The following is a 57,671-nucleotide window of genomic DNA, read 5'->3' as shown; positions in this document are numbered from 1 at the left end:
ACCTAATTAAAAGGAGGCGTCATTATGGGAATTCATCGTTTTTTTACATCATTGAATGATTTAGAGCGGATTATCCGTGCACCTGGCAGATTTAAATTTGAAGAACATAATGTTGCAGCCCATTCGTGGAAAGTGAGCCAATACGCCATGTTTTTTGCCACGATCGAAGAACGCGCCGGACGTGAAGTTGATTGGAAGGCATTATATGAAAAGACCATCAACCATGATTTTGCTGAAGTGTTTATCGGCGACATTAAAACACCGGTCAAATATGCTTCACCTGAGCTGAAAGAAATGATTGCAAAAGTGGAGGAAGGCATGATGGAAAAGTTCATCCTGCGTGAGATTCCGGAAGAATTTCAAGATGTCTTTTTCGAACGCATGAAAGAAGGGAAAGACGCGACTGTAGAAGGGCGGCTGCTGGAACTGGCGGATAAACTGGACCAATTCTATGAAGCATTCGCGGAGTTGAAACGCGGCAATACCGACAAAGAATTTGTGGTGATGTACCGGATTGCTTTGACTAAAATACTGGATCTGCCTTTGCCGGCAAGCATTGCTTATTTCAGAGATGTCATGCTTGGCGATGTGATCAACGAAGACACAGCTATCGATGTAAAAGAGATTACGCGCCAGATCATTGCTGAACATTAAAGCTTCAGTATATATTTCAAGCTCAAAATATGGTAAATTTAACTTCAACAAATACTTTCGGAGGTGAATCCCTTATTTAAGGGAATTTATTGGACCCCATACTTTTATTGAATTTAGTTTTGCTCGTCTTATTAATCGCGTTAACGGCTGTTTTCGTCGGATCAGAGTTTGCCGTCGTTAAAGTCCGGATGTCGCGCATCGACCAATTGATTGATGAAGGAAACAAAAAAGCTGTATTGGTTAAGAAAATCACCAGTGACCTTGATTACTACCTGTCCGCATGTCAGCTTGGCATTACCGTTACCGCCCTCGGACTTGGCTGGTTAGGTGAACCGACTATTGAACGGCTTTTGCATCCTTTATTCGAAACGCTCGGTGTTCCTGCATCTGCTTCTACCATCATTTCCTTTGTGCTGGCTTTTTCACTGGTGACTTTTCTTCATGTGGTCATCGGAGAAATGGCCCCCAAATCATTGGCACTTCAATTTGCTGAACGGATGACTTTGACGCTGTCGCCATTCCTTTATTGGTTCGGCAAAATCATGTACCCGTTCATTTTCATCCTGAATGGTTCGGCTCGTATTCTTTTACGGGTTTTCGGTGTAGAACCTGCCAAAGAAGAACAAGCCCATTCAGAAGAAGAACTGAAGATCATCATGGCGCAAAGTTTCCAAAGTGGGGAAATTAATCAAACTGAACTTTCCTACATGCAGAACATCTTTGCTTTTGATGAGCGCAGTGCAAAAGACGTAATGATTCCCCGTACTCAAATGATCGCTTTTTCTGATGATTTGACGAACGAGGAGCTTCTGGTGGAAATCCGTGAGCATCGTTTTACACGTTATCCTATCGCCAGAGACGGGGACAAAGACGATCTTGTCGGTTTTATCAACGCCAAAGAAGTGTTGACGCATTATGCCGTCAACGGCCAATTTGAAATGTCAGAACTGATACATGACCTTCCTTATTTTCATGAAACCACACCACTTCAAAATGCCTTAGTGAAAATGCAAAAAGAGCGTACGCATATCGCTTTGGTCATTGATGAGTATGGTGGAACTTCAGGTCTGATTACAATGGAAGACATATTAGAGGAAATCGTCGGAGAAATCCGTGATGAATTTGATGAAGAGGAAGATGAGGAAATTATTAAGGAAAGCGAAACCCGCTATCTTCTGAATGGACGTGTCCTTTTAAAAGATCTCGAAGAACGTTTCGGCTTTACATTCGAAGACAGTGAAGACATCGACACAATCGCTGGTTGGATTCAGCATCAATTGATTGAAGCCGAAACCGGCGACCAGTTCATAAAAGAAGGTTGCCAGTGGTCGATTGTGGAAATGGAAAATCACCACATTCTGAAAGTTGCCTGTGACCTGTTGCAAAAGTCATCTTAAAAAGGATGTCCGCCTGCGGACATCCTTTTTTTGTGTTCCAAATAATCTAGCTTCATTTTATAAATGCGTCTGTTTTCGTTTTTAGGGTTAACCAGCTGTGCAATAGGGCATATAAAGAATAACTAATTCTAAAATGGAGGTTGTTCTATGAGTAAAGCTATGGGGTTCGTCAAAGAACTTGGCAGTGAATTCAAAAAAGATAAAGCAACGACCCTGGCTGCAGCACAGGCTTATTACTATCTACTCGCTATTGTTCCTTTATTGATTTTGCTGCTGGCTATTTTGCCTTATCTTCAGATTGATCCACAGAAAGCCGTGGATTTCATCGGTACCATTCTTCCAGGAGAAGTGGCTACAACATTCCAGGATACCATCGTCAGTGTTGTCACCACCCCTTCAGGCGGTTTGTTGACATTCGGTATTTTGGGTACGCTTTGGTCTGCATCAAACGCATTGACTGCTTTTATCGATGCCACCAACCAAGCCTATGGAGTCGAAGAAAGCCGTTCATTCATCAAGCTGAAAGCAACAGCTATCGTCTTGACGCTTGGCATGCTGGTTGCGGTCATCGTTGCCCTTATTTTGCCGATTTTCGGTGGTACGATTATCGATATGATCAAATCATTTTTGAACTTGCCAGAGCAAACCGAAATTATTTTCCAAGTATTGCGTTGGGTTGTCTCCATCGCAGTCATGAGTATTGTATTGGCTCTTATGTACAAGTTCGCTCCTGACAAACATTTCCCATTCAAGGAAGTTATCATCGGCGCTGTCATCGCAACAGTCCTGTGGCAAGTTGTGTCATTCGGATTCTCCATCTATGTTGCTAACTTCGGCAGCTATTCAGCGACCTACGGAAGTCTTGGAGGACTGATTGTCCTGATGCTTTGGTTCTTCCTGACAGGATTGATTCTTGTTATCGGTGCTGAAATCAATGCTATTCTGCACAGACGCAAAAATGCGAAAGGAGCAGATTCTTCTGACCCTGTTGCGCAAAGCGAAGCAAATCAAAAAGAAGCGAAAGACACAGAGTCTTCCATGAACAAATACTAAACCACAAAGCCCCTTCACCGAAAAAGGTGAAGGGGCTTTTTTATCAGTTCATTTTTGATCCACTTTTTCGAAAAGAGCCATCCATTCGTCGATTGTGAAGTCCTGGATCTTGCCATCTTGGCCATTGATCGCAAAATAGTCGATGGCTTTCTGAGTTGCCCCGGTCAGGTGCCGGGAAACCTCTTCCATCTGCCCCTCGCTTTCAGCAGTACGTGCTACCCATGAAGGATAGTCAAACGTCTTCCGCCGATCGGCCGACTTCAGTTCTTTCATTCCATTTTCCTTCAGCAGCGTGGCCCATTCCGCTTTTGATAAGCACCGAAAATGGCTGTGGTCTCTTAATCGTTCCGTCGTATTCATAAACTCCGCCAATTCGGGATCGGCTGGTGCGACATTGTCGATCAGAATAAACTTGCCGCCTTTCTTCAAAACCTTCGCTACTTCGGAGATAAAGCGGTCTGGTTGCGGAAAATGATGCGGTGCAATCCGGCATACTGCTGCATCAAAGGTTTCTGTGAGAAATGGCAAGGCTTCGGCATCCGCCACCACGTACTCGATGTTGTCGAAGTTGTGCCGCAGATGTTTTGCTGTATTTTCCAACATCGCTCTCGTCAGATCCGTAGAAAATACTGTGGCCACATGTGGCGCCAATGTTTTTGTCACATGTCCCCCGCCTGTTGCAATATCCAGCACTTTCCACGTTTTTTCAGGTTTCAGCCAGTCAACAAGCAACGGCAAATCATCCCCTTTTGCGTGGCTGTTGCTGGTGACGTATTTATCAGCGTTCTTCCCGAACACTTCTTCTACTTTTTGTTTCGGTGTCTTTTTCATGCCGGTCCTCCTTATTCACATTCCTGGGCGGTGGTTTAGAAAGTTGCGGTACGCAAACCCTTCCACTTCTGTTTCCGTATACTGCTTTTGCAATTCGTTGATCAAATTAGGGAATTCCGATGCATTTCCAAGCCCTGTAATGTGTGAAGAAATTCCATCAAAATCCGATCCGATGCCGACTTGCTGAATTCCTCCAAGCGAACAGAGATAATCGATGTGGCGGACCAAATCCGATATCGTTGCCTGTTCACTGTCTTTATTGATAAACTGCGGAGCAAATACGACATCGATCATGCCATTGTTGGTGAACATCGCCCGAATTTGTTCATCATTCAGATTCCGTGGATGATCACAAAGAGACCGGGCATTGGAATGGCTGGCAATCGGGTATTTTGCAAGGTCCATGACATCCCAAAATCCCTTGATGGATAAATGGGACACATCCGTAAACACATGATGTTCGTTATTGAGGCAGACCACTTCTTTCCCCAAGACCGTCAATCCCGCACCTCTCGGATCTCCGACACCATCCGCACAAAGATTGGCATTATTCCAAGTCAGTCCGATCGAAAGCACACCCAGACGATAGAGGTGGCGCAGCTTTGTTAAATCATTGCCGAACGCATCGGCTCCCTCTAAGGTCAAAACAGCGCCAATTTCATCTGGCTTTAATTGGTCAATGTCCTTCCATTCTTTGATATGCTTCATCAATGGATTTTTCCCGAGGATTTCGCTGTAGAATATATCCACTTGCTCGAGAGCGTGCTGCCATTTTTCATCAGAAGGAAATTCCGGATGGATAAAGATGGCGAAAAACTGTACTTTTACACCGCCTGCCTGCAGCCGTTCAAAATTGGTCTCGAGGTCATTCGACTTCCGGTAGTCCAACATTTCCCCGTCGAATAACGTATTCCGTTTTGCAATCTGCAGTTTCAGCAGCGCATCGCAATGTGTATCGAAAATCTTCATCTACTCATCTCCTTCTTCTCGGCAGGCTTCGATAAAGCCTTGGAAGATACCCAGCGACGCCGAATCGGCAGCTCTTGCCATGTTTTCCGGATGCCATTGCACACCCAACGCAAAATGATGTTTTGTACTTTCAATCGCTTCCACAATGCCGTCACTTGATACACCGCTGACGATCATCGGCTGAGGCACCTGGCGGTTAGCTTGATGATGGCGGCTATTAACTTTCAGGCGCTTGAGTCCAGTTAAGCGGTGCAGCAGCGATCCTTCTGTTACCTCAACAAAATGAGAACCGTGGAACCGCGGTGCTTTTTGCTGATGCTGCAGCAAATCTGCTTTTGCTTGTGTGGTGATGTCCTGATACATATCGCCTCCGACCGCAATATTCAAAATTTGTGCTCCCCGGCACACACCAAGAATCGGCTTTTTCAATTCCAGAACTTTTTTCGTTAGAGCCAGCTCAAATACATCGCGTGAAGGAATAATTACGCCAAGGTTCGGATGCGGCTCCTCGCCGAATAAAGTCGGATCAATGTCATAACCTCCCGCCAGGAAAAGCCCGTCGATATGTTCAGCAATTTCATCGATATCCGCCTCTTCCATCAAGTGTGGGAGCATGATCGGCAAGCCGCCTGCGGCTAAAATCGCTTCTGAGTCCGCCAGTTCAATATCGTATGCATCGCGTCCCAATTCCAGAGATGCCGTAAGGCCAATAATCGGTTTCATCTATGTATACCCTCCCATTTTTAAAAACTGAATATAATAAACATACAGAATTTACTGGTGGAATACTAGTTCATCTCCCAACTTTATTAATTGGAAGAGTTCATCAGAAAAACGGAAAGCCCGAAAGCTTTCCGTTTTGTTCTTACTGTTCTTTTCCTGATTCAGCGATTGCTGTCGCAATAGCGTCTTCAATCGGGGTAACCGAAGCTAAATCGTTGTTGATGATGATCGAGAAAATCAACGGCTTGCCGTCTTTGGTGGTGGCGTATCCAGACAAAGCGGAGACGGCTGTCAACGTTCCCGTTTTTGCTTTGACATTTTGTTGAGCGGCTGTTTCTTTCATCCGATTCCGCAATGTGCCGCCAACGAACCGCTCTGCATCCGCCGCAACCGGAAGCGAATTCAGGTAACTGCCATACCATGGTCTGCTCTGGACTCCAAACAGCAATTGAGATATTTCATTTACTGGCATCAAATTCACATGGGACATGCCCGAACCATCACGAAGCAGGATAGTGTCGGTATTGACGCCCAGTGTTCCTGCTACATCTTCCATTACTTCCAGTCCGGCTTCCCAGCTGCCTTCTCCTTTTACCGCGCGGCCCATTTCCTTGGCCAGCACTTCACCGTGGCCATTGTTGCTGAGCTTCATGAAAGGAATCGAAAGCTCAGCCAGCGTCATCGACTCGTGCTCCACCAACAGGGTGCTGTCGTCCGGCGTTTCCCCCATTTCCAGTGTATGTTTTCCAGCCCACTCGATGCCTTCAGCCAGCAACGCATTTTCAAACAAATCGAGGGCATAACCCGAAGGTTCATCAACAGCAATCCATTCCCGCGTCCGTGATCCCTCCACCGGGATATTCCCTTCCACTACAATTTGGTTGGTTCCATGTTCGCGGCTGATGGCTACTGTTTTGGGTTGGTCTGCCGCTACTGTCTTCGCCCGATTGACGATTGTTACATAATCAGTTTTCGGTGACAGCGATACTTTCGGCTCTATACCGGCTGAATCACCCGGATTCACTTCAACAATAAGAGAGCCCGCATCATAATCTTCATTGGGCGAGGCAGTCAATGCAGAAACCTGTGCACCGTAATAATAAATTTCGTCCTGCCAGGTGATGTCTTCTGACAACCGGACATCGTCATACCACGTATCATCGCCGATCAAATCGCCTTTGATTTTTTGAATCCCTTGGCTTTTCAATTCCTGTGCGAACTCCTCGAAGTCTTCCTGTAGAAGTGTAGGATCTCCTTTCCCTTTTAAGTAGAGATTGCCTTTAAGCATTTTCCCTTTTACTGCTCCATCTGTATGTATTTCCGTAGTAAAGCGATAGTCTTCCCCTAAAGTTTCAAAAGCTGCTGCGGCAGTGATGAGCTTGGTATTCGAAGCTGGAACCAAACGCGTGTCTCCAAAATGATCATAGATTTTTTCACCTGTCTCCGCCTCCCTGATGCTGACTCCTGCCAAAGCACCATCCAACCGTTCATCCTGCAGGATCTGATTGATTTCATTCGCCAAAGATGCATATTCATCATCTGCCCCTGCTGTTATTTCTCGCTCCGCAAACTGTAGGGGGGAAATCGCCAATGCCCCTGTCACCATTAAAAATATTGCCCCTGCCAAAAATTTCTTGCCTGTCATGATTCCATCCCCTATCCATTAATCTGTTAAAGAATGTACCATAACAACCGCTTAAGTTATCAGACAACTTCACAAACAGATCTTTTTTCATAGGATTTTTTTGTCAATATAGGGATATTATCCATCCTGAATTCAAGCATTGTTTTATTTACATCCGCTACTAGCTCGATGCACCCATAGCGTTCCATAAAAAATTCAGCAGAACTGTAAAAGCTTCCGCTGAATCATATTAGTTATAGAATTTCCACAAAACGAACATTCCTGTTCCCGCTTCATCCTCCCCATTGCGTTTCCGTTGTATAAACCAATTGATCTCCCACAAAAATCCGGCATTCCATCCTACAGAAACAAGTGCCGATCGATACTTTGATTTCTTCAAATTCCCCTTGTTCGTTTTTCACTTTCCCGAACAAGCGGGAAGTAAAATGCAGACCCACCTGTTCATCCTGTAAAACTCCATCCACAAATAATTTTTCGTTGGTCCATGTATTGACGACTCGAATGGTGTGGTCACCGTACTTGACTACCCAAATATCCTTCATGACCTGGCCCCCTGTCCCTGCTTTTGACACCAGTATAACAGAAATAGAAAACCACTATGCACCTGAGGTAATCTCTGCTATTGGGAAAAGCCACAGGTTGAAACGAAGGTATTCTTCAAATGAAAAAAGCCATAGACGACTCGAATGATTCGAGTACATCTATAGCCTGCGTTATATCAATCTATTCTGTTGCTTTTTTACTTGATCAATTCCAATTCTACTGGAATCGATGCTTCCACTTCTTCGCCTTCGAGTGACTGAACAGCTGCTTCAACAGCCATTTCACCAATCATTTCAGGTTTCTGAGCAATTGTTCCATCCAGACGGCCATCTTCCACCGCTTTCACTGCATCATCTGTAGCGTCAAATCCGACAACAGCAATGTCTTTTCCAGAAGCTTCAATCGCTTCAAGAGCACCTAATGCCATTTCGTCATTGTGAGCAAAGACTCCCTTAATGTCTGGGTTTGCCTGAAGGATATTTTCCATAACGGACAAGCCTTCAGAACGGTTGAAGTTTGCTGTTTGTTTAGCCACAACATCCAAGCTGTCAGCAGCAATCTTGTTAAATCCTTCTCCACGTTCACGTGCAGCTGAAGATCCTGGTACGCCTTCAAGCTCTGCAACTGCAGCGCCTTCACCTACGATTGAAGTTAGATGTTCTGCTGCCATTTCGCCGCCTGCTGTATTGTCAGATGCGATATGGGAAACCACTTCTCCGCCTGCAGCACTGCGGTCAACTGTGATGACCGGAATGTTTGCCGAGTTCGCTGATTCGACTGCCGCTGCAACCGCTTCAGAATCGACTGGGTTGATCATAATCAGATCCACTTCCTGTTGAATCAAATCTTCAATATCACTTGCTTGCTTTGAAGCATTGTCCTGTGCATCCACTACTGTCAAAGTTGCGCCAAGCTCTGCAGCTTTTTCTTCAGCGCCTTCATTCAACGTAACAAAGAACGGATTGTTCAATGTCGAAACAGAAAAACCGATTGTGTAATCGCCGCTTGCTTCGCCGCCATCGCCGCTTTCCTCTTCAGAACTTGATCCTGGAGCTTCCATCGAACAAGCCGCCAAAATCATCATTGCCAACAAGATGAACCCTAATTGCATTTTTTTCATTTTCCTGCACCCCTTATGCTGTTTTTTTACGGTCCAGAAGAACCGCTAATAATATGACTGCACCCTTCACTACTTGCTGGAAGAAGGACGGAACCCCAATCAAGTTCAAACCGTTGTTCAATACACCGATGATCAGCGCACCGATCAATGTGCCGACAATCCATCCACGGCCACCGGTCAAACTTGTGCCGCCAAGCACAACTGCTGCGATAGCATCCAGTTCGAACATTTCACCGGCGGTCGGCTGAGCCGAATTCAGGCGCGATGTCAAGATCAAGGAAGCCAATGCTGCCAACAGGCCAAGCAAGGAATAAACATAAATTTTGATGCGGTCCGCATTGATCCCAGACAGGATCGATGCCTCTTCGTTCCCGCCAACTGCATAGACACGACGGCCAAATGTCGTCTTCTTCAAAATGAAATACAAAACTCCAAAACTGATGATCATCGTCACTACCGGTACCGGAATTCCAAGGAAATATCCTTTGCCGAGCATTTGGAACGTCAGGCTGTCGCCTAATCCGGAAATCGGACGTCCGTCGGTATACACAAGCGTCAAGCCACGATAAATGGTCATTGTCGCCAAGGTTGCGATAAATGGCGCCACTTTCCCTTTGGCAATAATGAATCCGTTAATGGCACCTAATACTGCACCGAGCAATAAGCCCAGCAGCATGGCGAAAATCGGATCTATTCCACTGGCCATCATTCCTGCTGTGACCGCTCCTGTTAAGGCCAGAGTCGCCCCGACCGATAAATCGATGCCTCCTGTCAGAATAACAAAAGTCATACCAAAGGCAATCAAAGCGTTAATGGAAACCTGCCGAAGCACGTTCATTAAATTGGAGACGGATAAAAACCCGGGGTTTAAAGCCGTAATAATTACGATAATAAGGATCAACCCGATAAAGGGAGCTATCTTCTGAAGCATAGATTGGTTATTGGTCTTCAACTGCAAGTTTTCCACCTCCTGTTGCAAAATGCATAATTCGTTCCTGTGTCATTTCCTGTTTCGGTAAATCTGCTGTAATTTTGCCTTCGTGCATCACTAGAACCCGATCAGCCATACCGATCACTTCCGGCAATTCCGAAGAAATCATCAGAATGGCAACACCGCGTTCAGCCAGTTCATTGATGATCGAATAAATTTCTTTTTTCGCTCCAACGTCAACACCGCGCGTCGGCTCATCCAAAATCAACAGTTTCGGTTCAATACCAAGCCATTTTGCGATGACTACTTTTTGCTGATTGCCGCCGCTCAAAGACTTAGCTGCCTGATCTGGACCTGATGTCCGGATTCCGAGGCGTTTAACCATCGTGTCGTAAAGCTTGCGCTCTTTGTCTTTGGAAATCAGGCCGTTTTTGGAAATAGCCGCAAAATTGGTCATGCTGACATTTTCCTCTACTGAAAAGTCCACAACGAGCCCTTCTGATTTCCGGTCTTCCGTTACATACCCGATGCCCATTTCCTTGGCTTTTCTCGGTGTATCGATTTTAACTTGCTTGCCGTCAAATTCAATGGTGCCTCCATCCAACTTTTTATAGCCAAACAGCGATTGCGCCACTTCTGTACGCCCTGCACCCATGAGTCCGGCAATCGACAACACTTCGCCTCTCCGGAGTTCAAACGAAATATCTTCAAAGCAATCTTTTCGCTTCAAACCTTTGACAGAAAGTTTTACTTCACCAATCTCCGAATTCCGTTCAGGGAAACGCTCCCCCAATTCACGTCCTACCATCATTTGCACAATTTCATCAAAAGAAGTTTCACTGATTTTCCGTTCCCCCACAAATTCCCCGTCCCGCAAAATGGTGATCCGGTCACACAGTGAGAAAATCTCCTCCATCCGGTGAGAAATATAGATGAAAGATACACCGCGCTTCTGTAGTTCACGTATGGTCTTGAACAAGCTGTCAATTTCCCGATCCGTCAATGCCGCAGTCGGTTCGTCCATGATGATCACTTCCGCATCCACTGACAATGCTTTGGCAATTTCAACGATTTGCTGCTTGCCCACTGATAACGTACTGGCAGGGTCCGAAGGATTGATATCCAAGCCAAGATCCCCAAGAATTTGGCGTGTCTTTTTTTCCATCTGCTTGGTTTTCAAAATTCCGGTGCGGCCAATCGTCTCTTCGCGCCCAAGAAATAAGTTATCAGCGATTGACAGATGAGGCAGGATGTTCAGTTCCTGGTGGATAACTGCAATCCCTGCTTCTTCCGCTTGCTTGGGGGAAGTAAAGTTGACCTGTTCTCCTTTTACTTCAACGGTTCCAGAATCCCGCGTATAAATGCCAGACATAATTTTCATTAAAGTCGATTTCCCAGCACCGTTTTCACCCATAAGTGCATGGATTTCACCTTTTTCCAATGTGAAGTGCACATTTTTCAAAACTTTATTGCCGCTGAATGACTTCGAAATATCAGTCATGTTAATCATGGTGTTCACCTGCCTTCTTTAAAAGATGACGCCGGAGCGAAGGACAATATTAGCGTAAGGTGTCGCTTCTCCAGTGCGGATAATCAATTTCGCCTGTTTGCTGAGATCTTTCAGCTCTTCATGTGTTATATAGTCTGCCTTCATTTTCTTTAGAATTTCATTTTCCACTTCAGGGTTGCCTTTGGTTATTTCCTGGGCAATAAACGCTGCTTCTGCTTCAAAGTCATCCAGGACTGCATCCAGGATGGTCAAAAACGCAGGGTCGCCTATTCTATAGGACAAATCAACGCACGGAACGCCCTTCGGAATCGGTAAACCGCAGTCGCCTATGACCAACAGGTCCGTATGGCCGAAAGCAGCCAAAGCTGACGCTATGTCACGGTTGATGATGCCATGTTTTTTCATGAGCGGGCACCGCCCATCCGTCCAAGGACTGCATCCCGTTCAGGCATACCGCCTTGCGCACCGAATTTTTCTACAGATAAGGAAGCGGCGGCATTGGCAAAGCGAACAGCTTGTTCGAAATCTTGGCCTTCCGCTATTGCAGCAGCCAATGCTCCGTTGAATGTATCGCCTGCTCCGGTTGTATCTACCGCTTCGGTAGGAAATCCTTCGACAATAACATGCTTTTCTCCGTCGAAAAATTGGGCGCCTTTTTGTCCAAGCGTCACTACAAGACGGTTTGGATACTCCTCCAAGGCCTGCTCCCAATTGCCGCCAAAAATCTCTTCCGCTTCGGTTTCATTTGGCGTTAAGTACGTACAATAGGGCAAAAAGTCAGCGGTAAATCCGCTTGCCGGCGCCGGGTTCAAAATAGTCGGAACACCGTTCTCATGGCAGATTTCCAAGGTCCGTTGAATGACTGGAATCGGCATTTCCAATTGCATCATCACCAAATCGCTGGCTGCCAATTGCTTCGTGAATCCCTCAATTTCTCCAGTTGTCACGCTATAATTCGCACCTGGCACGACAATAATGCGGTTATCTCCTTCCGATAGCAGGATGTTGGCAATTCCGCTTGCCCCATTGATCCGTTTGACCCCTTGGACTTGAATCCCCTCGGTCTCCAATCCGGTCAGCAGCTCAGTTCCAAATGCATCTTGCCCAACTGCTCCGATCATGTGGACATCGCTTCCCAGCCTTGCCGCTGCCACTGCTTGATTGGCTCCTTTGCCTCCAGGGACTGTTTTGTATAGATTTCCCAAAGCTGTTTCGCCCTGCTTTGGAAAACGATCGGTTTGGACGACCAAATCCATATTGATGCTTCCGACTACTGTAATCATTCCGCTACACTCCTTGTTGTTCCACGAATCACTAATTTCACGGGAACTTCATAAAAACTCTGTTCAATTTTCTTATTCTCAATTTGTTTGATCAGGACCCGGGTTGCAACTGCGCCCATCTTATAAACATCCTGTGCGACAGTGGTCAATCCCGGAGACAGCATCTCACCCATCGCCACGCCGTCAAAGCCAACAATCTGCAGATCATCAGGCACTTGCCTTCCGATCGTACCTGCGGCCTTTAAAGCCCCCGCAGCTGACACATCACTACTGGCAAAGATGCCGTCGATGGATGGATTATCCTGCAATGCCTGTTCCACCACTTTTTGTGAATCTGCAAAATGGAATGGGCAGGTCACTACCTGGTAATCCGCGTCTGATTGCCGAATCGCTTCCATGAAGCCATCGTAGCGGTCATTGGCCGGGTTCAATTCTTCAGGACCTCTTAAGAAAAGGACATTCCGGCATCCTCTTTCGAGAAGCGCATTGGTGCCAATGACTGCACCTTCCTTGTTATTCGAGGAAACGACAGGTATCTTATCGTTGATTGCACGGTCAAGTGCTACAATCGGCACATTGGCATTGGCATAATGCGGTGCATCCAACTGATTGGAAGTCACGATAAATCCTGCAATATATTTTTTCTTTAATGTTTCAATATAGTTCTTTTCTTTTTCAGGATTTTCATCTGAGTTGCATAATACGACGGTGTAACCATATGTCAATGCAACATCTTCAACTGCACGTGCAAGTTCCGGAAAAAATGGATTTGTGATATCCGGCAAAATCAATCCGATCAAATTCGATTTTTTCGTATTGAGAGAACGTGCAACGGGATTTAATTCATATTTAAGTTCGTCTACTGCAGCCGTTACCGCTTTTGCCGCATCTGCACTGACGTACCCGCTGTCATTTAAGAACCTGGAAACCGTCGCCACAGAGACCCCTGCTTTTTTTGCTACATCCTTAATAGTGGTCATTTAAAACGACTCCGTTTCTCCTGCAATGTGTAACCGGTTACACATAATATATAATGCACCCTCTTATCTGTCAATGTGAACATTTACCAGTTACGATAGTCTTTTGAAATTAAAATAAGCCGTAAATACGATTTTTTCTTTCATTTCTATAAAAAAAGTTCCCTTAAGTTAAAGGGAACCCGTTTTTTTAAGCATTCATATTTTCCATACGCAAATCTCTGTTTTTCTCAGTTTCTGCTACATAAACCGCACATGCAGCATCACCTGAAATATTAACCGCCGTCCGTGTCATGTCCAACAGACGATCGATTCCGATAACCAGGCCGATGCCTTCAGGAGGCAAACCGACACTGCTCAATACCATGGCCAGCATAATCAAGCCTACTCCTGGAACACCCGCTGTACCGATACTTGCCAACACAGCTGTCAGCACAACCGTTACCATATCCATCGCTGATAAATCAATGCCATATGCTTGGGCGATGAACATTGTTGCAACCCCTTGCATAATTGCTGTACCGTCCATGTTGATCGTGGCACCTAGAGGCTGTACAAAAGAACTGACTGATTTCGGCACACCTAGTTTTTCCTGTGCCACTTCCATTGAAATCGGCAAAGTCGCCGTACTGCTTGAGGTACTGAAGCCGACGCTCATTGCAGGTGCAAAACTCTTAAAGAACCAAATTGGGCTCTTCTTCGCCAAAAACTTGATTGTTCCACCGTAAGTGAAAATCGCATGGATCAAGAGTGCTGCTAGAATGACAAGCATATAAGACCCCATGGCTTTCATTGCTGAGAATCCTTGAGACCCTACAGCCGTGGCAATCAAGCCAAATGTACCATACGGAGCAAATTTCATAACGATGCCTACCAAATACATCATGACGTCATTGCCCTGTTCGAATAAATGGACAAGACCTTTCGTTTTTTCACCAAGAGCCGTCAACGCCAAACCGATAAAGACAGCAAATACAATAATTTGCAGCATATTGCCTTCTCCCAGAGCCGCAATCGGGTTATCAGGAATCATTGCCAATAACGTCTCTCCAACAGATGGGGCTTCTTCTGTTTCAAAAGAAGCACTGGATAAATCAAAATCCCCAGCCAATCCAGGCTGGACCACAGCTGCAAGCGCTAAGCCAATAACGATAGCAATTGTTGTAGTAATTAAAAAATAACCAACAGTCTTAATACCAATTCTTCCTAACTTAGCAGGATCGCCAAGTCCAGCGGTTCCAAGAATGATAGAAAATAACACAAGTGGAACGACCAACATTTTAATCAAACTTAAGAATATTTGGCCAAGCGGCACAAATAAATATGTATTCAACGCTTCAAAGGAGTCAGGTGCGAATAAGTTGATCAGTAAACCAACAAGTGCACCTAAGACAAGTCCGCTCAGTACTTTTGCCGTTAATCCAGGTTTTTTCATTCATTTCCCTCTTTCGTTTCTAGACATAAAAACATTTTATAGGAAAGTGTATATTCATGACAACTTTTAAGTAATTCGCCAAATCTACAGTATTTTCTAAACAGTTTTACTATTCCAGGATAGAGAAAGCCTGTATAAATGGATAACCACTTATACAGGCTTTTAGTCAACAGCACGCTGTATGCATTTTATCTTCGTGATTTTCTCCCATTAAACTGTAGCTTTCCACATGAAAACCTTTTTGACGGAGCAGGCGGATTGCCAAATTTTTTTCCAATTGATTTTCTGCAAACAAGTGGATTGGTTTGTTCGGTATTTCCTTGAATCCTCTTGTAAAATACGAAATCGGCAAATTAAAGGCTCCTGGAAGCGGCTCTTTATAAGAGACATTGTAGGCACGAACATCAAGCAAGGTATAAACTTCACTATCAACTTGATTCAGAGCCTCATGCGCCACTCCGTGAACAGGGACAGTTCTTTTATAAATCCCATAGGCTGTCAGGAAAACTGGGACACCAACCAACATTAAACTTGCAACCATTTTATTACTCCTTCTTATATAAAGAGATCCTTATTTCCAATTAGAAATTGCACTTAAACGCAATTGAATCTCTTCTAAATCTTTACATCCATTAAACTGATAGTTCTTCTTTCCACTTCTCATAACCGCCTGTAAGGTTCACCAGGTTCTCAAAGCCACTCGCTTTAAGAAGGCTTGCTGCAATGGCTGAACGTGCACCTGCTTGGCATTGGACGATAACGGTTTTATTCGGATCGACTTCGTCCAGCCGGTTTTTTAACGTACCGACCATAATATGGTCAGCCCCGTTAATATGTCCTTCATCATACTCAGTTTGGCTGCGTACATCAAGCACATAGCCTTCCTTTGCTTCAATCAGTTTCCTCGCCTGCTCCGGTGTTACATTCTCATATGAATCCAGCTTTGCAGCCTCATTCAGCGCTTTTGAAACATCTGTATAGCCTGCTATATCGTCAATACCGATTGAATGCAGAACTTCAAGCACCGGACCCATTGATTCCGGATCCAACAAAAGATAGAGCGGCTTTTTATAGTCTACGATCCAGCCGGCCCAATTGGCGAATGATTTATTGAATGGAATATTGATGGATCCGGGAATATAACCTTTGCTGAATGAAGAAGCCGGGCGCAAATCCAAAACCTGATGCCCTTCTGCAATCAAACTTTCCAGTTCCTCTATCGAATCTATTTCTGCAGGTTCAGAAAGTTCCTTCACCAATTCTAAGCCGGTTTTATTCACTGCTTTCATAACAGCAAAATAGGAAGGCGGTTCGGGCTGGCCATCCAATAATTCTTTTTGAAATGCCAAGGCATCATCATATTGCAAGGCCCAGTTAAACAACTTTTCATAGCCGACTGTAGTTGAAGGCACAGCACCAAGCGCTTTTCCGCAAGCACTTCCCGCTCCATGAGCTGGCCATACTTGAAGATAATCGGGCAACTTTTTAAAGCGCTCAAGTGACTTGAACAGCTCTTTTGCGCCTGCTTCAGAAGTCCCTTGCATACCTGCCGCTTTTTCCAACAGGTCCGGTCTTCCTACATCACCAACAAATACAAAGTCACCGGTGAAAATCCCCATCGCTTTATCTGCCGAGCCGCCACGGTCCGTCAATAAAAAGGAAATACTTTCTGGTGTATGTCCAGGTGTGTGCATCACTTCAAACACCAAATTCCCTATCTTGAACTGGTCCCCATCTTTCAACAATTGATGATTGATATATTCGAGATTCTCATATTTCCAATCTGCGTCACCTTCATCAGATAAGTAGAGGACAGCTCCAAAGCGGTTCGCCAATTCACGCGCCCCTGAAACAAAGTCAGCATGGATATGCGTTTCCAAAGCACCAACAATATTCAAGTTTTCTTTCGCAGCAAGCTCTTCATAAGCAGTCATATTGCGCATTGGATCTATCACTACCGCTTCCCCTGTTGCTTGGCAGCCGACTACATATGAAGCATGCGCTAAATTTTCATCATAGAAATATCTCAATAGCATATCATCAATTCCTTTCAGTCATTTATTGATGTCAATATACCACCCGGGGTATATATTGTAAAATATTCTGCTTATCAAAGAGATTTCATTTGGTTAACTATAAAAAGGTTGGATCCAATCGCCACTTTTGTGGCATCAGAATCCAACCTTTGCATCATCAGTTCTCTATTGCTGCTCTTCGAAAAAACTTGGCAGTTCACTGGCCTTCATTGGGAATTCCGCTTTTCGCTTATCGACGAATGCTTGAATCCCTTCATCGGCATCCGCATTTTGCCCTGCCCAGTGCAGGAATTTCGATTCGATCAGATGGGACTCAAGCGGATGCTCCTGCCCCAGCATTTTCCACAACAGCTGGCGGGTAAAGCTATTGGAAGTTGCAGCTGTATTTTCAACGATATCACGAGCAATTTCATAAGCCTTCGCCAATGGATCTTCCGATTCGTATTGCATCAATCCCGCTTCAACCGCTTCAGCAGTCGGGATGTAACGTCCGGTGAGGGTCCATTCGAGTGCTTTGCCGATTCCTACAACACGCGGCAGAAACCAACCGGATCCTGCTTCTGGACCGATGCCGCGGCGGCCGAACACAAAGCCGATCTTAGTGTCTTTTTTGACGATCCGGATATCCATCGGCAACGTCATGGTCATCCCGATGCCGACAGCCGGACCATTGATGGCAGCGATAATCGGCTTGTTGACTTTGTATACCTCCAGGCTCACCTGGCCGCCAAGGTCCCTGTAGTCTTCGGAAGATTGTTCGGAAGAGAAAGTGGATCCCCCTTCGGATAAGTCCATACCGGCGCAAAAAGCCCGGCCGCTTCCCGTCACCACGATGACGCGCACGTTATCATCATTGTTTACTTCCTTATAGAATTGCAGCAGCTCCTCGTTCATCTGCTCGGTATAGGCATTCATTTTGTCCGGACGGTTCAAAGTTAAAGTAAGGATTCCGTCCTGAAGATCTGTTTTAATCGTTTCGTACAAGCCCAGCCACCCCTTCCTGGTATTCAGCAAGCAATTGATCCACAATTTCCTTTGTCGTCTCCCGTTTGGTGATGGTCGTTACGCCGTGGCCAGCTGACCAGATATCCCGCCAAGCTTTGGCATTCACCAGATGCGACAAATCGATTTCATCTTTCGGTTTCAAGATTTTCGGATCGATCCCTTGTTTGATTAAACTCGGAATCAACACATTGACCGGCACTCCACTGAAGGAATCGGTATAGAGGACATCTTCCACTGATGAATCGATGACCATCTGTTTGTAGTCTTCCGGCGCACTGCTTTCTTCGGCTGCCAGGAAACGCGTACCCATATAGGCATAATCGGCCCCCATTAATTTAGCTGCAGCGACATCCGTTCCTGTAGACAAAGAGCCTGATAAAATAATCGTTCCATTATAGAATTTTTTCACTGCCGCAATAAAAGCGAATGGGTTGATTGTGCCTCCATGCCCTCCCGCTCCTGCGCATACAAGAATCAGGCCATCCACTCCACTGGAAGCCGCTTTTTTCGCATGCCGAATATTGGCGACATCCGAATAAACCAGTCCTCCATAAGCATGGACGATCTCGATAACATCGGCAGGAGATCCAAGAGACGTGATGACAATCGGCGGTTCATATTGGCGAATCAATTCAAAATCCTCTTCATATCGTTTATTCGAGCCACGGTGGCAAATGAAATTGACTGCCCATGGCTTTTCTCCGAGTGATTCTTTCACTTCTTTCAGCCATTCAGCACAAGTCTCCACAGGACGTGCATTGAGCAGCGGAAAAGAACCGATCACTCCTGCGTTCGATGCTTCAATAACCATTTTGGGTGTTGACACCAAAAACATCGGCGCCACGATAACCGGCAGCTTAAGCATGTTCAATCACCACCGCAATCCCTTGGCCGCCGCCGATACATAGGCTGGCTACTCCATATTTCCCGCCGCGGCGCTTCAGCTCATAGGCAAGCGACAATAAGACCCGTGCACCGCTCGCACCTACCGGATGTCCTAACGCAATCGCGCCTCCGTTAACATTAACCTTATCACGGTCCAGACCGAGTTCTTTTTCCACCGCCAAATATTGCGCGGCAAACGCCTCATTGAGTTCAAACAAGTCGATATCGTCAAGCGTCAGTTCCGCCCGCTCCAAGGCTTGCTTGATGGCAGGTACAGGTCCGATGCCCATAATGGTCGGATCCACCCCGACCACTCCCCAGGAAACAATTCGTGCCATTGGCTTTAGGCCATGCCTATTTACCGCTTCCTCGCTCGCCACGACGAGCGAGGCCGCTCCGTCATTTATTCCTGAAGCATTGCCTGCTGTGACTGTCCCCTCTTTTTTGAACGATGGGCGAAGTTTCGATAACGCTTCCTGATTGGCATCCGGTTTAATGTGCTCGTCTTTATCGACCACCACAACACCTTTTCGCGTCTTGACTTCCACACCGACGATCTGTTCTGCAAATACACCGGATTCAGTCGCCCGGGCAGCTTTTTGATTGGATTCCACCGCAAATGCATCCTGCTCTTCGCGAGAAATATCGTATTGCTCCGCCAGTTTTTCTGCGGTCATCCCCATGCCGCTTCCTGTATACTGATCCGTCAATGTCGCAGTCAGCATGTCATCGAATTGCAGATTGCCCATTTTTGACTTGCTGAAACGCTGGTCAAAACTGGAGTATGGCGACATCGACATATTCTCGGCCCCTCCAGCCAATACCAAATCAGCTTCTCCCAACAAAATATGCTGTGCTGCTGTTACGACCGCTTGAGCGCCTGAGCCGCATAAACGATTCAAGGTCAACGCTGGCACCTCTTTCGGTACACCCGCTTTCAATCCGATGTGGCGAGCAATATACGCGGCATTCAAACTGGAATGGATGACATTTCCATAAAAAACATGGTTGATGTCCTCCGCTTTAACGTTCGACCGCTTCAAAGCCTCAACTGCCGTCGCTGCTCCCAGTTCGGTAGCATCCGTATTGGCGAATGATCCGCCAAATCCTCCAAAAGCCGTTCTTGCTCCATCTATTAAGTAGACATTATTCATATTCCAACTTCCCCTTCCACCGTTTTCACTTCGTCTATCAACAGCTTACTTATTATTAGTAATTTATTTGAAAAAACATGAAGATTTTTCCGCCTCCTAAAACAACCTAGTAACTCAAGGAATCAGCAGCACTTTCCCGATGCTCATTCTGCTTTCGATATGGGCATGTGCCTGTGCAGCATCTTTTAATGCAAAACGTTTGGAAATTACAATTTCCAATTGCTTCTGGAGCAAGTATTCAGTTATTCTTTCCGCACCTTCCCTAAGAAATTCAGGCCTGTGCTTCCTGTAGGTGCCCGTGCTATATCCGATGACCGACCGGCAACTTGAATGAAGATCATCGGTTTTTGCGATTCCCGGCACCGAACCATCATTGGCATGGCCGAAAGAGACAATCCGGCCAAATGGCGCCAAGCATTTCAGGCTTTTCTCGAAGTTTTCGCCGGCCACTGTATCCAGAATGACATCCACACCTTTTCCGTTTGTCAGTTTATTGATCTTCTCTACAAAATCATCTGTCCGGTAATTGATGACTTCGTCCGCCCCAAAGGATTTGGCTTTCTCCATTTTTTCATCGCTGCCGACAGTGCCGATGATTCGGGAAGCGTCGAAGAGCTTCGCCAATTGAATGGCTGTAGAACCGATTCCCCCAGCCGCTGCATGGATTAAAATGCTCTCACCTTGTTCAAGCCTGGCCATCTTTCGAATGACATTATAGGCAGTGACACCGACAGTCAAAGAAGCTGCAGCCGCTTCGCTGCTGAGCCCATCAGGAATTGGATAAACCAAACTTTCAGGGGCCACAACAAATTCAGCATAAGAGCCACCAGATGGAAAGGCCATCACACGCTGCCCCGCCTTGAAGCGTTTTGCATCTGCTCCAGCTTCCACGACCACTCCTGCACAATCCAGTCCTGGCGTAAATACGGCATCTGCTGAAACACCGTGATACTGTCCTTGCCGTGCTTTGATATCTGCAAAGTTGACACTGATCGCTTCGACCCGGATCAGCACCTGATCTGCAGCAGCCTTTGGTCTTTCTACTTCTTGCAGCTCCAACACATCAGGCTTCCCGGTTTCTCTGACGACAATTGCTTTCATAATGCACCTCCTGTTCAAATCAGAAAATCAGCATACAAGCTCCGATCACTAAACCGCCATAGATCAGCGCAATCATCGTATACCCCATAATGTCGCGAATCTTCAAGCCTGCAATCGCCAGCAAAGGAATTGCCCAGAAAGGCTGGATCATATTCGTCCAGCTGTCGCCCCAAGCTACAGCCATTACAACTTTAGCGGGGTCGACGCCCATTTCAAGTGCAGCAGGAATGACCAACGGCGCTTGAACTGCCCATTGTCCGCCTCCCGACGGAATAAAAACATTCAGGATTCCAGCCGACAAGAACGTCCAAAGCGGCAAGGTGTTGTCTGTTGAAATATCAATAAAGAAGTTGGAAATCAATACCGCTAATCCGGAAGCACTCAGCATGCCCATGATCCCTGCATAAAATGGATATTGCAGAACGAATTGTCCGACGCTGCTGACGGATTTCAATAATCCTTCAGCAAGTTCACGCACATTCGAGAACAACAACAAAGCCGCTGTCAGGAATATTAAGTTGACGGTATTCAAATCCAGTGAAAATCCGTTGGCGATAAAATGATTGATCAAATAACTTAATCCCAAAAATCCACCAATGAGCGGAATCAAACGTGTCTTTTCAATTTTGTCATTTGGATAATTGGTTTCTTCTTTGGCATCTTCCTCCACTACCGGTTCTTCCAAGCGTGACTGTTCCACAATATAGCGGTCTTTCGGATTTTTCGGGTGGATTAAGCGCATAACAAACGGCAAAGTAAAGAACAAAATGACCACAATAGCAATATTAAGAGCAGATAATAAGGTTTCTGATATCGGAATTAATCCGATATCACCTTCAAAAATATGGTCGGCTGTTGCAACAAATAAAGCCGGAGAGGAAGACAAACCACCTTCCCAAATTAAAAACCCGGAATATCCTGCAGCAACGAGCACACGGTAATCTACATCAAGGACTTTTTTGGCCACCATCTTCGCGATAATCCCAGCTACCACCAATCCAAATGCCCAGCTGATCAAGGAAGCACCCAATGCTGTGAATGTCACCATCAAAATAGCAGAGTTCGGAGATTTTGGGATAGCCGCAATTTTTTCAAGTGTCCGCGAAACGGTCTTCGTTAGTGCAAGAGCATAACTCAAAACAAAGGTGGTAATAATTTGTGCTGTAAACGTCAGCAAGCCCCACATTCCGTCACCCCAATACGTCATCATATCGAAGGGGCTTGAATCTGTGAAAATGACGCCAGCAATAAAAGCGATGGCCGTCAGGATGATGGCAAATACAAATGCATCAGGCAACCATCTTTCTGCAATGCGTGCAAACACCCCTGCTACTTTAGCAAGCGGGTTGTTTTTGTTCGCATTCAACACTCTTTCCCGTTCCAATTCCTCAGCACTTTTCACTTTGGTCATCGTTGCTCCCCCTTACACCCATTTTTTCATCTGTTGTTTCTGGATCTTGCCGACTGAAGTACGCGGGAAATCTTCGGTAAAATGAATTTCCTGCGGCACTTTGAATTTGGCAAGGCGCTCCCTGCACCAGTCCAATAACTCTTCAGGCGCCAGGTTTCGGTTTTCTTTTAAAATGACGAAAGCATGAATGGCTTCTTCATATACCGGATCCGGTACAGAAACGACTGCACTTTCAAATACAGCGTCATGTTCATTGATGACGGCTTCAACTTCTCCAGCCGCTATGTTTTCTCCGGACCGTTTCATCATGTCTTTCTTGCGGTCGACAAAATAGAAAAGGCCGGTCTTCGGATCCATTTTTGCCATATCTCCCGTATAGAGCCAGTTATCCTGAATCGTTTCCGCAGTGGCAGACGGATTTTTGAAATACTCTTTCATGATCGTTACACCCGGTTCTCCTCTGACCGTAATTTCCCCTTCTTCTCCCGCAGCAACTTCCTGGCCATTCTCACCTCTTAAAGCAACTGAATACCCGCAGGCTTCCATGCCGATGCTGATGGGATCCCGCAAGTCGTCCACTGGATTCATCAAAGGAATGGCGACGGTCTCGGTCATTCCATACAGCTGACGGAGTTCTACATCATATCTCTTCAGAAACTCTTCGTATTGTTGCTCTGTCAATGCCTGTGCATAGATGATCAGCCTGAGCGGGTTCTGTCGATCTTCAGGATCGTAGTCTTTTTTCAAGATCATTTTTATAGGAGCTGAAAAAAGCGAACCAATTGTCGCCTCCAGTCGTTTAGCCTGCTTGACGTAATTGGTAGCACTAAAACTCTCGGTGATGGCGATGCTGGCACCGGCATAAAGAGCGGGCATCGCCATATAGTATTGGCCATTGCCATGGAACATCGGCAACACAATCAATACGCGATCTCCCGGCCGATAACCAAGCGTCTCCGCCATCTGTTGACCAGTATGCAAATAATTCCGTTGTGTCAGCACTACGCCTTTCGGTTTTGAAGTCGTCCCTGATGTATAAAGAATGGCTGCTTCATCCTGTGGCTTAAGCTTGGGCATTTCCAAGAGAGGATCTGCCTGATCAATATCTGCCTCCAGCCAGCTTCCTTGTTTCCCTTCTCCTAATCGTGAAAATAACAAAGGCAAATCAAAGCTTGAGAATTTCTGCTCATACTCTTTTTCAGTGATGATCAACTTACTTTCTGAATGGCTTACCAGGTATTTCATTTCTTCTTCAGGCGACAAAACATTCGTCGGAACCATTACAGCACCGATAGACAAAATCGCAAACCAGGACTTCATGAAAGCACTGCCATTCGGCAGATGCAGCAGCACTTTGTCATCTTGTTTGATGCCCTTGCTTTGCAGTACCTGGGCAAGCTTGCCTACCTGTTCATAAAACTGCTGGTAAGTCATTCGTTCTACAGCACCATCTCTGTTTTCGACTACCAGAAATTCCTTATCCGGATTTTCTTTGCACCTTGCTGCAAGCAGCTCTGCAACATTTGCGTATTTCATTTGTCTCCCCCTTGTTTCTGTCATCTTTCTCCATTAATTGGCCGTCCATCCTCCATCGATGTAAAGAACTTGGCCAGTCACATAAGTAGAAGCATCCGATGCAAAAAATAAAGCCGGTCCAATCATTTCATCCGCTCTTCCCATTCTTTTCATCATGGTCCGGTTGATGATTTTTTCAAACCGCTCTTCATCCTGCAAAAACGGTTCTGTCATAGGTGTAATTATGTAGGCTGGCGCTAAGGAATTAACCGTAATATCGTGTTCCGCAAGTTCAGCAGCCCATACTTTCGTCAGCTGGTCGATTCCGCCTTTGCTGGCTGCGTAACTGGTCTGCAGGGGACTGCCGATTTTGCCGAGAATGGATGAAATGTTGATGATGCGCCCGCTTTTTTGGTCAATCATTCGCTTGGCTGCTTGCTGTCCCACCAGGAAAATCCCCTTTAGGTTGGTTCCCATCACCTTGTCCCAATCTTCTTCTTCCACTTCAACCAGCGGCTTTCGGATATTCATTCCTGCATTGTTAACCAAGATATCAATTTGGCCAAACTCCTGATCAATGTATTCAAATAGCTTTTCCACTTCTGTTTTTAGAGTCACATCCGACGATTTCCAGTAAATCTGATGCCCCTGTTTTTTAATTCCTTCAGCTGCTTCTCTGAGGGCTGCTTCATTTCTTCCGGTTATGAGCACCTCGGCTCCTGCATGTGCCAAGCCAGCAGCAATCGCTAACCCAATCCCCTTGCTTCCTCCGGTAACCAGCGCTTTTTTACCGGTGAGATCAAATGTCGGGTACGTATAGTTTTCCATGATCTTTACCTTCCCCTTTCCATTGAAAGAAAATTCCGTCTTTTTTAACTAGGCAGAGCCGTTCTTTAATACAAATGTACCCATTAGTTTAGGTTGGCCCTGCGAGTCTTTAATATGGATTTCCCCTTCGTTTTCAGTCCGCATGGAACCGGTGATGACGAGTTCTGCCCCCGGATGCGTGACAGCCTGAAAGCGAACGCTAAAAGATTGCAGCTCCCGCTCTGGAAACCATTCCTCGATTGCCGCAGCTGCCCAGCCCATGACGAACATGCCATGTGCAATAATATCAGCCAGCCCTTTTTCTTGGGCAACAGCAGGAACGGTGTGGATTTCATTGAAATCGCCCGAAGCACCGGAGTATTTCACGAGATCAATCGCAGCAAGGGTTTTTTTAATGATGGCCGAGAGCTCTGTCATATGCTCACCTCCAGCACTTCAATGAGGGTCGCTCGCCCTGTTGCCACTATTGCATTCCATTGGTTTCTGTAAACCGTCTCCAATAAGAAGAAGTTCTTCCCTTTTTTATGGAACTGCTCTTTTACATACACTTGCGCTGTAATGACATCGCCGGCCACGATCAATTCGTGATAATCATATGTTTGCTCGCCGTGAAGCACATTATTTGGATCCAACTTGAGGAATTCTGAAAAAAGTTGATAGAAATTGCGTTCATTCCAATAGTCGATAACCGTCATAAAAGTAGGAGGAGCCGGTATTCCCCGATACCCTGCTGCTTTAGCCACTTCAGCGTCCATATAGACCGGATTTCCCAGCTGCAACGCCTTCGCAAATTCTCTTATCTTCCCTGCTTCTATCGTAAAAGGAGCATAGTCAAAAACCATCCCTTGCGCACTCATGAACCCACCTGCTTTTTATGAGTTGTCGTTAAATCAATTGGCCGTTTCTTGTCAGGTTAGCCATATCCATTAAATTTGAAACGGCTTGGTTCAAGTTGCTGAAACGGTCGTCGTCGATTTCTCCAATTTTCCAACGATAATGAATTTGCTGCAAGATAACGGCAAGTTTATAAAAACCGAATGTCACATAGTAATTCACGTTTGAAACGTCACGGCCGCTTTGTTTGGCATACTCTTCAATAAATTCTTTCCTGCTGAAAAACCCGGGCTGGCTTGTAACGATGTTGATGCCCATATCCGGATCATCCGGTTCACCCCAGTAAGCTACCGTAGACCCCAAATCACTCAACGGGTCGCCGATGGTCGACAATTCCCAGTCCAATATGCCGACGGCTTTCCCCGGGTCTTCTTGGTCGAGAACCATATTGTTCAATTTAAAATCATTATGGACAATCGTCGTTTCCGGATTGACCGGGATATTCGCCGACAGCCACTGCTCCAATTCCTCCAAAGCCGGAATTTCCTCTGTTTTGGATTGGCTATAGCGCTTGATCCACCCTTTTACCTGCCGTTCCATGAATCCTTCCGGCTTGCCCATACTGGCCAGTCCTGCTTCCCGGTAATCGATGGATTGCAGCTGAACAAGGGTTCTGATTACATTTTTTGAAATCGCCTCCCCAACCTGCTCTGAACTTCCGTAGGATTCGGGAAGTTGATCGTCGATTACGACACCTTGCTTTTTCTCCATAACGTAAAAATGCTTGTCCATAACTTCTGGATCTTCGCAATAAATATATGGCTTCGGTGCCAAAGGGAAGACCGGATTCACTTTCTCCAGCATCCGATATTCCCTTTCCATATCATGGGCACGCGGCGGCACTTCCCCAAAAGGCGGACGTCTCAGGACGCCTTCCCAAGTGCCGATCCGCACCAGATAGGTCAAGTTTGAATACCCTTCAGAAAATTGCTGAACGTCCATTTTCCCTTCAGGCAATCCCGGTATCGACTTACGCAAGTAATTTTCGACGTTCTTCCAGTCGATCGGTTCCACCGTTTTTTCTGTCGCACTCATTCCATCCACTCCCTGATTATCAGTCATATGTAAAAAATCCCTGTCCTGATTTGCGTCCCAAACGGCCGGCCCGCACGTATTTCTTCAAAAGCGGTGCTGGGCGGTATTTCGAATCATTGGTTTCGTTATAGAGCGTCTCTGCTACAAACAACATCGTGTCCAAACCGATCAAATCCGTTAAAGCTAACGGTCCGATCGGATGGCTGGCACCCAGCATCATTCCTTTATCAATATCCTCTGCAGATGCGATGCCTTCCGATAGGACAAAAATCGCTTCGTTGATCATCGGCGTCAATATGCGATTGACTGCGAATAATGGTGCTTCTTTAACCGATATCGCAGTTTTATTGAAACGTTCGGCCACTTGGTGCGCAATTTCAAACGTTTCGTCACTCGTTTGTTCACCTCTTATAATTTCAACCAATTGCATCACCGGTACCGGATTGAAGAAGTGCATGCCGATCACTTTATCGCTCCGTCTTACAGCGCTGGCCATTTCGGTAATGCTCAACCCTGATGTATTGGATGCGAAAATAGTAGAAGGTTTACAGATCCCATCAAGTTCAGTCAACAAACTCTTTTTGGGTTCAATTTGTTCGATGATCGCTTCGATGACCAAATCGACATCTTTCAAATCATTGATATTTCCCGTCGGTGTAATTCTTCCGTGAATTTCATCGCTTTGGCTTTGATCGATTTTCTTCTTCTCGACATTCCTGCTTAAGGTCTTCTCGATTCTCGCTATCCCTTTTTCCAGCCCTTCGGCATTCACGTCATACAAGAAAACCTTGTAATTCCCTTCTGCAGCTACCTGGGCGATGCCATTCCCCATAATTCCTGCACCCACAATCGCAATGCTCTTCATCGCTCCATCTCCCTTCAAAATTTAGTGTCCACGAAAATCAGCCTTTCGCTTTTCAGTAAACGCTTTGACACCCTCTTGCATATCCTGTGTTTCAGCAAGTTCTGAAAACAATTGCGTCTCCAGATCCTGGCCTGCGGCTAAACTTAATTCCAATCCTTCATCGATTGCTCTCTTAGCATTCGCGACTGCCAACGGCGCCTTCAATGCTATTGACTTTGCCAACTTTACAGCGCTCTCAAACGCTTGTCCCTGCGGCACCAGTTTTTCCACCAAGCCCGTTTCGTATGCTTCTGTGCCTGACAAAAGTTCACCTGATAAAATCAGTTCTTTTGCTTTTCCGGCACCGACAAGGCGCGCCAAACGTTGTGTGCCACCGTACCCTGGTAAAATACCAAGTCCGGTTTCCGGCAGACCTAATTTTGAATTTTCTTCAGCAATCCGGATATCACAGGCAAGCACCAATTCCAGCCCTGCTCCTAAAACCAAGCCATGTACTGCACAAACAACCGGTTTTCCGCCTGCCAGCTTATCAAATATCTTTTTTCCTTTTTCCACCAGTTCTATGCCGCTGTCTTTCGTCAAACTCGGAAATTGACGAATGTCAGCGCCGGCCGCAAAGGCTTTTTCTCCAGCTGCCCGAAGCACGATCGCCCGAATTTCTTGATCCTGATCGATTTCAATAATAGCTTCGTTCAACTGGTTCAGCAATTCGTCTGTCAGCACATTCAAGGGCGGATTGTTCAAAGTCAGCACTGCCACCATCTCCTGGCGCTCGAGCTCAATCATTGTCCACTGTTCTTTCTGCACCGGCCTTCCTCCTCATAGTCTTTTAGTGGGTACTTTTTGATGGTCGTTTACAATTTTTCCGTCAGTAAACAACGGGACCACGTCCACTGTTTCGTAATGCCTTAGCACAAATTCCACTGAGTCTGTAAAGTTGAAGCGTTTTAATAAATGCGCTGTTTCACATTCATATAACTCCTTGAATGAATTTTCCTGTGCATGAAGATAAGCCTCTCTTGCCAGTTTCGAGGAATCGGATAATTCGTAACTTCCTTTGCGCAACAGGTGTTCCACAATTTGTCCCGCTCCAATGAAGTCTTCCATTGAAAAACGGTCATCATTTCCTGAACAGACCAGAACAATAGACGAACCATCTTGCTGCAGATTGATTCGCTCTGCAATCACGTGCCCATTCACAAGGGATGAAATAAAAAGCACATTTGCCTTGCTCGCCTTTTCAATGGCGATGGTGCCATTCGTGGAACAGATGATGGCCGCCTGCTTAGCATCGCTTAGCTTGATCAGGCAAGGATCAGGATATTGAAACCCGTGGATGGATTCCCCTTTAGTTTCTCCAAGAAGAATATGGGGTTCGCTATGTTGTTTGGACAACTCTATCGCCTGGGTACTGTCCTTCACTGCATAAATCGGTTCGAAATTATTTTCGAGCAAAAAAGCAATCGTCGAAGTCGCAAGAAGAACATCGATGACCACGGCAGTACAGCCTTTTAGCTTTTCTTCTGCCACCGCTTCTTTTTGGGTAATGACATGGATTTTCCTCATCTCGATCAATTCCTTTGAATTTATGTCTAGTTAATGGGTTGATATGACTGTAAGCCATCATATTTTTCACGGATGGATGTTTTTGTTTAAGCCAACATCTTCAAAAAATATTCAGCATAAATATCTTCTACCTTTTCTTTCTTGAACTTTCCTTCTGGCGAATACCAGACCTGTACCCAGTTCGTAGCTCCTAGTATAATCATGCGCGCCATCTTTTTATCGGAAACCGTAAATTCTCCCCGTTTCACGCCTTCAGCTATGATCTTGTCGAAAATCCGTGCATATTGATCACGTTTTTCAATAATTTCTTCGATATTGTCCTCCGAAAAAAGTTGTTCTGGCTTTACGATCAGGTTAAAAACCTCTTTTTCCCGTATCGCAATGTCCAGATGCGTTTTAATCGCTTTTTTCATTTTGTCCATAGAAGATAATTCCTCTTGATAGATCGCTTCCATCTGTTCCATGGCTGCCGACAAAATCAAGTCATGGCAACTGTATAGAATTTCCTCTTTATTTTTGAAGTAATAATAGAGGGCACCTTTGGTCATCAGCAATTCAGCTGCAATGTCTTCCATGGTTGCGTTCTGATAGCCATTCCGTGATATAACCAAACTCGCAGAACGAAGAATATCTTCTTTTTTCTTGGCCACTTTTCGTTCCCGGAGACTCATGACACCACCTCATTCTTTCAGTATCAAAGCAGTTCTTCAGGCTTTGCTTCGGTTTCAATCATTACCATAGAAGGCTTTTTGACTAAAATATTCTTAATTAAAATAAAGACATTTTCAATCACGATCATGGCAAAAGCGATAGGAATCAGAAAGAATAGCGGATACAGTGGATACAAGGTTCCAGCAGCGGGAAACGCGGTCTTGCGTTCAAGGCCACTCATGGCATATTCCCAGCTGAATTGTACAATCAGTACGAGAACAAACAACTCAAGCAGCAACATGAAGAAAATCAGAATTCGTTGTGCTGTGGCATTCAGTTTTTCCAAGATCAAATCCATCTTCGGCAACACGCCTGACGCATAGACGTAGGCAAGCCCCGGAAAGACGACCAAAGGCATCATGTAATTCTGGATAATCTCAAATCCTCCGCGTATCGAGCTCGAAAAGAAGGTTCTCATGGCAACGTCATACACAATCAACAGCATCATCACCAGCACACTGATGCCACTGATCCAGATTCCTGCCAGTTTAATGTAATGAAATATTTTATAAGCTTTCCATACACCGTTCATTCAAATCCACTCCCTTCAATCGCTTACATGGAATTCGGCAGCCACGTGGCAAGCCCTGGAAACGCAATCATCAAACCGCAGACGATGACCATAGCGACGATTGCAAAGACCATGGCAATGCGGAATATTGATCCTGAACTGATTCCACTGACACCGGCAACTGCATAGACACTCAAACCGACAGGCGGAGTAATTAAGCCAATCGTACAGATAACAGCGACGAAGACACCGAACCAGAGAATATCGACTTGCAATTCTTGAATGATGGGCAGGATTACTGGAATTGACATCAAAATGACAGCAGCACCTTCTATAAACATGAACATGATGAACAGCACAACTGAAATAGCAACCAGCACCAATACCGGTGTATCCATAATTGGTTCGATCAATTCAATCAAGCGCCTCGGCAACAGCGATAAAGAAACAAAGCGCCCAAAAATTTGCGCACCGATCATGATGATCATGACCATTCCTGTCAGTTTTACAGTTTCAACAACCGAGGTTTTGAAAAACTGGAAATTGACTTTCCCCAGAACCAATGCCGCAAGCAAACCGACAAAAGCACCCACAGCTCCCGCCTCAGTCGGCGTAAAGATACCCGAATAGATGCCGCCGAATATGACGAGGACGATGATGACAGCAATTACGCTTACAACAATCAAACGGATAGCAGATAGTTTCTCCGGCAACGGTGCATCTTTGATTTCCGGTTCCTCAATTTGTGTGTGCTTTTTTCTGTCCATTTGGAAGTAAACCAGCATCACCAGGATAAAAACAACCATGGTCAATATCCCTGGAATAAAAGCACCCACAAAAAGACTGCCTACAGGCGTCTCAGTCGCTACTCCATAAAGGATCAGAATTATGCTCGGCGGTATAATTCCAGATAAAGAGCCCCCTGATGCTGCAATGGCTCCAGCAAGCGGTGCACTGTAACCGTGCTTGCGCAGTTCCGGAATTGCCACTTGCCCCAATGAAGCCGAGGTTGCCGTTCCTGAGCCTGAAACTGCCCCCAGCATGCCTCCAATAATCAAAGTCAAAACACCAAGCAAACTGTTTTTCCCTTTAGAAACCTTATGGACCATATAAAAAATGTCCTGGACCAAACCGGACTGAAGAATAAACTGAGCCATCAATACAAATAGGGGGATGGTCGTTAACGTATAACTGGCCACCCGGTTAAAGGGTTCATTTCCAAGCAGCCCCGGAAGAATTCCAAAGCCTTCCAATAAGATTAAGCCGATTATTCCACTGGCAAGGAGTACTGAATGTATATACAATCCCGTTACCAACAGGATTATCATCATTACCAGAATAATTCCTATGACCAATAAGTTATCCATTTCAAGACCTCCTTGCATCAAATTATAAAAAGAAAAAGGAATGGCTTTTGGATAATAAGCTATTCCTTTTTCCCAAACGGCTATTCCAGATTCATAATGGCTTCTGGCACTTCACCGCCTTCTTCAATTAGAAGATCTCTCCACATCTTAACCAGGTCATTTCCTGGCATGCCGTTGTCTTCAAGCAATTTTGCATAGTCTGTCCATGTTTCTTCAATCCCTTGGTTAAAGTGGTCTTGGACTGCTGGATCCAGGTCCGCAAAATCCACGAATTTTCCGCCATTCGCTTCATTTTCCGGTATGATTTCTTCTGAACGGGTAATCCACTCCTGCGCACCAGGCTCAAAAATCTCTTCGTTTGCCTGTGTCATCGCTTCCTGGACATTGTCAGGCATTTCGTCCCATTTCTCCTGGCTCATTCCAATAAACGCATTGAAATGCCCGAAATTGATGCCCGTCAACGTGTACCGGAACAAATCTTGGAAGCCATAGCCTGTCCAATCGGCAATGCTGTAAAATGCACCTTCAAATGTACCTCTGCTCAAAGAATCATAAATTTCCACAGCCGGCATCGTTACACTGTTGATGCCCGTCTTTGCAGCATACATTTCATGGATGCGGGACGGCGTGCGAAGCGAAGTGCCTTCTACATCACTGACTGCCTTAAACTCATGGCCAGTTGTGGAAATTGAGTATTCTTGTGTAGTGGAAATCGGGAATACTTTGAAATCACCAAATTGCATTTCGGTGTAGGTCTGGCCATCTGCCAGTTCCTCTTCACTTTCGAGAAGTTTTTTCCATGCATTTGAAGCAATCAGTGTATCCGAATGGTTCAGCGGCAACATTGTCACTTCCGCCATCGGGAATTGATCCGGCTGATAAATCGGCAGGACGATCGCAACGTCCACTGTACCTGTTTCCAACGCTTCCGCTTCATCGGGAACTGCTACCAGTTCTCCACCGGTGAACGATTCAAATTGGACTTGGCCTTCAGTGAGCTCTTCCACTCGTTCCATCCATGGCACCATTGAAGCTTCCCACCAAGCATGCTGGGCACTGAGTCCGGTAGCCGCACGCAGCGTAATTGTTTCACCTTCTGATGAAGAGCCGCCCGAATCCCCACCGCCCCCACATCCTGACAATAAAAGCACTAAACCGAGACCAGCTGCTGAAAAGCGAAATTTGTTTGATTTCATCTTTTTCCCTCCATCCGTTTAATGTAGTGATTGTGAAGACCTTTTTGCATCCACTTACAAAAGACCAATCCTATTTCCCATTAAATTGAAGAAAACTTTTTCTGAAATGGCTTCTTGAGGTTTCCATATCTGCAGCAATTTTTTGTTCTTTGTCCAGACTCTGTGGTCGATACTCCTCATGGTTTTACGACGAGTTTCCCATAAGTTTTGCGGTCACCTAATAAGTCCAAAGCATCCGGAACCTGTTCAAATGGATATTCTTCATAGATCATCGGCTGAATAGCGCCTTTTTCATACAAAGCCATTAATTCATGATGGGCTTTCATTACTTCTTCCGGATACAAATTGCGGAATAGGCCGAAATGTACGCCTACGACAGAATAATTTTTTATCAATGCGTGATTGGTCGGCGCATCCGCAATTCGGCCGCCTGCAAAGCCAATGACCAGTAAACGCCCTTCAAAGGCGATGCATTTTCTGGATCGGTCAAAGGTGTCACCGCCTACAGGATCAAAGATGACATTGGCACCTTTTCCTCCCGTGGCTTCTTTAACAATGGCAACAAAATCTTCCGTCCGGTAATTGATGACCTGATCGGCGCCAAGTTCTTTGCAAACGGCTGTCTTTTCATCACTGCCGGCTGTCGCGATAACAGTAGCTCCTGCCGCTTTTCCAAGCTGGATTGCTGCAGAACCCACGCCGCCTGAACCCGCATGCACCAGTAATGTCTCCCCTTTTTGAAGGCGTGCTGTCCGGTGCAATGCGAAGTATGCCGTCTGATATGTGATGAATAAAGAAGCGGCTTCACTGTAAGACAGCGAATCGGGAATCGGGAATATGCCTTCTTGCTTCACAACCACCCATTCGGCAAGGCCGCCACTCGGCAATTGAGGAGTAGCTAAAACACGCTGTCCGAGTTGGATATCTACTCCATCTCCTGCTTTTTCAATAACCCCTGCAATTTCAGCACCCGGTGTAAACGGCAAATCCGGCTTTTCCTGATACTTCCCTTGGCATTGGAGAATATCAAAAAAATTCAAGGCAGCTGCTTCCACTTTCACGAGCACTTCGCCGGCTTTTGGTTCCGGATTCGGAAGCTCTGCAAGTTCAAGTGCTTCCTGTGGATCTCCTATACGGACAACGGTCCAAGCCTTCATCTGCAAACCCCTCCTTTATTTTACATTTGAACTTTCTTTGAGTTGTTCGCGCAGTTCAAGGCGCCCGACGTCACGCAAATGGACTTGATCGGGACCATCAACTAAACGAAGTGTGCGTGCATTGGCATAATGTGCGGCAAGCGGGAAATCTTCCGTTAAGCCGGCTCCTCCAAATACTTGCATGGCACGATCGATGACATTCAACGAAACGCGCGGTGCGGCAATCTTGATCATGGCAATTTCTTTACGCGCTGCCTTAGCGCCTTCCATATCAATCTTATGGGCCGCATGCAAGGTCAACAGACGCGCCTGTTCGATTTCGATTCGGCTTTCAGCAATGATTTCTCTGATAACGTCCTTTTCCGCTAAAGTTGATCCAAATGCTTCTCTGCTGTCAGCGCGTTTGCATAACAGCTCCAGTGCCCGCTCAGCTGCTCCGATGGCACGCATGCAATGATGGATACGCCCAGGCCCTAGGCGTCCTTGTGCGATTTCAAATCCACGCCCTTCACCCAGCAGCATATTCGATGCCGGTACACGGACATTGGTGTAATGGACTTCAGCATGGCCTTGCGGTGCATCGTCATAGCCGAAGACTGTCAACGGACGGATAATTTCCACTCCCGGTAGATCAAAAGGTACGAGAATCATCGACTGTTGCTGATGCTTGGCTGCATTCGGATCTGTTTTCCCCATGACAATGGCAATTTTACAGCGAGGATCCATGGCGCCGGTAGTCCACCATTTTTTCGCATTGATGACATATTCATCGCCGTCACGAACGATGCTGCTCTGGATGTTGGTGGCATCGGAAGAAGCGACAGCCGGTTCGGTCATTGAGAAGCAAGAACGGATTTCTCCGCGCAGCAAAGGCTCCAGCCATTGTTTTTTCTGTTCTTCCGTTCCATATTTGACGAAGACCTCCATATTGCCGGTATCCGGTGCATTGCAATTGAACAGTTCCGGCGCAATCAGGGAACGACCCATAATTTCGCATAGATGTGAGTAATCATAATTGGACAGCCCCGCTCCGTATTCGGGATGGTCTAAGAATAAATTCCATAAGCCCTGTTCTTTTGCTTTTTCTTTGAGCTCTTCGATAATCGGTGGAATTGTCCAGCGGTCTTCTGCTTCCTGCAGATACTTTTCGACAGTCGCTTCGTTCGGATACACATAATCATCCATGAATTTCAGTAATTTTCCTCGTAGTTCTTCAGCTTTCGGTGATAATTCTTTAAGCATTTGTTTTTCCCCCTATGGTTTTTAATGTATTTTTTAAAATTTTGCCGGAAGCATTTCTTGGCAGGCTATCAATCAATTCAAATTCCTCTGGCACCTTGAATTTCGCCAATGATTTTCGGCAATGTTCTTTTAAAGCACTGAAATCTTCGGCATCCAATTTAGGACCCACCACAAACGCTTTCACTTTTTCCCCGAAAACCGGGTCCGGCTCACCGATGACAGCAGCTTCTACTACATCAGGATGAGCTTTCAAGACATCTTCCACTTCAATCGAGAATATTTTCTCGCCTGCGCGGTTGATCATGTCTTTTTTGCGGTCACGGATATAGATAAAGCCGTCTTCGTCCTGAATCCCTAAATCGCCGGAATGCCAGTAACCATCTGTGAAACTGCTTTGATTGGCTGTCGGGTTATCCCAGTATTCCTTGATGATCATCGGCCCTTTGATATAAAGCTCACCGGATTCGCCAGTCGGACATTCTTTTCCTTCCGCATCAACGATTTTGATATCGCCCACTTCCACTGGAAGGCCGACTGACGTCACTTTGGAATCGGGATAATCCAATGGCATTAAAGTTGCAGGAGAAGTGGTTTCTGTCGCCCCATAGGCATTGTGCAACTGCGCATTCGGAAATGCTTTCTTCAGCATCGCAAAGGTTTGCTGATAGATCGGCGAACCCCCAAAAGCCACTTTCTTCACAAAGTCAAACGAGTGTTTTTGAAATTCTTCACTGGTGGACATCATGATGAAAATGGTCGGTACATTAAAAAGGAAATTGATTTTGTGTTCAAGTATGCGGTTGATGTATTCTTCGTTCTGATAGCGCCGCATACTGTAAACTGTCCCTCCGACATAGAACATATGCAGCAATTGGCCGACCAGTCCAGTTACATGGAACATCGGCACCGCAATAAGGGTTTTAAATGTATCATCGGTTGCAAAAACTGATTTATAATTCATCAAACTGTGGACGACATTGATATGTGTCAGCACCGCACCCTTGGGCCGTCCGGTAGTTCCGGATGTATACAGGATGAAAACGCCGTCTTCTTCGCCCACATCCGTTTGTCGATAAGGTCCACCTTTCACCAACAGTTGTTCATATGAATTCTGGCCATCGATAACGAAGATGTTTTCCAGGGACACCGCAGCGGCGCCTTGGTTTGCTTTTTCTACCTTATGAAAAAACTCTACTTCACTGATGATTATGCGCGGCTTGGAATGACCAAAGATATACTGCAGCTCTTCCTCTGCTAATTTGACATTGATCGGAACCATGATCGCTCCAATTTTTGCGCATGCGAGGACCAACAGAGGAAATTCAGCACGATTGCCGACGACAACTGCAACACGATCCCCTTTTGCAATTCCGCGGTTTTGAAGGTTAGCCGCGATTGCATCTGATTGATCTTCTAATTCCCGATAACTTAGAGATTGATCTTCGGTGACGACGGCGAGCTTATCTCCTTGAATCTCGCTGCTTCTCTGAATAATTTCTCCAATGGTTTTCGGACGTTTTTTAAATATCTTCACATTTTCACGGCCAAATAGACTTATCTCCTGAATTTCCATAAAACGCCTCCTTTCTTTACACTGAAATGAAAGCCCTTACATAAAGAGTCAAAAAATAAATAGTCAGAATTATTATACTTTTGCTTCAAAGTTAGTATAATCGTTCTCTTTTTGAATTACAAGTCAAATTTCTAATTATCAGAATACTTTTCATAAAAAAAAAGACGCTTTGAGTTTATCAAAGCGCCTTTTTGTTTTATTCGCCTAGATCCACATTGTGGTAGACCTGCTGTACATCTTCCAAATCCTCAATCGCATCGATCATCTTCTCGAATTGCTCTTGCGCGTCTTCCGGCAACGGCAATTCATTTTGTGCAAGCATCGTCAATTCCGCTACTGTAAATTCAGTAATGCCGGCACTTTTAAATGCTTCCTGCACCATATGGAATTGATCCGGCTCCGCGTACACGATTACGCCGTCTTCTTCTTCCATGATGTCACGTACGTCGATGTCCGCCTCCATCATCAGCTCAAGCACTTCGTCAGCTGTCTTGCCTTCGATGCCGAATACCGCCGTATGGTCAAACATGTAGGCAACAGATCCGCTGACGCCCATGTTGCCGCCATTCTTGCCGAATGCTGCACGGACATCCGAAGCTGTGCGGTTGACGTTATTGGTCAATGTATCCACGATTACCATAGAACCATTCGGTCCGAATCCTTCGTAGCGCAATTCATCGTAGCTTTCTTCAGATCCGCCTTTGGCTTTTTCCACTGCCCGGTCAATAATCGCTCTTGGAATGCTGTAAGTCTTCGCGCGTTCCAACACCACTTTCAATGCCTGATTCGATTCCGGATCCGGCTCACCTTGTTTGGCAGCTACATAGATTTCACGCCCGAATTTTGCGTAGATTCGGCTTGTGTTGGCATCTTTAGATGCTTTCTTCTCTTTAATATTATTCCATTTGCGTCCCATTAAATTTCCTTCTCTCTATAAAGTTTCCTTCGGAATGATATTCACTATGTACTATTATAGTACAAATCTTTTAGATGTAACGTATTTTGCAGTCAAAAATCATAGTTTTCATCTAATCAAATGCTTTGATTTAAAGACAAGGAAGGTGTACGTTTTAATTGTGAGAATAGTTCAAATCCAGAAGGAGGAATTCATTATGGCAGAAAGTAAAGTTCTGATCATCACTGGCGGCGCAAGCGGAATCGGCCGGCATGCAGCTTACCAACTGGCAAAAGAGGGCTACGCCATCGTAGTAGCCGATTTCAACGAAGAAGGTGCAAATGACACAGTTTCCCATATTGAATCAGAAAATGGCAAAGCGGCAGCGTTTAAAGTAGATGTATCAAAAGCCGAGCAAGTGGAAGCGATGGTGAATTTTGCTGTTGAGAAATTCGGCACATTGAATGGCATTTTCAATAACGCCGGCATCGGACTGGTCAAGCCCTTGCTTGAAATGGATCCCGCATCCTACCACAAAGTGATTGATGTCGATCAGCATAGCGTTTACTACGGAATCTATTACGGCGCGAAAAAAATGGTCGAACTTGGCACAACTGGAACGATCGTCAACACCGCCTCGATTTATGGATCGATGGCCGCTAAAGGCAGCTTTAACTACAACGCAGCCAAAGCCGCAGTCGTCATGATGTCGAAATCGGGCGCACTGGAACTTGCCGAGCATGGCATTCGCGTGGTCGGCGTCGCACCTGGCTTTATCGACACGCCGATTCTTGGAGACGACCCGGAAATGAAAAAAGCTTTATCGGCTCTCCATATGCACAACAAGCTTATCCAACCCAAAAAAGTGGCCAATGTCGTCAAGTTCCTGTTCTCTGAAGAAGCGGCAGCCATCAACGGCTCTACTGTCGCAGTGGACGATGGTTTCTTAAGCTTCAAATAAAAATAGCGGTGCTGTTGTTTTTCAGCTTGCCGAAAATGTCTACAAGTGTCCATTTTGCTTCAGGCTTGTTCGTTCCACGAGCAAATTTTTTCGGAATGAGTGAGGAACTCTTTTTATTTCTTTGAAAGCCCTCTTTGCCGGCCTAGCAAAGGGGGCTTATTTGTTTTCAGCTCTTAGGGAGGGGGTGCTTCATATAGATTTGTGGGCGCTCGCGGGCGTATAGACCGATGTGTGGACGTTCCACAGGAATTTGCAGTCTTCCATTCATGAAAAAACAGTGCTGCCCTTTAAGGCAGCACCGCTTCTTTTATACTTTATCCGTACGATGATATTCAGAAATCTGGATGATCCGCACATTCCGTGTATTCAGCTCATGGTAAATTCCGCGGCTGTCATGAAACGAAATATATTGATCCCGTTCGCTTTGCACCAGTCTTTCCGCTTTTTCCTGTGAATCCACGTGGATAAAGCGGCGAATATAATGCTCTTCATCGAAAAAATAAGTCACTTTGAACTCTTTCATCAGAATCCTCTCCTTATGAGTGATAGGAAGCTTTTTGATGGAAGTAATTTGGTTTGACCAAGTTGTTCTTATAAGGCTTATGGAAAATATGGGTGGTGGCCGGAGACATTGGCGGAATCAGCCATGCCCAGTTGCCGGTGACGTCCCGTCCTTCCGTTTCTTCTTTTTTCTCGAAATTCTTGAACTGCTTAGCTGCTGTATGATGGTCGACGATGGTCACCCCTGCTTCCTGGAAGGATTCCAGAACAGCGATATTCAATTCGACTAACGCTTTGTCTTTCCATAAAGAGCGATTCGTTTGGGTATTCAACCCCATCAGTTCCGCTACTGCAGGCAGAAAATTATAACGGTCTTCATCCGCCAAGTTTCTGGCGCCGATTTCAGTTCCCATGTACCAGCCGTTAAAAGGGGCCATCTTGTATTCAATCCCGCCAATTTCCAGTAACATATCTGAAATAATAGGAATCCCATACCATTTGATGCCGAGCTCTGAAAACGCCGGAATTTCAGGATGACCGATTTCGACTTCGATAATCGATTGCTTTGGCACATCTTTTAGAAAAGGCGCTTTGCCTGGAACCTCGATGACCAAAGGCAAAATATCGAAAGCTGTTCCAGCTCCCTTCCACCCAATATCCTGGCATCGCTTAGTAAGTTCCACTGAACTTGAATCACCGATGACACCATCCGCAGTTTCGTAACCGGCATAGCGGATCAATTGATGATTCCACAAACGCAATGAATCTTCATTTTCTTTTGCAGCGCGGAACACCGTGATAGCCGGACGGATTTTCCCGTCGTTTGCAGCAAAGTCGATATGCTGTATCAGAGCATTAAAAATCCCTTCAGCTGTTGTTTGATGCCGCTCATCAAATACCGTCAGTGAATTCCAGAACAAACGGCCAATACAGCGGTTATTATTGCGCCAGGCCATGCGTGCTCCATGCTCCAATTCCTCAAAGCTGTGGGTGTAGGTTCCTGTCCGTTCAATTTCCGTTTTGATTTCAAGCAGTCTCTCGGCTTTCTGGTCTTGGCATTTTCCCAATTCATCGTAACAAATCCCTATAAACTCAGTGGCTTCTTCCAGTAAAAGCATCGTCGAATTGCTTAGCGTCATTGTATTCACTCCTTGCCCATATCATATCACCTGCCCCTTGTTCTTTTCAGTGACAGAACTCTGAACTCCCTATGTTTTTGTCCTTTTTTCCAGTACACTAGAGCAAAGTAAAGATATTGTCAGGAGGAGCACATACCGATGGTCAAAGCGATTTTTTTTGATTTAGATGATACTTTGTTATGGGATAAGAAAAGTGTTGAAACAGCATTCCAGGAAACGTGCCGATTAGCTGAAGAATTAACCGGCCAGGACTGTTCCGGCTTGGAAGAAGCGGTAAGAGCTGCGGCAACTGAACTCTATGCAGGATATAATACATACGACTTCACCAAAATGATCGGCATTAACCCTTTCGAAGGCTTATGGGGCACTTTCGATGATGAAGGATCTGATTTCCAGCAGATGAAAGCCATTGTTCCGGCTTACCGCCGGGAATCTTGGACAGTTGGATTGAAAAAAATCGGCATCGACAATCCAGATATCGGCAGCCAGCTTGCTGAGTACTTCCCGGAAGCACGCAAAAGAAACCCTATCCTTTACGAGGAAAGTTTAAAAGTATTGGAAGATTTAAAAGGCCGTTATGAATTGTTGTTGTTGACCAACGGATCTCCAAGCCTGCAGCAGATTAAACTGGAAATCACACCGGAAATAGCTCCTTTCTTTGACCACATCATCATCTCGGGCGCGTTCGGAAAAGGCAAACCAGATCCCGACATCTTCCATCATGCCTTATCAAAATTCGGCCTTTCCGCCGATGAAGTGCTGATGGTCGGAGATAACCTCATGACCGACATCATCGGTGCTGAAAAAGCCGGTATTCGCTCAGTTTGGATTAACCGTGAAGAGAAAGCTCCACATGAATCCATCATCCCGACATACGAAATTCAGCATTTGGAAGAACTACTTCAGTTATTGGAACAAATACACCCCTAAAAAAAGGCCCTCTAAGCGAGGGCCTTTTTTCTGTCATTTATAGATTGATGGGAGTGACTCCCTGGATTTCTTCCAGTTTCGCTAATTGCTCCAGGCTGCCTGCTTCGGCGGGTCTATCGATTGACAGCATCATAATCGCATCTCCACCAGCATTTGAGCGTCCAACCTGCATTGTGGCAATGTTGACATTTTCCTGTCCAAGCAAGGTTCCAACACGCCCGATAACTCCCGGGCGGTCATTGTGTCGCACAAACAGCAAATGGCCCTCTGGCACAACATCTACCAGATAATCATCCACTTTAACGATGCGCGCACCTTGTCCATTCATCAAAGTTCCGGCTGCTTTTCTTGTTCCTTTTGCTGTTTTCACTTCCACAGTGATCAGGCTCGTAAACCCTTTCGCTTCGGTAGTCTTTTGCTCATTGACCACAATCCCTTTTTGATTGGCGATGTACATAGCATTAACGTCATTCACTTGTTTGCCAAGATGACGCTTCAGCAGGCCCTTCAGCATATTGCGTGTTAATGGCCCGACTTCCATATTGGCCAAGTCCCCCGCGTAGCGGATATTGACTTCTTCTGCAGCCACACCTGTCAAATCTGTCAAAAATGCACCTAAACGCTCTGACAAATCAAAGTAAGGCTCGATTTTCTTCATGATTTCTTTTGGCACAGATGGCAAGTTGACTGAGTTGCGGACAGTTCCAGTCGTGAAATAGCTGACAACGTCCATGCTGACATCCACTGCTACGCTTTCCTGGGCTTCAAATGTGCTGGCACCTAAGTGAGGCGTTGCAATAACTTCCGGCAAATCCAACAGACGGAAATCAACCATCGGCTCCTGTTCAAAAACGTCAAGGGCTGCTCCTGCAACTTTCCCTGATTTTACTGCGTCGTAAAGCGCATTTTCATCAATGATTCCACCTCGTGCACAGTTGATGATCTGAACGCCATCTTTCATGATTTCGAATGCTTCTTTATTGATCAAGTGCTTGGTTTCTTTCAATAAAGGTGTATGGACAGTGACAAAATCCGCCACTTTCAAGACATCTTCCACCGATCCGAAATCCACGCCCAGTTTATCTGCTTTTTCTGCAGTCAGGAACGGATCATAGGCAATGACGTTCATGCGCTGCCCTTTGGCACGCGCCGCCACTTCCTGTCCAATCCGGCCAAAACCGACGACTCCGAGGGTCTTGTTTTTCAACTCGACTCCGACATATGATTTGCGGTCCCAGTTTTGATTGCGCAGTGCATGGAATGCTTGTGGAATTTTTCGCGCCATTGACATCAGCATCGCCATCGTATGCTCGGCAGCAGAGTTCGTGTTGCCGTCGGGGGCATTGACAACGATAATGCCGTGTTCGGTTGCAGCTTCCAAGTCGATATTATCGACGCCGACACCGGCGCGTCCAATAATCTTCAAGTTCGATGCCTTTTCAATCAATTCCCGTGTCACTTGCGTTTGGCTTCTCACCAGCAGGGCATCAAAGCCTTCAATGCGCTCTCCTAATTGTTCAGGGGTCAAATCGGTCTCCATGACAATGTTTACGCCATTTGCCTGGCGCAACGGATAAATCCCTTCTTCGCTGAGTGGATCACTGATCAATACATGAAAAGTCATTTAGTTTCCTTCCCTTCTGTTAAAAAGACTTGCTGTGCAGCGGCAATTCCTTTGCCAAGTTCAATCTTTTTTCCTGCTTTAACCAATCCGATTTCCATTGCAGCAATTGCCTGCAGCATATCTGCTGGTGAGCAATAGCCCATATGGCCAATGCGGAATATAGCTTTCGCTAAATGCTGTTGGCCGCCCGCCACTTCCAAAGCGAACTCTTTTTTCATTATTTTACGGAATTCTTCAGAATCAAAATCCTCAGGTTTTACAGCTGTGACTGTTGGCGATGCATCTTTATCAGAAGCCAGCAATGGGATGTCCAATGCTTTAAAAGCGGCCCGTGTCATTTTCATCATCAGATGATGCCTTGCGTATACTTGCTCCAGCCCTTCTTCTTCCAGCAGCTCAAGCACTTGCTGCAATCCGAACAAGATGGATAATGCCGGAGTGAATGGTGTTGTACCTTTTAAAATATTGTCTCTGTGTTTTTTGAGGTCCAGATAAAAGCGCGGTTGAGGATTGGCTTCGATTTTCTTCCAAGCGCGTTCGCTGGCTGCTATAAATGAGAGGCCCGCAGGAAGCATAAATGCTTTTTGTGATCCGGTGACCACTACATCGATGCCCCATTTGTCCATCTCCGTAGCAGTTCCTGCCACACAAGAAACGCCGTCGACAATCACCAGTGCATCCGATACCTCTTTAATGGCAGCTGCCAATTCTTTGATTGGATTCAACACGCCGGTAGATGTTTCGCAGAAAGTCGAAAAGACCACTTTGATTTCAGGATGTTCCACAAGGAAGTTTTTGACTGCCTCCGGATCAACAGCAAGGCCCCATTCGACATCGAAAACATGGGTCTGAATGCCATATGCTTTACAAATTTTCGCAAAACGTTCGCCGAATGCGCCAGTTACGAGAACCAGAACTTCTTCACCCGGAGCAACTGTATTGACCACGGCTGTTTCCAGTCCCGCCGTACCACTTCCTGTTAATATCATGACTTCCTGCTTGGTTCCAAACACACGCTGCAATTTTGGTCTGATGTCACTGATCATTTCAGAGGTGCTTTGTCCGCGGTGTCCGATCATCGGCTGTGCCATCGCGCGTTGTACGCTCGGCGGAATTGGAGTTGGTCCTGGGATTCGTAAAATTTGTTGGTCTGTCAGCATAATGAGTTCATTCCCCTCTCGATTTCCCGCTTTTGCGGGCAAAGTGTGTGTAAAGACGACAAAAAAGACTCTCCGCCCCTACATAAAGATGCAAGGGGCGAAGAGTCTTCCATTTCGCGGTACCACCCTAATTCACTGTCATCAAACTGACAGCCTCATTGGTTCACATGCTTAACGGACATGAAGCGGAAAGGCCTACTGAAAGTTCAGCCCATCTATTCAGAAGTGCTGCCAGACACCGAAACCACTGATTCTCACCAACCATCAGCTCTCTTAAGATTTCCCTGTGCAAAGCGTATCTTCATCAAAATAGTTAATCTGTATTCTTGAATTGATTCCATCATATACAGCCTAAAAATCGTTGTCAATATATAAAAAATTTTTTGACTTCTTTGCAAGCGTTTCCATTCTTTATAAACGTTGAAGCCGTGCCGCTCTAAGGAAATCTAAAAATATTTTTACAATTCAATCAAAATAGTCTATTACAGAGAATTAGGCAAGCTAGATTATTCTTTACAGAAAAATAGAATGATTACTTAAAGTGAAGAATTAATATACATATTCCGAATTTGAAATTAATCCATTACATCTGTTTTTGTCCCGTGTAATACAATAAAAAAAACCGTTTATCGGTTGTTGAACTGATAAACGGTTTATTAATCAACCTAAGCCAAAATCATTTACCAATGAGGCAAGGCCGCCTTGGTAACCGCTGCCGATTGCGTTGAACTTCCATTCGCCTCCGTGGCGGTATAATTCACCGACCACTAAAGCTGTTTCAATCGAAAAGTCTTCTCCCAAGTCATAGCGGATCAATTCTTCGTTTGAACTTTCGTTGACGATACGGATAAAGGCATTCGACACCTGGCCAAAGTTTTGTCCGCGGCTGTCTGCTTCATGGATCGTCACTGTAAATACCACTTTGTGGATGTCTGCAGGTACGTTCGGCAAATCAACGATTACTTGCTCGTCATCGCCTTCTCCTTCTCCTGTCAGGTTATCGCCTGTATGGACAACCGAACCATTTCCGCCTTCAAGGTTGTTGTAGAAGACAAAATCTTCCGGTCCGCGTGATTTACCGTTTTCCCCTACAAGAAAAATCGAAGCGTCCAAGTCAAAGTCTCCGCCGCCGCTGTATTTATTGGTGTCCCAGCCTAAACCGACGACCACCTTAGTAAGCCCTGGATTTGTTTTCGTTAAGTCGATTTTCTGCCCTTTTGAAAGGTTGATTGTTGACATATTGTTTCCTCCTCCGATTATTTAGCTTTACGTTGTGTGTCTTCGTACTTTTTCTGCAGTTCTTCGATGCGGAGACGTCCTTCTTCACGCATTTTGCGATTTTCCTGCTCAATCTCCCGCGTGTCGTTCATCCCCTGCATAATAGTCTCCCATGTCTGTTCAATGGTTTCAATCTTGATGCTTGGCTGTCCAGACATTCTGGCAATGTCTACGCTTTGGCGTGAAATGTCATTGGCGTTATTTAACAGCATTTCATTGGTGCGGCGATCCAGCTCGCTCATCGATTCAGCTACCAGATTTTGCCGTTTGGCTGCAATGGCATTGATCAAGCCTGTTTTGAATATCGGAATGGTCGTCACAAAAGCTGAGTTGATTTTCCCAATCAACTTTGTATTCCCACGCTGAAGCATGCGGATTTGAGGCGCTGATTGATAGGAAACCTGTTTCGCCATTTCAAGATCGTAGACGCGCTGTTCCAGAAGTTCGATGGCATTTTGCAGAGAGTTCAATTCCATGAGAGCCATTTGGTCACCAGATTCCGCTTTTGCACGGACAGCCGGTTCCTGGGCTTTCAGTTCTTCGACTTTGATGTCGCCGGCCGCAATGTATTTCTCCAACTCCATAAAATAGTTGAAGTTCTGGTTATACAGCTCTTCCAAAGTGGTCGTCGATTTTTTCATTTCGCCTTCATACTTGGTGATTTCAACATATACTTTATCGATTTCCGTACCCATCGTCTGGTATTTATTGAACAGCTGCTCAATCACTTTATTGCCTTTATTGAAGATCTTATTGAGGAAGCCTTTCTTTTCAACAAAATCTTTTTTGTCGAACTTGTCCATGATCTTACCAAGTTGCTTCAGCAATTCACTGGATTCTTCCATGCTGTTTGACTGTACGGAATTCAACACTTTTCCTGTAAAAGCAGAAATTTCATTGGCAGGCTCACGGCCGAATTCCAATAAAGCGATTTGGTTTTTCGGATCGATCTTCGAAGCCAATTGAAGGACTTCTGGATCTTTCTTCAATTGAACTTTAAGCTGGTTTTCATCTTTCATCACCAATTCTTGCTGTTCGATTTGATCTGGCATATTGGTCATCCCATTTCACTCCTTTTTGGCTATAGCCATTTTTTGAATATTTTTTTCACGACTGAAGGTTCACGGTAAGGCTCGTTGAAGCTCCGCTCATCCAGCCAATGGGTATCGAACGATTCCGGGTCGACCCAGCGTTCAATGTCTTGATGCCCTTGTGGATTGATGATGATGACATCAAGTCCGAATATGTGGATCAAGGCAATCGCATTTGCGTCTGCACGACTCAACTCGCCATCTTTTTCTTCATTGTAGAACAACATAGTCGGTACGAATTGCGGATAATCGAATAACTGGATCAGTTGAATCACCGAATCCGGCAACGACATCGATTGAGAAAAAGCATAGAGCTGCAAGTCTTCAAACGATTCGCCGTTTTGAGGCAGCAGAATCGGTTTCTCTACATGTCTTGCAATTGCCGCTGCGATTGCCGTCTGTACCCCATCCGGCAATTTATTGTATTTCCACCAATGGGCGGCTTTCATTTTTTCAGGGTCGAGGCGCCCGTCTCTTCCAAGCGCAGCCCGGTAATGGAATTGCTGGTTGCCTTTTCGCTCTTCTATAAACGGAAAGCTGCGGACCAGCTTCGTATCTTCCCGCTCGGTCAGGTTATGGACATTATCCCAGAAGCGCTTTCGGTCTTTTTCGATGCCCATCATTTTCGAGAAAACTACGGGAATGTTGACGCTTCCGCTCGCTACTGAAAACGAGGGGCGAACCATCGCGCGTTCTTTGGCAAGCATGAAAGCTTCATCCATCGTCGTTTTCAGGCGAACTGAATGCGTCCGGTAAGATTTGAATTGGAATGGCTTATAAAGTCCAGAATCATCATGATGCAATAGCCGGTCCACTTCCTGAGTAGCCCGATAAGCCACTGTCCCGACACGCTTCGGCTTTTCTTCCGGGAATGGGAGGAGCGACTCGGCATTTACCTGGAAGCTATGGCTGTGCAGCCCTTCTTTTCCAAGTGCCTGCTCCAACCACCCTTCTCCTTTTGGATCATAGACGATGACATGGAAGCCATAAGCGGCTGACAGCTTCAAGAACCAGGTTTCACTTTCCGAAGCACTGCCGTACCATAGAAAGCCCGGCAATCCTTTTTCCAGATCCAGCTTTTCAATTTCAGGCTCTATATGGTTGAACATCCATTTGACCAAATCAGTCGTTACGCGGCGGAAGGAAGAATGGGTCGTATTTCCACTGGACTGCTCTTGAAACGCTTTCAGGATATCAATCAGTACAATGCGCAGCCTTCTGTTAAGGCCTGGATCTTTCAATCTTGGCAGCAGCCCTTTGCCGTCAAGAAATGCCACCATGCGGTTTGGCGACAGGCCCTTTTCTTTTTTATTCATTTCAAACAAATCCTGCAAAGTCCGCAGCCGGTCCTGTTCAATGTGCTTGTCCATTTTATCGGAAAGCCGGATCAGCCGTCCTTCTGATGCTTCGATGACATTATAGATGGCTGCAAAATATTCATCGGCATCAAGGGGCATCCCTGTAACCTGTCCAAGCAGCTGCGGATACGTAATCTGGTCTTCTTCAATTTTTGTCTCACTGTGATCCACAATCGGTTTTTTCAGCCATTCCCCAATTTTTTCTGGATCCCAGGTTTTTGCGGGGATCGGATGCAATTGAACCATCGGAATCTCTCCTTGCTTTGTTGCTTACTTACGCTGCAATGAAATTTCGGCAACACGGGCCAAAATTTCTTCTCCTGCTTTGATGCCATGTTTTTCCGTTTTTTGAACATGTCCGGATACGGGCACCGCACTTCTCACCGCTTCGCCATGGGAAGCGAGCATACTGTAATCGGCGCTTTCCAATAAATCAAGATCCAGCAGCGAATCACCAGCAGCAATGACATAGCTTGCTTCCAGACGTTTTTTGATATACTCCATGGCGCCTGCTTTCGTGATGCTTTCCGGCATGAAATAAAGTTTTCTGCCTTGGAGTGACATTCCCCATCCAAGTTTTTTGAACGTCTCGGTATAGAAATCCAACTTGTCTTCCGGGAAACATGCCCGGTCCACAATCAAATAAACGAACCAATCGTCCGCTTCCCGTACTTTCAATACCCAGTCTTCTGAAAAATGGCGTTCGATTTCCGGCAACAATTCCGTAATGATGGTTTTTCGGCTGACGCATTGCTGGCGAATTCCGTCTGACCATTCTTTGATCGGCTGGCCATTTTCCAAAATGACGGCACCATTTGAAATGACGGCAAAGCGCGGAGCCTGGCCTTCAAAAATTCCCGTCACCCGCTCGTATTGAGCCTGTGTGCGTGTGGTCACCGGCAAAAAGAATGCAGACTCGTTGATTTTCCATAGCGCTGACTGACTTTTTTTTGTCATGTAAGATAACGGTTTTCCTTCATAGCGCTCTACTTCCACTAATTCGTCTTCTGACACGTCCATCCCCATCGAATTGCGGGAATAGATTAAAGTTTGATCTAAATCGCTTGCGAATAATACCGTCATATTTCTTTACCTGATCGAATCAAGCCGATGGCGCGATAGAATAAATCGGGAACAACTTCCACAGGCACTTCTTTTTCTTTTGCCAACATGAGGATATGATGGACGTCGGGGTTATCAAGGCTGTTGACCAGAACCTTCCACGGGCTTCTACGCAACAGAACACGTGTCGTTTCGCCGACTCCAGGTTTGATCAGATGATAGTCGGTTTCACTATACATCTGTTGGCCGATCGCTTCGACTTCCTTCATGCCCTGCCAGGTTCTTTCCGCAGTCACCGGCGAAGAAACAGCATCCGTTTCGACCTGGCCGCGCGTTTCAGCAAAGCATTCTGTGATTTGATCGACAAAGTCATTCGACAAATCTTCTTCCAGCAACTCCCCGTAAAACTTGGCACCGTGGAAATCATCTTCACCGATGTAAAGCTTGTTAAGGATCGTACGGCTTACCAAGCCTGAGACGGTCGCATTCAAACAAGCACTTGGGATAAGGAAGTCTTCACGTGTCCCGAACAATACGGCACATGCTCCCGGATCTGCCAATACAGCCATGTCATCGTGCAGTTTCATGTCTTTTTCTTCATTGAGGCTGTTGACCGATTTCGTCAACTCTTTTTGGATAGCGCCTTTTCCTGTCCAGCCATCCACAAATTGGATGCGGCTGTTCGGGTGGGCAGCGCGAATCGTATTGATCGCTTTTTCGTCAATGCCTTTATCCCGTAAAATCGATACGCTGTAATGCGGCCAGTCCATTCCCATCATTTGCTGGGCATAACGGCGGATTAAGATCCCGATTGGGCTGCCTGCGCGCGCCAATGACACAAGGACAATATCATCCGTTCCGGCATTCATGAAGATACGGCGTGTCACCAGCCCTACCAGATAAGCTAATTGCTTTTTGGTCTTGACGACGGTTTCATGGTAAAGATTCGTATATTCATCAGATGGGCGATATTCCATCGGCAGCCGTTCTGCATAATGGGCTCCTGTTTGAACGGCTTTTTCCCGTTCCTCCAAGGTACTTTCGACAAATTCCTCACTTACGTCTTTCAACAGGAATGTGATATCTTCTTTCGGGTAACTCGTTTTCACTAGACCGGTTGTTATCATTCGACTCCGTCACTCCTTTTGGTGGTTGTCAGGGATATCCATTCCACTGGCGCTTTTTTCTCCAAATAAGCAAGCAGCGGCTGCCATTCGGATTGTTCGACGACAGATTCAGCCAACAAGTAAATTCGGTCAATATCCAATTTATTCAAATTATAGATGAATTGGCTTGTTTCCTCAGCATCGGGCAACTCGAATTTCGCTTTTTCCTTGATCGGATAGCCAGCTGTCTCAGAAGCAAAAATCGGACTGCGGGTCGTCGTTTGGACAAGTGGATTGCCGCCCAGCGCCAACGCGAAACGCAAAGGCAGGTACATATTTTCACCTATACCGATAACCAATGCCTGTTGGCTCGTGGATTTGACCTGTTTTGCAGCGGCTTCAGCCCAAGCACAGATTTCATCCTGCTGTTGGCTGCTGATGCCGAAACGGCCTGTATACGGGATGTAATGCTGCCCAGTCTTTGAACCCACAGAGAGCCTTTCTCCAGCCAATTCGATGTCCGGAATCCTGGAACCTCCTCCGATTAAAACAGCCTGTTCAGGTTCTTCTGGAGCCGAACTGTGGACCAATTCGAAATGGCCTGCCATCAAAGACAAAACAGTCAGGTTGATTTTCCGGTCGGCAGCCATTTTTTCCATTTTCTCTTTTTGGCTGTCATTTCGCCAATCGAGAATCGAAAGAGAAGCATAGCTTTTCCCCGGAAACTGATCGTCAAGTGCACAAACCAGATTCAATAAGGTATTGCCTGTTGAGATTTCATCATCAATCAGGACGATAGTATCCGCGTCTTCCAGCATACCGGACGGCGCGTACACTTTATGGGATGTTGCGTGGGAATGTTCTTCTTCAAAGACAAAAGATGGGGTCATGCCGATAATTTCTTCGCGCGTCGTATGAATATAAGCTGCCTCGTCGAAATGCTGAAAAACCGAATGGCCTAGGCCTGTTGCCGTTTCAGCCATGCCAATAAAGACAGTTTTCTTCGGCAGAACTTTTTTAAATTGGAGCGATGCAACGCTGGTTTCACGATCAGCCGCTCCAGTTTCAATCATCTTCACAAGAGCTTTCGTATCTGGAAACCCGTCGAGCCCCATTTCTTCCACCAACAGCGACGCCAGTAAGGTGCCTGTTCCAAGAGCCAGAGAAGGATGGACAGCCAAATGCTTGGCAATCAGCTTGCTGACGAATAGAAATTGGCGTTTTTTATTAACTCGCAGCGCCACAGAAAAAAGCGATTCCGGCGATAGGCCGGGATAGGTATTTTTTATTGAAATATTGATATCCAGATTATCCCACAATTTAGTATTGATTTGACAATTGCTTTGCCCGGATATGGTTGAGGACATCGATTGGTTGATAGTTTTCATTCAGCACCCCGTAGATTTCCGCTTGAGCGGCAATTTTTCTTGCCCAACTCAAATGTGGTTTTACTTCGTTCATTTTGTTGCGCTTCGGACTTTGCAGAACACCGTTGCGTTTGGTACTTTCATTAAGAATTACTTTAGCATCATCGTAAGCCTCGAGCGAGACGATATAGCCCGCATTGACAATAGAAATCTGCGACGGATGGATACAGGTTTTCCCTTTAAATCCATTTAATATATCCAGCTGGACTTCTTCCCACAGCGTCGCTTCAGGCTTAGACGAAAGCCATAGACGTTCTCCTCCGGAAAAATGCTCGTACACCGGTCCTGAAACCGTAAAACCATCTTCCGCACGGCCAAAACGATTCAAGATGGCCGTCAAGCAATCACGGATGATGTGGACATCGTAAATTGTCCGTTCCGCCGGACGCCGCAGGCCATACAAACTGGAAAAGTCTGTAGCCCCTACCCGAACCGTTAAAATCCGGTCAGCTTCCAACTGCATAATCTGATGCAGCTCTGCTAATGTCTTTTCCCGGAATTCACTGTACAGCACTTCTTTTGTTTCAAGTAAAGGCAACGCATAAAGCTTTCTGCCGGCTGCTGCACTGGCACGATCCAATGCCTCAAAAAACAGCGGCAAAGTAGCCGGAAGGCATTTTGGAAATACAATTCCCGTTAATACACTCAAAGCGTCTCCTGCCTGTTCAATCAGCTTGTCCAGCTGTTTCGGGGTCCGGACGCGCAAAAAAAGTACCGGCCCGGCGGCAAGTTGTTCAGCATTTGCTGCAGCCAGCTTTTTCAGTTCACCGACAACATTCTCTTCTGCCTGCCCCAGTTCCGAATCGGCAACTGCATCTTCCAGACAGATGATCAATGTCGTCAAACCTGCAAATGCTTTTGTACTGTAATTTCCACTTAAAATCTTCTGGGCAAAATCCACTTTGGATCCCGGTGTATAAAGTGCTGCGCCCAATGCCAATGCTAAGGTCTCCCGTTCCGTATCACGGTTGAATTCTGCCGGGGAATATTTAAAAAAGGTCTTTAAATCAGAATCGGTCAATACGTTAAAATGTCTCATGTGTGATCCTCCCGGCATGCGGCTGCCTACAGCCCGTTCAAATTATCATTTCATATATGAATGGAGAAAAAGCAAGGAGAAAGTCTCCTTGCTTTTCCATCGTTTCCTCAGCTGTTTAAGCCAAAGTCCTTAACAAGAGACTCTAAGCCGCCTTGATAACCGCTGCCAATGGCGTTGAATTTCCATTCTCCACCGTGACGGTAAAGTTCGCCGACCACGACTGCTGTTTCAATTGAAAAATCTTCTCCCAGATCATAGCGGATCAATTCTTCGTTTGTGTCTCCATTGATGATACGGACATATGAGTTGCTGACCTGGCCAAAGTTCTGGCCGCGTGCTTCAGCGTCATGGATGGTAATGGTGAAAGTCGCTTTTTCGATGGATGCCGGAATAGCTGAAAGGTTGACGTTAACCTGTTCGTCGTCTCCTTCGCCTTCTCCGGTTTTGTTATCTCCAGTGTGTTCCACTGCCCCGCCGGCTCCTATTGTATTGTTGTAGAAGATAAAGTCGGCTTCTGAAGCCGTTTTCCCTTCACTGTTCAACAGAAAGACCGATGAGTCCAGGTCGAAATCCTGTCCTCCATCATATTTATTAGTGTCCCAGCCTAGCCCTACAATCACTTTAGACAGTCCAGGGTTGCTTTTCGTCAAATCTACTTTTTGCCCTTTTGATAAGTTAATAGCCATTCGTCATTTCACTCCTTAAGAATATTTGTTTGCAATTGATCCAATATCGGGTTCTGAAGCACCTTCGCCTATCGCTGAAAATTTCCATTCTGCGCCTTGGCGGTATAATTCTCCTGTAATCAGCGACATCTTGCCTGCATAATTATCAGTAAGGTTGTAATGAACTAGCTCTTCTTTCGACTGGTTGTCGACCAGGCGGATAAAAGCATTTTCAATCATGCCGAAATCCTGTTTTTTCTGTTTTGCATTGTAAATATTCACAACAAAAACCAGGCGATGAATAGAAGGCGAAATACGCTTCAAGTCGATGTTGATCACTTCGTCGTCCCCTTCGCCTTCACCGGTCAAATTATCACCGGAATGGACAACACTGCCGTCTTTGCTTTTCTTGTTCCCGAAATAAATCAGGTTTTCTTTAGCAGTCAGCTTGCCGTTTTCATCCAGCAGCAATACGGATGCGTCACAGTCAACATCAGCTCCGCCTCCGCCGCCTAATAGGCCGCTTAAAAATCCGCCGCTTTTTTTAGTCGCAACAGGATCCCAGCCAAGGCCTACCATGATGCTTGAAAGCGATGAACGTCCTTTTGTTAAATCGATTTTCTGACCTTTTACGAGATTGATCGCCATTCTTAACACTCTCCATTCATCAGTATGTATTCTATTTTAATGGTATCGGTCCAACAAGTAAAATTCAACGAATAAAGCCTATCGTCAGACTCCGATTCCCAGTCTCCAGCGTAATAAATCCAATTGCCTCAAGCCCGTAAGCATCGGCGAAAACCCGCTGAATTTTCAGACAAATGTTTTCTCAAAACACCTGACGTATACTAATACGTATTGAGGGCCAGGAAGTTTCATTTTCGTCAGGCATACTTATTAAATGGCCCGGGTAATAAAACTAAAGAAGATTTTTCAGAAGCAGTTTGAAAGGGGAATTAAACATGAAGCTTATCTCCATTGTAATTCCGGCATTTAACGAAGAAGCCAATATCGCTTCCATGTATGCCAAATTGGTGAAGGAACTTGAGGAGCTTCCATATCGTTATGAAATTATGTTCATCAATGATGGCAGCAGTGACGGTACATTGCAGGAAATTTTAAAATTGGCAGCAGTGCATGACACCGTTAAATATATTTCGCTGACGCGGAATTTTGGAAAAGAGTCCGCCATGCTCGCCGGCTTGAAACGCATCAAAGGCGATGCTGCCATTGTCATGGACAGCGACTTGCAGCATCCGCCTACTCTGATCGGTGAAATGGTCAAAGGTTACGAAGAAGGATTCAATCAAGTTGTGGCAAGGCGCTCACGCACCGGCGATTCCAAAATCCGCTCCCTGTTTTCTTCACTGTACTACAAACTGATCAATTCAATCACCGACGTCGACTTGCAGGATGGCGAAGGCGATTTCCGATTATTAAGCCGCAAAGCCATTAATGCGATTTTGGCATTGAGTGAAAGCAACCGTTTTTCCAAAGGGCTGTTTTCTTGGATCGGCCTCAGCAAAAAGACGATCAACTATGAAAATGTCCTGCGGACTGACGGTGATTCAAAATGGTCATTCAACAGTTTGGTCAATTACGGCATCGATGGCATCATTTCGTTCAATATGAAGCCGTTGCGCGTCTGTTTTTATACGGGCTTTCTCGTTCTTTTCCTGTCACTCATCTATATTTTCTTCACCTTATACAATATTCTGCGTGAAGGCATCGGTGCTCCCGGTTACTTTACAACAATTACAGCCATTCTTTTGCTCGGAGGCATCCAGCTGATCAGTCTCGGAGTCATCGGCGAATACATCGGACGCATCTATAATGAAACCAAACAGCGTCCGCATTTTCTTGTAGACATCAGCAACGTGGATGAATACGATGAGCCTTAAAACATTAAACACCGAGTTCACACGCTTCATTTTTGTTGGTGTGGTCAACACCATAAGCTATTACAGCATCTACCTGGTGCTCCATAATGTATTTGCACTGCCTTATCTGCTGGCCCATATTGTCGGCTTTCTCATCAGTTTGAACATTTCCTTTTTCTTAAACTGTTATGTGACTTACCGGATCAAGCCTACGCTTAAAAAGTACCTGTACTTCCCGTTGACTCAGGTTGTCAATATGTCCGTTTCAACAGCCCTTATTTTCATTTTCGTTGAGTTTCTTCACCTGAACAGCAATATTGCGCCTTTTGCCGCCGTATTGTTTACAGTTCCGATAACTTTTGTGGTATCAAGCAAAATTCTCAAAGATAAAGTCCATCCAAAATAACCAAAAAGACGGTGACTCTATGCAAAAGCTACGCCCTGCACTTCTTCTGTTATTATTCAGTTTAATCTTATCAGCAATCGGGCATGCTGTTTTCTTGTATCAATGGTCGCACGGCCATTTTATGGTGGGAATCAACGATGGTCTTTCACAGATGATGCCTTTCAAGCATCTTCTATATGAACAATATACCCGTGGGGAATTTTTCTACTCGTTTGATTTCGGACTTGGAGCAGGCACATTCAGTGAACTGTCTTATTACTTTTCCACGTCTATCGTATTTCTGATTTCAGTCGCCATTGTCTTCATTTTAAAAACAATCAACATCATCCAGACAACGGATGTACTGTTTTGGGCGAATGCCGCTGTCTTAATCAGCATCATCCGCTTGGCTGCTGTCTTGTTCATTACAACACGTTTTTTTATGTATATGAAAATCTCGAAATACGCAGCACTTCTCGGTGCTTCCCTATACGGCATTTCAGGTATGTATTTCCGCCATGTGACCTATTGGGAATTTTTCGCTGATGCCTTTATATGGCTGCCGATTTTATTGTTCGGTGCCGAAAAGATTTTCCGCGAAAAAAAGCCAGGCTGGTTTTTGGCAGCAGTCGCTATTTCGATGATCGACAATTTTTACTTTGCCTACATCAATTTTTTGCTGGCTGCCATTTATATTCTGGTCCGGCTGTTCATCCCGTTGACTGAAAGTGAAAGAGACAAAAAGAAAATATTGCTGAACTTCGTCGTGTCAGGGCTTATTGGAGCTGGCATCAGTGCTGTTTCCTTCATCCCTGCCGTCTATGCCTACTTGAACAATCACCGGCCGCCATTTCAGCAGGACATTCCGTGGCTTGATCTAACCGACAATATTTTGTTCAATAGCCGTTTTATCGTCTTGCCCGCATTTTTCGTCTTGCTGCTGTTTTGTGGTTTCCTGTATCGTCATAAAACCTTCCGCTTGTTTGCAATCCTTGGCATCGCCGGAGTTATCATGCACCACAGTCCCTTGATCGGCAGCGTTTTTAATGGTTTCTCTGCTCCTCAATACCGCTGGGAATACTTTTTGTCGCTGGTGATGGGTGGTGCAGTTGCCGTTGCATTTGACCACTTGCACCAATTCACAATGCGGCGATTTGCAATTGCAGCAGTTGGGGTGACTTTCTGTTTTGCCTTGTATGCTTGGAGCGATGAATTATTAGCGATTGGTTCGCGGGTTTCGGTTCTCACTTTCATCAACCTGCTGATCACGATGTTCCTGCTATTCTTTTACGTTCAATTCAAAAAATCTTTGTTTAAAGGTTTTTTGATGGCTTTCTTATTTGCATGGACTTTGCTGTTCGCAAATACCTACCAAGTCGAGAAGATTCTTTACGATGGTGATATTGCTCAAGTTGGTGAAGAACTGATGACCGGGGCGGATTATGATGACCCTGAGATCCAGGAACTGCTGGATCATGTGCAGGCCAAAGAAACCGGCGGCCCTTACCGCATTGAATGGATGGAAGGCGTCCGAAACAACACACCCATTGTCCAGGACTTCCAAGGCTTGAGTGCCTATTCCAGTATTTTGAATAAAAACTTACTGTACTTTTACTTATATGATCTTGAAATAGACATGGGGCGTGAAAGCGTGAGCCGTTACGCAACGCTTGGCAACCGCGCTAATCTGCACAGCATGCTGCAGGGGAAATACGTCATCCGCCCGCACGGGGATGACAATGTTCCATACGGCTTCACTGAAATGTATGCGACAGATAATTTCGCTGTCTATGAAAACAATCATGTCTTGCCATTTGCACGCTCTACTTCGACAGTCTATGAAGAACAGCAAGTGTTGGAAATGTCTCCATTGATGCGCGAACAGGCCATGCTCACAGGCATCATTCTCGAGCAGGCAAAAGGCACGGAGGTACTCGAAGCAGACGCTGGCGCCTCCCCTGACTTTGACGTGACAGCGGTGGGCGGGTCTTATGACGGCAATCATCTGCAGGTTACGGAAGAAAGCGGAGGCTTAAGCATAGACATA

56 protein-coding genes and 1 other annotated feature (1 of these 57 running past the window's edge) are annotated in these 57,671 nt (G+C 45.7%); of the genes, 8 read left to right on the top strand and 48 right to left on the bottom strand.

The window, feature by feature from the left end; all coding sequences use genetic code 11:
• The first annotated feature begins 24 nt into the window (after positions 1–24).
• The 3 genes from QMA01_RS10370 to QMA01_RS10360 all read left to right on the top strand — a co-directional run bounded on the left by QMA01_RS10370 (position 25) and on the right by QMA01_RS10360 (position 3,104).
• A complete protein-coding gene (locus QMA01_RS10370; RefSeq protein ID WP_191715011.1) occupies positions 25–654 on the top strand; it encodes a YfbR-like 5'-deoxynucleotidase in 630 nt (209 codons plus the stop codon).
• Between the two features lie 89 nt (positions 655–743).
• Positions 744–2,051, top strand: a complete 1,308-nt coding sequence (locus QMA01_RS10365; protein ID WP_225218432.1) for a hemolysin family protein — start codon at positions 744–746, stop codon at positions 2,049–2,051.
• 147 nt (positions 2,052–2,198) lie between these two features.
• A complete protein-coding gene (locus QMA01_RS10360; protein ID WP_191715010.1) occupies positions 2,199–3,104 on the top strand; it encodes a YihY/virulence factor BrkB family protein in 906 nt (301 codons plus the stop codon).
• 48 nt (positions 3,105–3,152) lie between these two features.
• On the opposite strand, the gene QMA01_RS10355 is transcribed toward QMA01_RS10360, so the two are convergent.
• The 35 genes from QMA01_RS10355 to QMA01_RS10185 all read right to left on the bottom strand — a co-directional run bounded on the left by QMA01_RS10355 (position 3,153) and on the right by QMA01_RS10185 (position 38,039).
• Complete coding sequence (locus tag QMA01_RS10355; protein ID WP_290214928.1) at positions 3,153–3,935, bottom strand: class I SAM-dependent methyltransferase; 783 nt, start codon at positions 3,933–3,935, stop codon at positions 3,153–3,155.
• Positions 3,936–3,950: 15 nt separating this feature from the next.
• Positions 3,951–4,904: a dipeptidase gene (locus tag QMA01_RS10350; protein ID WP_290214927.1), complete on the bottom strand. Its 954-nt coding sequence runs from the start codon at positions 4,902–4,904 to the stop codon at positions 3,951–3,953.
• Entirely contained in the window at positions 4,905–5,627 is a 723-nt protein-coding gene (locus tag QMA01_RS10345) for a gamma-glutamyl-gamma-aminobutyrate hydrolase family protein (RefSeq protein ID WP_191715007.1), read from the bottom strand.
• Between the two features lie 142 nt (positions 5,628–5,769).
• Positions 5,770–7,272 carry a D-alanyl-D-alanine carboxypeptidase/D-alanyl-D-alanine endopeptidase gene (gene dacB, locus QMA01_RS10340; RefSeq protein WP_301610813.1) on the bottom strand — a complete coding sequence of 501 codons (1,503 nt, stop codon included), beginning with the start codon at positions 7,270–7,272 and terminating at the stop codon, positions 5,770–5,772.
• Between the two features lie 272 nt (positions 7,273–7,544).
• Positions 7,545–7,814, bottom strand: a complete 270-nt coding sequence (locus tag QMA01_RS10335; RefSeq protein ID WP_191715006.1) for a hypothetical protein — start codon at positions 7,812–7,814, stop codon at positions 7,545–7,547.
• A 197-nt stretch (positions 7,815–8,011) separates the two neighbouring features.
• Positions 8,012–8,935, bottom strand: coding sequence for a ribose ABC transporter substrate-binding protein RbsB (gene rbsB / locus QMA01_RS10330; RefSeq protein ID WP_290214926.1), 924 nt, complete (start codon positions 8,933–8,935; stop codon positions 8,012–8,014).
• Between the two features lie 13 nt (positions 8,936–8,948).
• Entirely contained in the window at positions 8,949–9,866 is a 918-nt protein-coding gene (locus QMA01_RS10325; protein ID WP_191715098.1) for an ABC transporter permease subunit, read from the bottom strand.
• Positions 9,867–9,873: 7 nt separating this feature from the next.
• The gene (locus QMA01_RS10320; RefSeq protein WP_191715004.1) at positions 9,874–11,376 is read right to left on the bottom strand and encodes a sugar ABC transporter ATP-binding protein; all 1,503 of its coding nucleotides are present in this window, start codon (positions 11,374–11,376) and stop codon (positions 9,874–9,876) included.
• 18 nt (positions 11,377–11,394) lie between these two features.
• Positions 11,395–11,781 (bottom strand): D-ribose pyranase, encoded by a 387-nt coding sequence (gene rbsD / locus QMA01_RS10315; RefSeq protein WP_191715003.1) that lies wholly within the window; start codon positions 11,779–11,781, stop codon positions 11,395–11,397.
• On the bottom strand, positions 11,778–12,659 hold the full coding sequence (rbsK, locus tag QMA01_RS10310; protein ID WP_191715002.1) for a ribokinase: 882 nt from the start codon (positions 12,657–12,659) through the stop codon (positions 11,778–11,780). Before rbsK ends, rbsD begins: the two co-directional genes overlap by 4 nt.
• On the bottom strand, positions 12,656–13,639 hold the full coding sequence (locus QMA01_RS10305) for a LacI family DNA-binding transcriptional regulator (RefSeq protein ID WP_191715001.1): 984 nt from the start codon (positions 13,637–13,639) through the stop codon (positions 12,656–12,658). Before QMA01_RS10305 ends, rbsK begins: the two co-directional genes overlap by 4 nt.
• 187 nt (positions 13,640–13,826) lie before the next feature.
• A complete protein-coding gene (locus QMA01_RS10300; RefSeq protein ID WP_290214925.1) occupies positions 13,827–15,071 on the bottom strand; it encodes a dicarboxylate/amino acid:cation symporter in 1,245 nt (414 codons plus the stop codon).
• 166 nt (positions 15,072–15,237) lie between these two features.
• Entirely contained in the window at positions 15,238–15,612 is a 375-nt protein-coding gene (locus tag QMA01_RS10295) for a rhodanese-like domain-containing protein (RefSeq protein ID WP_290214924.1), read from the bottom strand.
• A gap of 91 nt (positions 15,613–15,703) precedes the next feature.
• Entirely contained in the window at positions 15,704–17,107 is a 1,404-nt protein-coding gene (locus tag QMA01_RS10290; protein ID WP_290214923.1) for an MBL fold metallo-hydrolase, read from the bottom strand.
• A gap of 165 nt (positions 17,108–17,272) precedes the next feature.
• Entirely contained in the window at positions 17,273–18,091 is an 819-nt protein-coding gene (locus tag QMA01_RS10285) for an enoyl-CoA hydratase-related protein (protein WP_203338931.1), read from the bottom strand.
• Positions 18,075–18,977, bottom strand: coding sequence for an NAD(P)H-dependent flavin oxidoreductase (locus tag QMA01_RS10280; RefSeq protein WP_290214922.1), 903 nt, complete (start codon positions 18,975–18,977; stop codon positions 18,075–18,077). Before QMA01_RS10280 ends, QMA01_RS10285 begins: the two co-directional genes overlap by 17 nt.
• Positions 18,970–20,151 carry an acetyl-CoA C-acetyltransferase gene (locus QMA01_RS10275; protein WP_290214921.1) on the bottom strand — a complete coding sequence of 394 codons (1,182 nt, stop codon included), beginning with the start codon at positions 20,149–20,151 and terminating at the stop codon, positions 18,970–18,972. The genes QMA01_RS10280 and QMA01_RS10275 overlap by 8 nt, the downstream gene beginning before the upstream one ends.
• 114 nt (positions 20,152–20,265) lie before the next feature.
• A complete protein-coding gene (locus QMA01_RS10270; RefSeq protein WP_290214920.1) occupies positions 20,266–21,252 on the bottom strand; it encodes a quinone oxidoreductase family protein in 987 nt (328 codons plus the stop codon).
• A 19-nt stretch (positions 21,253–21,271) separates the two neighbouring features.
• Entirely contained in the window at positions 21,272–22,663 is a 1,392-nt protein-coding gene (locus QMA01_RS10265; protein ID WP_203338920.1) for a short-chain fatty acid transporter, read from the bottom strand.
• 12 nt (positions 22,664–22,675) lie between these two features.
• Complete coding sequence (locus tag QMA01_RS10260) at positions 22,676–24,199, bottom strand: class I adenylate-forming enzyme family protein (protein ID WP_290214919.1); 1,524 nt, start codon at positions 24,197–24,199, stop codon at positions 22,676–22,678.
• Between the two features lie 33 nt (positions 24,200–24,232).
• Positions 24,233–25,006: an SDR family NAD(P)-dependent oxidoreductase gene (locus tag QMA01_RS10255; protein ID WP_290214918.1), complete on the bottom strand. Its 774-nt coding sequence runs from the start codon at positions 25,004–25,006 to the stop codon at positions 24,233–24,235.
• A 48-nt stretch (positions 25,007–25,054) separates the two neighbouring features.
• On the bottom strand, positions 25,055–25,423 hold the full coding sequence (locus QMA01_RS10250; RefSeq protein ID WP_290214917.1) for a MaoC/PaaZ C-terminal domain-containing protein: 369 nt from the start codon (positions 25,421–25,423) through the stop codon (positions 25,055–25,057).
• Positions 25,420–25,863, bottom strand: a complete 444-nt coding sequence (locus QMA01_RS10245) for an FAS1-like dehydratase domain-containing protein (protein WP_290214916.1) — start codon at positions 25,861–25,863, stop codon at positions 25,420–25,422. The genes QMA01_RS10250 and QMA01_RS10245 overlap by 4 nt, the downstream gene beginning before the upstream one ends.
• Positions 25,864–25,891: 28 nt before the next feature.
• Positions 25,892–26,935 carry a phosphotransferase family protein gene (locus tag QMA01_RS10240; protein ID WP_290214915.1) on the bottom strand — a complete coding sequence of 348 codons (1,044 nt, stop codon included), beginning with the start codon at positions 26,933–26,935 and terminating at the stop codon, positions 25,892–25,894.
• Between the two features lie 19 nt (positions 26,936–26,954).
• On the bottom strand, positions 26,955–27,800 hold the full coding sequence (locus tag QMA01_RS10235) for a 3-hydroxybutyryl-CoA dehydrogenase (protein ID WP_290214914.1): 846 nt from the start codon (positions 27,798–27,800) through the stop codon (positions 26,955–26,957).
• A gap of 21 nt (positions 27,801–27,821) precedes the next feature.
• A complete protein-coding gene (locus QMA01_RS10230) occupies positions 27,822–28,607 on the bottom strand; it encodes an enoyl-CoA hydratase/isomerase family protein (protein ID WP_290214913.1) in 786 nt (261 codons plus the stop codon).
• 12 nt (positions 28,608–28,619) lie between these two features.
• On the bottom strand, positions 28,620–29,366 hold the full coding sequence (locus tag QMA01_RS10225) for a 2-phosphosulfolactate phosphatase (protein ID WP_290214912.1): 747 nt from the start codon (positions 29,364–29,366) through the stop codon (positions 28,620–28,622).
• Positions 29,367–29,452: 86 nt separating this feature from the next.
• Positions 29,453–30,037 carry a TetR/AcrR family transcriptional regulator gene (locus tag QMA01_RS10220; RefSeq protein WP_203338912.1) on the bottom strand — a complete coding sequence of 195 codons (585 nt, stop codon included), beginning with the start codon at positions 30,035–30,037 and terminating at the stop codon, positions 29,453–29,455.
• Between the two features lie 23 nt (positions 30,038–30,060).
• Entirely contained in the window at positions 30,061–30,609 is a 549-nt protein-coding gene (locus QMA01_RS10215; RefSeq protein ID WP_203338911.1) for a TRAP transporter small permease, read from the bottom strand.
• A gap of 23 nt (positions 30,610–30,632) precedes the next feature.
• A complete protein-coding gene (locus tag QMA01_RS10210; protein WP_203338910.1) occupies positions 30,633–31,955 on the bottom strand; it encodes a TRAP transporter large permease in 1,323 nt (440 codons plus the stop codon).
• Positions 31,956–32,035: 80 nt separating this feature from the next.
• Positions 32,036–33,151, bottom strand: coding sequence for a TRAP transporter substrate-binding protein DctP (dctP, locus tag QMA01_RS10205; RefSeq protein ID WP_290183906.1), 1,116 nt, complete (start codon positions 33,149–33,151; stop codon positions 32,036–32,038).
• A 176-nt stretch (positions 33,152–33,327) separates the two neighbouring features.
• Entirely contained in the window at positions 33,328–34,308 is a 981-nt protein-coding gene (locus QMA01_RS10200) for an NADPH:quinone oxidoreductase family protein (protein ID WP_290183905.1), read from the bottom strand.
• A 15-nt stretch (positions 34,309–34,323) separates the two neighbouring features.
• A complete protein-coding gene (locus tag QMA01_RS10195) occupies positions 34,324–35,550 on the bottom strand; it encodes an acyl-CoA dehydrogenase family protein (protein ID WP_203338907.1) in 1,227 nt (408 codons plus the stop codon).
• The gene (locus tag QMA01_RS10190) at positions 35,543–37,123 is read right to left on the bottom strand and encodes a class I adenylate-forming enzyme family protein (protein WP_290214910.1); all 1,581 of its coding nucleotides are present in this window, start codon (positions 37,121–37,123) and stop codon (positions 35,543–35,545) included. The genes QMA01_RS10195 and QMA01_RS10190 overlap by 8 nt, the downstream gene beginning before the upstream one ends.
• Positions 37,124–37,319: 196 nt before the next feature.
• A complete protein-coding gene (locus QMA01_RS10185) occupies positions 37,320–38,039 on the bottom strand; it encodes a YebC/PmpR family DNA-binding transcriptional regulator (RefSeq protein WP_290183904.1) in 720 nt (239 codons plus the stop codon).
• Between the two features lie 196 nt (positions 38,040–38,235).
• Between QMA01_RS10185 and QMA01_RS10180 the strand changes: the two genes are divergently transcribed.
• Positions 38,236–38,979, top strand: a complete 744-nt coding sequence (locus tag QMA01_RS10180) for an SDR family NAD(P)-dependent oxidoreductase (protein ID WP_290214909.1) — start codon at positions 38,236–38,238, stop codon at positions 38,977–38,979.
• Between the two features lie 307 nt (positions 38,980–39,286).
• Here QMA01_RS10180 and QMA01_RS10175 read toward each other — a convergent pair whose 3' ends face one another.
• Both QMA01_RS10175 and QMA01_RS10170 read right to left on the bottom strand, forming a co-directional pair.
• The gene (locus QMA01_RS10175) at positions 39,287–39,502 is read right to left on the bottom strand and encodes a hypothetical protein (RefSeq protein ID WP_290183902.1); all 216 of its coding nucleotides are present in this window, start codon (positions 39,500–39,502) and stop codon (positions 39,287–39,289) included.
• 13 nt (positions 39,503–39,515) lie between these two features.
• Entirely contained in the window at positions 39,516–40,619 is a 1,104-nt protein-coding gene (locus tag QMA01_RS10170) for a nitric oxide synthase oxygenase (protein ID WP_290183901.1), read from the bottom strand.
• Between the two features lie 138 nt (positions 40,620–40,757).
• Between QMA01_RS10170 and QMA01_RS10165 the strand changes: the two genes are divergently transcribed.
• Positions 40,758–41,549, top strand: coding sequence for an HAD family hydrolase (locus QMA01_RS10165; RefSeq protein WP_290214908.1), 792 nt, complete (start codon positions 40,758–40,760; stop codon positions 41,547–41,549).
• Positions 41,550–41,586: 37 nt separating this feature from the next.
• Here the strand turns inward: QMA01_RS10165 and serA are convergent, their stop codons facing one another.
• From serA to QMA01_RS10110, 11 genes are all read right to left on the bottom strand, one after another.
• Positions 41,587–43,173 carry a phosphoglycerate dehydrogenase gene (gene serA, locus QMA01_RS10160; protein WP_290214907.1) on the bottom strand — a complete coding sequence of 529 codons (1,587 nt, stop codon included), beginning with the start codon at positions 43,171–43,173 and terminating at the stop codon, positions 41,587–41,589.
• Positions 43,170–44,333 carry a pyridoxal-phosphate-dependent aminotransferase family protein gene (locus QMA01_RS10155; protein WP_290214906.1) on the bottom strand — a complete coding sequence of 388 codons (1,164 nt, stop codon included), beginning with the start codon at positions 44,331–44,333 and terminating at the stop codon, positions 43,170–43,172. The genes serA and QMA01_RS10155 overlap by 4 nt, the downstream gene beginning before the upstream one ends.
• 90 nt (positions 44,334–44,423) lie before the next feature.
• Positions 44,424–44,650, bottom strand: a binding site (T-box leader).
• 343 nt (positions 44,651–44,993) lie between these two features.
• Entirely contained in the window at positions 44,994–45,572 is a 579-nt protein-coding gene (locus QMA01_RS10150; protein ID WP_191714987.1) for a TerD family protein, read from the bottom strand.
• A 17-nt stretch (positions 45,573–45,589) separates the two neighbouring features.
• A complete protein-coding gene (locus QMA01_RS10145) occupies positions 45,590–46,672 on the bottom strand; it encodes a toxic anion resistance protein (protein WP_203338894.1) in 1,083 nt (360 codons plus the stop codon).
• Between the two features lie 20 nt (positions 46,673–46,692).
• On the bottom strand, positions 46,693–48,306 hold the full coding sequence (locus tag QMA01_RS10140; RefSeq protein WP_290214905.1) for a YceG family protein: 1,614 nt from the start codon (positions 48,304–48,306) through the stop codon (positions 46,693–46,695).
• A gap of 24 nt (positions 48,307–48,330) precedes the next feature.
• Positions 48,331–49,143: an HAD family hydrolase gene (locus QMA01_RS10135; RefSeq protein WP_290214904.1), complete on the bottom strand. Its 813-nt coding sequence runs from the start codon at positions 49,141–49,143 to the stop codon at positions 48,331–48,333.
• Positions 49,140–50,249: a cysteine protease StiP family protein gene (locus QMA01_RS10130; RefSeq protein WP_191714983.1), complete on the bottom strand. Its 1,110-nt coding sequence runs from the start codon at positions 50,247–50,249 to the stop codon at positions 49,140–49,142. The genes QMA01_RS10135 and QMA01_RS10130 overlap by 4 nt, the downstream gene beginning before the upstream one ends.
• Positions 50,246–51,616, bottom strand: a complete 1,371-nt coding sequence (locus QMA01_RS10125; protein WP_290214903.1) for a phosphoribosyltransferase domain-containing protein — start codon at positions 51,614–51,616, stop codon at positions 50,246–50,248. Before QMA01_RS10125 ends, QMA01_RS10130 begins: the two co-directional genes overlap by 4 nt.
• Positions 51,549–52,694: an HpcH/HpaI aldolase/citrate lyase family protein gene (locus QMA01_RS10120; protein WP_290214902.1), complete on the bottom strand. Its 1,146-nt coding sequence runs from the start codon at positions 52,692–52,694 to the stop codon at positions 51,549–51,551. The genes QMA01_RS10125 and QMA01_RS10120 overlap by 68 nt, the downstream gene beginning before the upstream one ends.
• Before the next feature lie 107 nt (positions 52,695–52,801).
• Positions 52,802–53,380 (bottom strand): TerD family protein, encoded by a 579-nt coding sequence (locus QMA01_RS10115; protein WP_191714980.1) that lies wholly within the window; start codon positions 53,378–53,380, stop codon positions 52,802–52,804.
• Between the two features lie 15 nt (positions 53,381–53,395).
• Positions 53,396–54,007 (bottom strand): TerD family protein, encoded by a 612-nt coding sequence (locus QMA01_RS10110; RefSeq protein ID WP_146555821.1) that lies wholly within the window; start codon positions 54,005–54,007, stop codon positions 53,396–53,398.
• A 314-nt stretch (positions 54,008–54,321) separates the two neighbouring features.
• On the opposite strand from QMA01_RS10110, the gene QMA01_RS10105 reads away from it, so the two are divergent.
• The 3 genes in view from QMA01_RS10105 to QMA01_RS10095 are tightly spaced (at most 19 nt apart) and all read left to right on the top strand, a layout consistent with a single transcriptional unit that may run on beyond the window.
• Entirely contained in the window at positions 54,322–55,260 is a 939-nt protein-coding gene (locus tag QMA01_RS10105) for a glycosyltransferase family 2 protein (protein WP_290183893.1), read from the top strand.
• Complete coding sequence (locus QMA01_RS10100; protein ID WP_203338887.1) at positions 55,250–55,645, top strand: GtrA family protein; 396 nt, start codon at positions 55,250–55,252, stop codon at positions 55,643–55,645. The genes QMA01_RS10105 and QMA01_RS10100 overlap by 11 nt, the downstream gene beginning before the upstream one ends.
• A gap of 19 nt (positions 55,646–55,664) precedes the next feature.
• On the top strand, positions 55,665–57,671 hold the 5' portion of the coding sequence (locus tag QMA01_RS10095) for a YfhO family protein (protein ID WP_290214901.1). It continues 573 nt past the right edge of the window; the window shows 2,007 of its 2,580 coding nt (coding positions 1–2,007); it begins with the start codon at positions 55,665–55,667; its stop codon lies off the right edge, out of view.

The organism is Planococcus notacanthi, from assembly GCF_030407825.1.
In the GTDB taxonomy this organism is placed as follows: Bacteria; Bacillota; Bacilli; order Bacillales_A; family Planococcaceae; genus Planococcus; species Planococcus notacanthi.
Note: the sequence above shows the minus strand (reverse complement) of the source record. Positions and strands in the feature narration are given on the sequence as shown.

Bases quoted from the DNA above. Each gene is read 5' to 3' on its own strand.
- QMA01_RS10135 (WP_290214904.1), bottom strand. From the start codon at position 49,143: ATGACGGTATTATTCGCAAGCGATTTAGATCAAACTTTAATCTATTCC.
- QMA01_RS10270 (WP_290214920.1), bottom strand. From the start codon at position 21,252: ATGAAAGCAATTGTCGTCAGAGAAACCGGGAAGCCTGATGTGTTGGAG.
- QMA01_RS10140 (WP_290214905.1), bottom strand. From the start codon at position 48,306: ATGGTTCAATTGCATCCGATCCCCGCAAAAACCTGGGATCCAGAAAAA.
- QMA01_RS10240 (WP_290214915.1), bottom strand. From the start codon at position 26,935: ATGAGTGCGACAGAAAAAACGGTGGAACCGATCGACTGGAAGAACGTC.
- QMA01_RS10150 (WP_191714987.1), bottom strand. From the start codon at position 45,572: ATGTCAACAATCAACCTTTCAAAAGGGCAGAAAATCGACTTAACGAAA.
- QMA01_RS10255 (WP_290214918.1), bottom strand. From the start codon at position 25,006: ATGGAAAACTATACGTACCCGACATTTGATCTCACCGGTAAAAAAGCG.
- rbsD (WP_191715003.1), bottom strand. From the start codon at position 11,781: ATGAAAAAACATGGCATCATCAACCGTGACATAGCGTCAGCTTTGGCT.
- QMA01_RS10235 (WP_290214914.1), bottom strand. From the start codon at position 27,800: ATGAAGAGCATTGCGATTGTGGGTGCAGGAATTATGGGGAATGGCATC.
- QMA01_RS10130 (WP_191714983.1), bottom strand. From the start codon at position 50,249: ATGATAACAACCGGTCTAGTGAAAACGAGTTACCCGAAAGAAGATATC.
- dacB (WP_301610813.1), bottom strand. From the start codon at position 7,272: ATGACAGGCAAGAAATTTTTGGCAGGGGCAATATTTTTAATGGTGACA.
- rbsB (WP_290214926.1), bottom strand. From the start codon at position 8,935: ATGAAAAAAATGCAATTAGGGTTCATCTTGTTGGCAATGATGATTTTG.
- QMA01_RS10225 (WP_290214912.1), bottom strand. From the start codon at position 29,366: ATGAGGAAAATCCATGTCATTACCCAAAAAGAAGCGGTGGCAGAAGAA.
- QMA01_RS10320 (WP_191715004.1), bottom strand. From the start codon at position 11,376: ATGATTAACATGACTGATATTTCGAAGTCATTCAGCGGCAATAAAGTT.
- QMA01_RS10180 (WP_290214909.1), top strand. From the start codon at position 38,236: ATGGCAGAAAGTAAAGTTCTGATCATCACTGGCGGCGCAAGCGGAATC.
- QMA01_RS10360 (WP_191715010.1), top strand. From the start codon at position 2,199: ATGAGTAAAGCTATGGGGTTCGTCAAAGAACTTGGCAGTGAATTCAAA.
- QMA01_RS10265 (WP_203338920.1), bottom strand. From the start codon at position 22,663: ATGACCAAAGTGAAAAGTGCTGAGGAATTGGAACGGGAAAGAGTGTTG.
- QMA01_RS10280 (WP_290214922.1), bottom strand. From the start codon at position 18,977: ATGCTTAAGCTGCCGGTTATCGTGGCGCCGATGTTTTTGGTGTCAACA.
- QMA01_RS10275 (WP_290214921.1), bottom strand. From the start codon at position 20,151: ATGAATAATGTCTACTTAATAGATGGAGCAAGAACGGCTTTTGGAGGA.
- QMA01_RS10370 (WP_191715011.1), top strand. From the start codon at position 25: ATGGGAATTCATCGTTTTTTTACATCATTGAATGATTTAGAGCGGATT.
- QMA01_RS10110 (WP_146555821.1), bottom strand. From the start codon at position 54,007: ATGGCGATCAATCTCGTAAAAGGTCAGAAAATCGATTTAACAAAAGGA.
- QMA01_RS10145 (WP_203338894.1), bottom strand. From the start codon at position 46,672: ATGACCAATATGCCAGATCAAATCGAACAGCAAGAATTGGTGATGAAA.
- QMA01_RS10345 (WP_191715007.1), bottom strand. From the start codon at position 5,627: ATGAAACCGATTATTGGCCTTACGGCATCTCTGGAATTGGGACGCGAT.
- QMA01_RS10200 (WP_290183905.1), bottom strand. From the start codon at position 34,308: ATGAAGGCTTGGACCGTTGTCCGTATAGGAGATCCACAGGAAGCACTT.
- QMA01_RS10305 (WP_191715001.1), bottom strand. From the start codon at position 13,639: ATGACCACTATTAAGGATGTAGCAAAAAAAGCAGGGGTCTCTGTGGCG.
- QMA01_RS10220 (WP_203338912.1), bottom strand. From the start codon at position 30,037: ATGAGTCTCCGGGAACGAAAAGTGGCCAAGAAAAAAGAAGATATTCTT.
- QMA01_RS10210 (WP_203338910.1), bottom strand. From the start codon at position 31,955: ATGGATAACTTATTGGTCATAGGAATTATTCTGGTAATGATGATAATC.
- QMA01_RS10260 (WP_290214919.1), bottom strand. From the start codon at position 24,199: ATGAAATACGCAAATGTTGCAGAGCTGCTTGCAGCAAGGTGCAAAGAA.
- QMA01_RS10100 (WP_203338887.1), top strand. From the start codon at position 55,250: ATGAGCCTTAAAACATTAAACACCGAGTTCACACGCTTCATTTTTGTT.
- QMA01_RS10295 (WP_290214924.1), bottom strand. From the start codon at position 15,612: ATGGTTGCAAGTTTAATGTTGGTTGGTGTCCCAGTTTTCCTGACAGCC.
- rbsK (WP_191715002.1), bottom strand. From the start codon at position 12,659: ATGATTACAGTAGTCGGAAGCATCAATATGGATTTGGTCGTCCAAACC.
- QMA01_RS10120 (WP_290214902.1), bottom strand. From the start codon at position 52,694: ATGAGACATTTTAACGTATTGACCGATTCTGATTTAAAGACCTTTTTT.
- dctP (WP_290183906.1), bottom strand. From the start codon at position 33,151: ATGAAATCAAACAAATTTCGCTTTTCAGCAGCTGGTCTCGGTTTAGTG.
- QMA01_RS10350 (WP_290214927.1), bottom strand. From the start codon at position 4,904: ATGAAGATTTTCGATACACATTGCGATGCGCTGCTGAAACTGCAGATT.
- serA (WP_290214907.1), bottom strand. From the start codon at position 43,173: ATGACTTTTCATGTATTGATCAGTGATCCACTCAGCGAAGAAGGGATT.
- QMA01_RS10170 (WP_290183901.1), bottom strand. From the start codon at position 40,619: ATGACGCTAAGCAATTCGACGATGCTTTTACTGGAAGAAGCCACTGAG.
- QMA01_RS10335 (WP_191715006.1), bottom strand. From the start codon at position 7,814: ATGAAGGATATTTGGGTAGTCAAGTACGGTGACCACACCATTCGAGTC.
- QMA01_RS10190 (WP_290214910.1), bottom strand. From the start codon at position 37,123: ATGGAAATTCAGGAGATAAGTCTATTTGGCCGTGAAAATGTGAAGATA.
- QMA01_RS10165 (WP_290214908.1), top strand. From the start codon at position 40,758: ATGGTCAAAGCGATTTTTTTTGATTTAGATGATACTTTGTTATGGGAT.
- QMA01_RS10250 (WP_290214917.1), bottom strand. From the start codon at position 25,423: ATGACAGAGCTCTCGGCCATCATTAAAAAAACCCTTGCTGCGATTGAT.
- QMA01_RS10215 (WP_203338911.1), bottom strand. From the start codon at position 30,609: ATGAACGGTGTATGGAAAGCTTATAAAATATTTCATTACATTAAACTG.
- QMA01_RS10290 (WP_290214923.1), bottom strand. From the start codon at position 17,107: ATGCTATTGAGATATTTCTATGATGAAAATTTAGCGCATGCTTCATAT.
- QMA01_RS10175 (WP_290183902.1), bottom strand. From the start codon at position 39,502: ATGAAAGAGTTCAAAGTGACTTATTTTTTCGATGAAGAGCATTATATT.
- QMA01_RS10195 (WP_203338907.1), bottom strand. From the start codon at position 35,550: ATGCTTAAAGAATTATCACCGAAAGCTGAAGAACTACGAGGAAAATTA.
- QMA01_RS10245 (WP_290214916.1), bottom strand. From the start codon at position 25,863: ATGAGTGCGCAAGGGATGGTTTTTGACTATGCTCCTTTTACGATAGAA.
- QMA01_RS10155 (WP_290214906.1), bottom strand. From the start codon at position 44,333: ATGCTGACAGACCAACAAATTTTACGAATCCCAGGACCAACTCCAATT.
- QMA01_RS10105 (WP_290183893.1), top strand. From the start codon at position 54,322: ATGAAGCTTATCTCCATTGTAATTCCGGCATTTAACGAAGAAGCCAAT.
- QMA01_RS10125 (WP_290214903.1), bottom strand. From the start codon at position 51,616: ATGAAAACTATCAACCAATCGATGTCCTCAACCATATCCGGGCAAAGC.
- QMA01_RS10185 (WP_290183904.1), bottom strand. From the start codon at position 38,039: ATGGGACGCAAATGGAATAATATTAAAGAGAAGAAAGCATCTAAAGAT.
- QMA01_RS10325 (WP_191715098.1), bottom strand. From the start codon at position 9,866: ATGCTTCAGAAGATAGCTCCCTTTATCGGGTTGATCCTTATTATCGTA.
- QMA01_RS10115 (WP_191714980.1), bottom strand. From the start codon at position 53,380: ATGGCTATTAACTTATCAAAAGGGCAAAAAGTAGATTTGACGAAAAGC.
- QMA01_RS10355 (WP_290214928.1), bottom strand. From the start codon at position 3,935: ATGAAAAAGACACCGAAACAAAAAGTAGAAGAAGTGTTCGGGAAGAAC.
- QMA01_RS10300 (WP_290214925.1), bottom strand. From the start codon at position 15,071: ATGAAAAAACCTGGATTAACGGCAAAAGTACTGAGCGGACTTGTCTTA.